Annotated in this window: 43 protein-coding genes and 3 pseudogenes (1 of these 46 running past the window's edge); 32 read left to right on the top strand and 14 right to left on the bottom strand. The window is 63.8% G+C overall.

What is annotated here, in order from left to right:
* From E3D03_RS12790 to E3D03_RS12765, 6 genes are all read left to right on the top strand, one after another.
* Positions 1-809, top strand: partial view of an acyl-CoA dehydrogenase family protein gene (locus tag E3D03_RS12790; protein WP_263567256.1) — the 3' portion only. 340 nt of this gene lie to the left of the window's left edge; 809 of the gene's 1,149 nt are visible here — the last part of the coding sequence; its start codon lies beyond the left edge, outside the window; its stop codon occupies positions 807-809.
* 108 nt (positions 810-917) lie between these two features.
* Positions 918-2,063 (top strand): acyl-CoA dehydrogenase family protein, encoded by a 1,146-nt coding sequence (locus E3D03_RS12785; protein ID WP_263567255.1) that lies wholly within the window; start codon positions 918-920, stop codon positions 2,061-2,063.
* A 117-nt stretch (positions 2,064-2,180) separates the two neighbouring features.
* On the top strand, positions 2,181-3,056 hold the full coding sequence (locus E3D03_RS12780; RefSeq protein WP_263567254.1) for a MaoC/PaaZ C-terminal domain-containing protein: 876 nt from the start codon (positions 2,181-2,183) through the stop codon (positions 3,054-3,056).
* Between the two features lie 142 nt (positions 3,057-3,198).
* A complete protein-coding gene (locus E3D03_RS12775; RefSeq protein ID WP_263567253.1) occupies positions 3,199-4,380 on the top strand; it encodes an ABC transporter substrate-binding protein in 1,182 nt (393 codons plus the stop codon).
* Positions 4,381-4,588: 208 nt separating this feature from the next.
* Positions 4,589-5,089, top strand: a complete 501-nt coding sequence (locus E3D03_RS12770) for a TRAP transporter small permease (RefSeq protein ID WP_263567252.1) — start codon at positions 4,589-4,591, stop codon at positions 5,087-5,089.
* Positions 5,090-5,111: 22 nt separating this feature from the next.
* Positions 5,112-6,404 (top strand): TRAP transporter large permease, encoded by a 1,293-nt coding sequence (locus E3D03_RS12765; protein ID WP_263567251.1) that lies wholly within the window; start codon positions 5,112-5,114, stop codon positions 6,402-6,404.
* 282 nt (positions 6,405-6,686) lie between these two features.
* Here the strand turns inward: E3D03_RS12765 and E3D03_RS12760 are convergent, their stop codons facing one another.
* Positions 6,687-7,046, bottom strand: a complete 360-nt coding sequence (locus E3D03_RS12760) for a hypothetical protein (RefSeq protein ID WP_263567250.1) — start codon at positions 7,044-7,046, stop codon at positions 6,687-6,689.
* On the opposite strand from E3D03_RS12760, the gene E3D03_RS12755 reads away from it, so the two are divergent.
* The 4 genes from E3D03_RS12755 (at position 7,045) to E3D03_RS12740 (ending at position 9,915) form a co-directional block, all read left to right on the top strand.
* Positions 7,045-7,770, top strand: coding sequence for an NUDIX hydrolase (locus E3D03_RS12755; protein WP_263567249.1), 726 nt, complete (start codon positions 7,045-7,047; stop codon positions 7,768-7,770). The genes E3D03_RS12760 and E3D03_RS12755 overlap by 2 nt on opposite strands.
* A gap of 527 nt (positions 7,771-8,297) precedes the next feature.
* The gene (locus tag E3D03_RS12750) at positions 8,298-8,873 is read left to right on the top strand and encodes a hypothetical protein (RefSeq protein WP_263567248.1); all 576 of its coding nucleotides are present in this window, start codon (positions 8,298-8,300) and stop codon (positions 8,871-8,873) included.
* A 2-nt stretch (positions 8,874-8,875) separates the two neighbouring features.
* Positions 8,876-9,091 carry a hypothetical protein gene (locus E3D03_RS12745; protein WP_263567247.1) on the top strand — a complete coding sequence of 72 codons (216 nt, stop codon included), beginning with the start codon at positions 8,876-8,878 and terminating at the stop codon, positions 9,089-9,091.
* A 107-nt stretch (positions 9,092-9,198) separates the two neighbouring features.
* Positions 9,199-9,915 (top strand): TetR/AcrR family transcriptional regulator, encoded by a 717-nt coding sequence (locus E3D03_RS12740; protein WP_263567246.1) that lies wholly within the window; start codon positions 9,199-9,201, stop codon positions 9,913-9,915.
* A gap of 201 nt (positions 9,916-10,116) precedes the next feature.
* Here E3D03_RS12740 and E3D03_RS12735 read toward each other — a convergent pair whose 3' ends face one another.
* Positions 10,117-10,344, bottom strand: a complete 228-nt coding sequence (locus E3D03_RS12735; protein WP_263567245.1) for a hypothetical protein — start codon at positions 10,342-10,344, stop codon at positions 10,117-10,119.
* A 7-nt stretch (positions 10,345-10,351) separates the two neighbouring features.
* Positions 10,352-10,600, bottom strand: coding sequence for an acyl-CoA dehydrogenase family protein (locus tag E3D03_RS12730; protein ID WP_263567244.1), 249 nt, complete (start codon positions 10,598-10,600; stop codon positions 10,352-10,354).
* A 264-nt stretch (positions 10,601-10,864) separates the two neighbouring features.
* Here E3D03_RS12730 and E3D03_RS12725 point away from each other — a divergent pair, with 264 nt between their 5' ends.
* The 5 genes from E3D03_RS12725 to E3D03_RS12705 all read left to right on the top strand — a co-directional run bounded on the left by E3D03_RS12725 (position 10,865) and on the right by E3D03_RS12705 (position 17,721).
* Positions 10,865-12,907 (top strand): type I restriction endonuclease subunit R, EcoR124 family, encoded by a 2,043-nt coding sequence (locus E3D03_RS12725; RefSeq protein ID WP_263567263.1) that lies wholly within the window; start codon positions 10,865-10,867, stop codon positions 12,905-12,907.
* On the top strand, positions 12,897-14,210 hold the full coding sequence (locus E3D03_RS12720) for a restriction endonuclease subunit S (protein WP_263567243.1): 1,314 nt from the start codon (positions 12,897-12,899) through the stop codon (positions 14,208-14,210). The genes E3D03_RS12725 and E3D03_RS12720 overlap by 11 nt, the downstream gene beginning before the upstream one ends.
* Entirely contained in the window at positions 14,207-15,436 is a 1,230-nt protein-coding gene (locus E3D03_RS12715; protein WP_263567242.1) for an AAA family ATPase, read from the top strand. The genes E3D03_RS12720 and E3D03_RS12715 overlap by 4 nt, the downstream gene beginning before the upstream one ends.
* Positions 15,433-17,073: a type I restriction-modification system subunit M gene (locus tag E3D03_RS12710; protein ID WP_263567241.1), complete on the top strand. Its 1,641-nt coding sequence runs from the start codon at positions 15,433-15,435 to the stop codon at positions 17,071-17,073. The genes E3D03_RS12715 and E3D03_RS12710 overlap by 4 nt, the downstream gene beginning before the upstream one ends.
* Before the next feature lie 69 nt (positions 17,074-17,142).
* Positions 17,143-17,721 (top strand): hypothetical protein, encoded by a 579-nt coding sequence (locus E3D03_RS12705; RefSeq protein ID WP_081962484.1) that lies wholly within the window; start codon positions 17,143-17,145, stop codon positions 17,719-17,721.
* A 303-nt stretch (positions 17,722-18,024) separates the two neighbouring features.
* Here the strand turns inward: E3D03_RS12705 and E3D03_RS12700 are convergent, their stop codons facing one another.
* The 5 genes from E3D03_RS12700 to E3D03_RS12680 all read right to left on the bottom strand — a co-directional run bounded on the left by E3D03_RS12700 (position 18,025) and on the right by E3D03_RS12680 (position 28,173).
* Complete coding sequence (locus E3D03_RS12700) at positions 18,025-23,109, bottom strand: RecQ family ATP-dependent DNA helicase (RefSeq protein WP_411969823.1); 5,085 nt, start codon at positions 23,107-23,109, stop codon at positions 18,025-18,027.
* Positions 23,110-23,532: 423 nt separating this feature from the next.
* The gene (arcC, locus tag E3D03_RS12695; protein ID WP_114350563.1) at positions 23,533-24,444 is read right to left on the bottom strand and encodes a carbamate kinase; all 912 of its coding nucleotides are present in this window, start codon (positions 24,442-24,444) and stop codon (positions 23,533-23,535) included.
* Position 24,445: 1 nt separating this feature from the next.
* On the bottom strand, positions 24,446-25,447 hold the full coding sequence (argF, locus tag E3D03_RS12690) for an ornithine carbamoyltransferase (protein ID WP_068767967.1): 1,002 nt from the start codon (positions 25,445-25,447) through the stop codon (positions 24,446-24,448).
* Between the two features lie 11 nt (positions 25,448-25,458).
* Positions 25,459-26,688 carry an arginine deiminase gene (locus E3D03_RS12685; RefSeq protein ID WP_114350562.1) on the bottom strand — a complete coding sequence of 410 codons (1,230 nt, stop codon included), beginning with the start codon at positions 26,686-26,688 and terminating at the stop codon, positions 25,459-25,461.
* A 15-nt stretch (positions 26,689-26,703) separates the two neighbouring features.
* On the bottom strand, positions 26,704-28,173 hold the full coding sequence (locus E3D03_RS12680) for a YfcC family protein (protein ID WP_114350561.1): 1,470 nt from the start codon (positions 28,171-28,173) through the stop codon (positions 26,704-26,706).
* Between the two features lie 383 nt (positions 28,174-28,556).
* Between E3D03_RS12680 and E3D03_RS12675 the strand changes: the two genes are divergently transcribed.
* The 8 genes from E3D03_RS12675 (at position 28,557) to E3D03_RS12640 (ending at position 40,750) form a co-directional block, all read left to right on the top strand.
* A complete protein-coding gene (locus E3D03_RS12675) occupies positions 28,557-31,160 on the top strand; it encodes a cation-transporting P-type ATPase (protein ID WP_114350581.1) in 2,604 nt (867 codons plus the stop codon).
* Between the two features lie 193 nt (positions 31,161-31,353).
* Positions 31,354-31,827: a biotin/lipoyl-binding protein gene (locus E3D03_RS12670; RefSeq protein ID WP_263567240.1), complete on the top strand. Its 474-nt coding sequence runs from the start codon at positions 31,354-31,356 to the stop codon at positions 31,825-31,827.
* A gap of 103 nt (positions 31,828-31,930) precedes the next feature.
* Entirely contained in the window at positions 31,931-32,431 is a 501-nt protein-coding gene (locus E3D03_RS12665) for an HlyD family secretion protein (RefSeq protein ID WP_245948835.1), read from the top strand.
* A complete protein-coding gene (gene rbbA / locus E3D03_RS12660) occupies positions 32,428-35,181 on the top strand; it encodes a ribosome-associated ATPase/putative transporter RbbA (protein WP_114350560.1) in 2,754 nt (917 codons plus the stop codon). Before E3D03_RS12665 ends, rbbA begins: the two co-directional genes overlap by 4 nt.
* A gap of 4 nt (positions 35,182-35,185) precedes the next feature.
* The gene (locus E3D03_RS12655) at positions 35,186-36,298 is read left to right on the top strand and encodes an ABC transporter permease (protein WP_114350559.1); all 1,113 of its coding nucleotides are present in this window, start codon (positions 35,186-35,188) and stop codon (positions 36,296-36,298) included.
* A 143-nt stretch (positions 36,299-36,441) separates the two neighbouring features.
* Positions 36,442-38,625, top strand: coding sequence for a TerB family tellurite resistance protein (locus E3D03_RS12650; protein WP_263567239.1), 2,184 nt, complete (start codon positions 36,442-36,444; stop codon positions 38,623-38,625).
* A gap of 11 nt (positions 38,626-38,636) precedes the next feature.
* Positions 38,637-39,569 carry a phosphate acetyltransferase gene (locus tag E3D03_RS12645; RefSeq protein WP_114350558.1) on the top strand — a complete coding sequence of 311 codons (933 nt, stop codon included), beginning with the start codon at positions 38,637-38,639 and terminating at the stop codon, positions 39,567-39,569.
* Positions 39,569-40,750: an acetate/propionate family kinase gene (locus tag E3D03_RS12640; protein ID WP_114350557.1), complete on the top strand. Its 1,182-nt coding sequence runs from the start codon at positions 39,569-39,571 to the stop codon at positions 40,748-40,750. The genes E3D03_RS12645 and E3D03_RS12640 overlap by 1 nt, the downstream gene beginning before the upstream one ends.
* A gap of 530 nt (positions 40,751-41,280) precedes the next feature.
* Here the strand turns inward: E3D03_RS12640 and E3D03_RS12630 are convergent.
* Positions 41,281-43,185, bottom strand: a complete 1,905-nt coding sequence (locus E3D03_RS12630) for a cation-translocating P-type ATPase (protein WP_263567238.1) — start codon at positions 43,183-43,185, stop codon at positions 41,281-41,283.
* A 100-nt stretch (positions 43,186-43,285) separates the two neighbouring features.
* Here E3D03_RS12630 and E3D03_RS12625 point away from each other — a divergent pair.
* Together E3D03_RS12625 and E3D03_RS12615 are read left to right on the top strand one after the other, a co-directional pair.
* A pseudogene (locus tag E3D03_RS12625) lies at positions 43,286-43,756 on the top strand (error-prone DNA polymerase); the annotation flags it as partial.
* Positions 43,757-43,999: 243 nt separating this feature from the next.
* Entirely contained in the window at positions 44,000-44,251 is a 252-nt protein-coding gene (locus E3D03_RS12615; RefSeq protein WP_114350555.1) for a hypothetical protein, read from the top strand.
* A gap of 197 nt (positions 44,252-44,448) precedes the next feature.
* On the opposite strand, the gene E3D03_RS12610 is transcribed toward E3D03_RS12615, so the two are convergent.
* The 4 genes from E3D03_RS12610 to E3D03_RS12595 all read right to left on the bottom strand — a co-directional run bounded on the left by E3D03_RS12610 (position 44,449) and on the right by E3D03_RS12595 (position 52,101).
* Positions 44,449-45,765, bottom strand: a complete 1,317-nt coding sequence (locus tag E3D03_RS12610; protein WP_114350554.1) for an McrC family protein — start codon at positions 45,763-45,765, stop codon at positions 44,449-44,451.
* Positions 45,765-48,260 (bottom strand): AAA family ATPase, encoded by a 2,496-nt coding sequence (locus tag E3D03_RS12605; RefSeq protein ID WP_220269863.1) that lies wholly within the window; start codon positions 48,258-48,260, stop codon positions 45,765-45,767. Before E3D03_RS12605 ends, E3D03_RS12610 begins: the two co-directional genes overlap by 1 nt.
* Before the next feature lie 649 nt (positions 48,261-48,909).
* Positions 48,910-51,360, bottom strand: a complete 2,451-nt coding sequence (locus tag E3D03_RS12600; protein WP_263567237.1) for an SIR2 family protein — start codon at positions 51,358-51,360, stop codon at positions 48,910-48,912.
* Positions 51,361-51,660: 300 nt separating this feature from the next.
* Positions 51,661-52,101 (bottom strand): hypothetical protein, encoded by a 441-nt coding sequence (locus E3D03_RS12595; protein ID WP_263567236.1) that lies wholly within the window; start codon positions 52,099-52,101, stop codon positions 51,661-51,663.
* Positions 52,102-52,364: 263 nt separating this feature from the next.
* Between E3D03_RS12595 and E3D03_RS12590 the strand changes: the two genes are divergently transcribed.
* Positions 52,365-53,636, top strand: a complete 1,272-nt coding sequence (locus tag E3D03_RS12590; RefSeq protein ID WP_263567235.1) for a tyrosine-type recombinase/integrase — start codon at positions 52,365-52,367, stop codon at positions 53,634-53,636.
* Positions 53,637-53,639: 3 nt separating this feature from the next.
* On the opposite strand, the gene E3D03_RS12585 is transcribed toward E3D03_RS12590, so the two are convergent.
* Positions 53,640-54,242, bottom strand: a complete 603-nt coding sequence (locus E3D03_RS12585) for a hypothetical protein (RefSeq protein WP_263567234.1) — start codon at positions 54,240-54,242, stop codon at positions 53,640-53,642.
* 626 nt (positions 54,243-54,868) lie between these two features.
* Between E3D03_RS12585 and E3D03_RS12580 the strand changes: the two genes are divergently transcribed.
* The 6 genes and pseudogenes from E3D03_RS12580 to E3D03_RS12555 all read left to right on the top strand — a co-directional run.
* On the top strand, positions 54,869-55,117 hold the full coding sequence (locus tag E3D03_RS12580; protein ID WP_263567233.1) for a helix-turn-helix transcriptional regulator: 249 nt from the start codon (positions 54,869-54,871) through the stop codon (positions 55,115-55,117).
* Positions 55,114-55,353, top strand: a complete 240-nt coding sequence (locus E3D03_RS12575) for a hypothetical protein (protein WP_263567232.1) — start codon at positions 55,114-55,116, stop codon at positions 55,351-55,353. Before E3D03_RS12580 ends, E3D03_RS12575 begins: the two co-directional genes overlap by 4 nt.
* A complete protein-coding gene (locus tag E3D03_RS12570; RefSeq protein ID WP_263567231.1) occupies positions 55,350-55,745 on the top strand; it encodes a VRR-NUC domain-containing protein in 396 nt (131 codons plus the stop codon). Before E3D03_RS12575 ends, E3D03_RS12570 begins: the two co-directional genes overlap by 4 nt.
* Entirely contained in the window at positions 55,742-56,749 is a 1,008-nt protein-coding gene (locus tag E3D03_RS12565; RefSeq protein ID WP_263567230.1) for a helix-turn-helix domain-containing protein, read from the top strand. Before E3D03_RS12570 ends, E3D03_RS12565 begins: the two co-directional genes overlap by 4 nt.
* 5 nt (positions 56,750-56,754) lie before the next feature.
* Positions 56,755-57,219, top strand: a pseudogene (locus E3D03_RS12560) (DNA cytosine methyltransferase); the annotation flags it as partial.
* A gap of 46 nt (positions 57,220-57,265) precedes the next feature.
* A pseudogene (locus E3D03_RS12555) lies at positions 57,266-57,671 on the top strand (DNA methyltransferase); the annotation flags it as partial.

Below are 57,671 nucleotides of genomic sequence, written 5' to 3'. Positions count from 1 at the left end.
GCGAGAAGATCATGTCGATCTGCCTGACCGAGCCGCGCGGCGGTTCGGATGCCGCCAATATCCAGTTGCGCGCCCGCAAACGCGGCTCGGACTATGTGCTGACCGGCGAAAAGACATCGATCACCTTCGCAACCGAGGCCGACATCCACCTGGTCTTTGCCCGCACCGGCCCGACCGACAGCGGAGCGCGCGGGATCTCGGCCTTCTTCATCCCGGAGGGGGTGGCGGGCATCGCCACGACCGGCTTTGACGACGTGGGGTGCCGACAGATCTCGCGCGGCTCGGTGTTCTTCGAGGATGTCGTCGTGCCGGCCGAATTCATGCTGGGCGACGAGGGGGGCGGCTTTTCGCAAGTCATGCAGGGCTTCGACTATTCCCGCGCCCTGATCGCGCTGGAATGCTGCGGCGCGGCCCAGGCCTCGCTGGACGAGGCCTGGGCCTATGCCCGGACGCGCGAGGCTTTCGGCCGGCCGATCGGCCAGTTCCAGAACGTCTCGGGGCCGTTGGCCGACCATGACACCCATGTCGCGGCGACGCGGCAACTCGCCTGGCATACCCTGCAACTGCGCGAGGCCGGCAGGGACCACACCGCCGAAGCCGCCATGTGCAAGTGGCTGGGCCCAAAGGTCGCCTTCGATGCCATCCACCAGGCCCTGCTGACCGAGGGGCATTATGGCTATGTCACCGACAGCCCGCATCAGCAGCGCATGCGCGACGTGCTGGGCCTGCAGATCGGCGACGGCACGGCGGGAGTGATGAAGCAGATCATCGCCCGCAGCCGCATTGGTCGCGCCGCGATCCAGTATTGACGCCGCGTCCTTCGAGGCGACCGCCCCGGGGGGCGAAATATCCCTTTACCATGGATGAGCATATGGTATGCAATATTACTATATCGAGGGAGCCAGGAGGTGGAGCTGATGCTGTCCAATCGCGCAATCTATGACGACGAACACCAGCAGTTGCGGGACACCGTGCGCCGCTTCGTCGCGGCCGAAGTCGCCCCCAGTTTCGCAGACTGGGAAGAGACCGGCATCGTCGCGCGGGAATTCTGGACCAGGGCCGGCCAGGCCGGCCTGCTCTGCCCGACCGTCCCCGAGGAATATGGCGGCATCGGCGCCGATTTCCGCATGAACATGGTCGTCTGCGAGGAAATGGCCTATTCCGGTTTCGCTGGGCCTGCCGCCGACATTTCGGTTCATTCCGATGTCTGCCTGGGCTACCTGATCAAGCACGGCACGCCCGAGCAGAAGGCCCGCTGGCTGCCCGGCATGGTGGACGGCTCGGTCGTCTGCGCCATCGCCATGTCCGAGCCGGGCACCGGCTCGGACCTGCAAGGCGTGCGGACCACCGCAGTCCGCGACGGCGACGATTATGTCATCAACGGGCAAAAGACCTTCATCTCGAACGGCCAGCATTGCGACATCGTGATCGCCGTCACCCGCACCAATACCGAACGCGGCTCGGGCTCGATGAGCCTGATCGTCGTCGAGACCAACCGCGAGGGCTTCCGCCGCGGCCGCAACCTCGACAAGCTGGGCCAGCTTTCGGCCGACACCTCCGAGATCTATTTCGACGATGTGCGCGTGCCGGTCGGGAACCTTCTCGGGGCCGAAGGCCGCGGCATGAACATCCTGATGTCGGAACTGCCGCAGGAACGCCTGACCATCGGCGTCACCGCGCTAGCGGCGGCGCAGCGCGCTTATGACATTACCCTGGCCTATGCATTCGACCGCAAGGCGTTCGGCAAGCCGATCGGTGAATTCCAGGTCAACCGCCACAAGCTGGCAGACATGAAGACCGAGCTGACCATCGGCTGGGCCTTTGCCGATCAATGCATCGCGCGCCATGTCGACGACCAACTGAGCGCCTCCGAGGCCTCAATGGCCAAGCTGTGGCTGACCGAAATGCAGGGCCGCATCGTGGACCAGTGCCTGCAACTGCATGGCGGCTATGGCTTCATGCGCGAATACGACATCTGCCGCATGTATGCCGATGCGCGCATCCACCGCATCTATGGCGGCACCTCCGAGATCATGCGCGAACTGATCTCGCGGGCGCTCTAGGCGACCGTGCCCGCCGCAAAGGCGGGAAACCCGCAATTGACAGAATGATAATTACAGATACGATACGCTTACGAAGCAAATATTCCCGCCCGCCGCCAAATGTGGAGTGGATGCCGAATGCCGATCCGCTATCCCGACATTCTGGACTATGCCTTCCCCGAAGGGCGGCAGAGCTATGGCGCCAGGGATTGCATCCTTTATGCCTTGGGCACCGGCTTCGGCCGCGACCCGCTGGACCCGGACCTGCTGCGTTATGTCTATGAAAAGGATCTGCGGGTCTCGCCCAGCTTCGCCTCGGTCCTGGGCGAGAATACCGATTGGAGCGGCGATCCCCGGCTTGGCCTGACGACGAGCGGATTGCTGCATGGCGAAGAGCATCTGGTGCTGCACCGCCCGCTGCCGGTCTCGGGCGAGATCCGCTGCCGCACCCGCTTCAGCGAGGTCTTCGACCTGGGCGCCGAGCGGGGCGCGCTGCTGGTCATGGACCGCCGGATCGAGACGCAAGCCGGCGATTTGCTGGCCGAACTGCGCCGCATCGAATTCGCGCGCGCCAATGGCGGCTTTGGCGGGCCCGCCCCCGGACAGGGCCGCGTGGACCTGGCGGCCCTGGCGGCCATGCCCGCACGGGAGCCGGACCGGCAGCTCGTCTTCGACATCGACCCGGCCACGCCGCTGATCTATCGGCTGTCCGGCGACCTGGTCGCGATCCATGTCGATCCCGAGGCCGCAAGGCAGGCCGGGTTCCACCGGCCGATCCTGCACGGGCTGTCCACCTTCGGCTTTTGCTGCCAGGCCGTGCTGCTGGCGGCGGCGCATTGCGACGGCGCGCGCCTTGCCCGCATCGGCGCCCGCTTCACCGCGCCGGTCTACGGCGGCGACCGCCTGGTCGTCAGCCTGTGGACCGAAGCAGGGCATGTCCGGTTCCAGGCCGATGTGCCCGACCGGCAGGCCAGGGTGATCCGCGGCGGCTATGCCGCACTGAGGGAGGGGTGAACCTTGGCATCCGGGGCCTCGGCTTCGGCTGCCAGAATCCATTGCACCGGCGGGCGCGGCTTGCGGAAGGCATGCCGAGCGCAGCGGAAGCGCCAAGGCGCCGGGAGTCACGATATCTGATGTTCCAGAGGAGGAGAACGGAATGAGACTTGCAGTTGCCGCCCTGTCGGCGGCGGCGCTTTCGGCGGCAGCCGGGGCGGCCTGGGCGCAGGACACGGTCAAGATCGGGGCGCTGATGATCGACAGCGGCCCGCTGGCCGCCTTCCATCAATATTCCGTCGCCGGGCTGGAAACAGCGGTGACCGAGATCAACGAGACCGGCGGCATCAACGGCCGCCCGGTGGAACTGGTCTCGATGACCTATTCCGGCACGCCCGAGACCGCCCTGCAGACCGCCACGCGCCTGGTCAAGAACGACAAGGTCGCGGCCATCACCGGCATGATCCCCACCGCCGTGGCGCTGGCGATCACGGGCCGGGCCACCGCGCTGGATACCATCATCATCGACCCGCTTTCGGCGGCGGGCACGCGCTGCAACCAGAACTATTTCCGGGTCAAGGCGTCCAGCGCGATGCTGGGGGCCAGCTACAAGGCGTTCCTGCGGCAAACCCCGGTGGATTCCTGGGACATCATCGCGGGCGACACCACCTCGGGCCACGACAACGCGGATTCCTTTGCGAAGGACGTGCAGGACCTGGGCGGCGAGGTCAGGAAACAGCTTTTCACCCCGGTGCCCAGCGCCGATTTCGGCACCTATGTCACGCAGCTGAACCAGGAACCGGCCAAGGGGCTGCTGGCGATCGTTTATGGTGCGGATGGCGTGACCTTCGCCAAGCAGCAACAGCAATTCGGCCTGCTGGACAAATACGACGTCGTGCTGGGCAACAACTTCGCCATTCCGGCCGTGCTGCCGGCGATGGGTGAGGCTGCCCTCGGCGTCATCCAGAACGTCTCCTATATCCCGCAGGTAGAGAGCGAGAAGCCGCGCAAGTTCGCCGACGCTTTTGCGAAAATCGCGGGGCATGAGCCGGACGATGTGGCGTTCGACATGTATACCTCGATGATCGCGCTCGCGCAGGCGATGAACAAGGCCGGCACCGAAGACGCCTCGGCGGTGTCCAAGGCGCTGGAAGGCTTGGTGATCGAAAGCCCGGTCGGCCCGCTGGAGATGCGGGCGCAGGATCACCAGCTGACCCGTCCCTATATCTTTGCCGAGGTGGTGGCGGGCAGCCCCGACAGCGGCAAGGCGGTGGATTACAAGGTCAGAACCATCATCCCGGCCGAGGACTACATGCCGCCGCCCTCGCCGGAGTGCAAGATGTGAACCCGACGCCCCTGCGGAAACGCGGGGGCGTTCCTTTTCACGGCGGGTCCTACGCGCAAATGCGGCCCATGCCGCCGTCATCCGCCGGATGGAAATATCTTGACGGACTCATTATGCTTGCTGACAATATGCTTAATAATTTCTTTGCCGTGAAAGGCGGGGAAGCCGATTCCCCCTCGCGGCGGGATCGCGATCAAAGGGGGGTAGAATGCGCTTTTTCCAAGGAGCCGTCACCACGGCCGCGGCCGTGCTGGTCTTTGCGTTGATGCTGCTGACGCTGTTCGACGTGATCGGGCGCAATATCCTGAACCAGCCCATTCGCGGCGCGACCGAACTGACCGAGATCGGGCTGGCCATCCTCAGCTTCCTGCTGTTTCCCATCGTCGCGATGCAGCAGCGCCATATCGTCGCCGACATCGCCGATGTCTTCCAGAGCCGGATTCTCGATGCGCTGCAACTGGTGCTGACGGCGGGGCTGGGTTGCGGGTTTTTCGGGCTGATCGCCTGGCGGATGTGGCTGATGGCGGAACGCTCGGCGCGCTATCACGACGTGACGGCCAGCCTGGGGATTGGGATTGCGCCGGTGCTCTACCTGGTCGCCGTGCTTGCGGGCTTCGGTGCGCTCTGCTTCCTGGCGCCGCTTCGGAACCTGCCAGGCGTGCTGCGGGCGCAGCCCAAGGCGCCGAAACCCGAAAACAGCATTCTCTGAAGACCAAGGGGCGGACAGGTTCATGTTGCTTGCCGGTATCGGTTTCGTCGTCTCGCTTCTGCTGATCTTCCTGCGGGTGCCCATCGCCCTTGCCCTGGGCGTCACCGGCTATGTCGGCTTCGGCTATATCGTGGGTTGGAACCAGGCAGGCGCCATGCTGGCGCTGATGGCGCGGGAAAGCACCATGTCCTATGGGCTGGTGGTCATTCCGCTGTTCATCCTAATGGGCAATTTCGTCGCCGGAGCCGGGATTTCCGGCGACCTGTATCGCGCCGCGCAGGCCTGGTTCGGACACCGGCGCGGCGGGCTGGCGACAGCCACGGTGATGTCCTGCGGCGGTTTCGCGGCCGTCTGCGGCTCGAGCGTGGCGACGGTGGTGACCATCGGCAAGGTGGCGTTGCCGTCGATGCGGAAATACCGTTACGCCGACCGGCTGAGCACCGCCTCGGTCGCGGCGGGGGCGACGCTGGGCATCATCATCCCGCCCTCGATCATGCTGGTGATCTACGGCATCCTGACCGAAACCCATATCGGCATGCTTTATGTCGCGGGCTTCATCCCCGGCCTGCTGGGAATGCTGGGCTATGTGCTGGCGGTGCGCTGGACGGTGTGGCGGCGGCCCGAAAGCGCGCCCGTGGCCGAACGCGCCGAGCGAAGCGAGAGGATCGAGTCCCTCGGGCGGATCTGGTCGATCTGTGCGTTGTTCGTGCTGGTGATCGGCGGAATCTATGCCGGTTTCTTCACCGCGGCCGAGGCATCGGGGATCGGTGCGTTCGGCGCCCTCCTGCTGGCATGGTCGATGGGCCGGCTGACCTGGAGAGCGCTCCATGACATCCTGGTCGATTCGGCGCTGACCTCGGCCATGTTGATCGCGATGCTGATCGGAGCCTCGGTCTTCACCGAGTTCCTGAACTATACCGGCGCGCATGACGGCCTGCTGGCCTTTGTCAACAATTCCGGCCTGCCGCCGGTGGGCGTGGTGCTGCTGATCTGCGCGATCTACATCGTGCTGGGCGCGCTGATGGAGGAGCTGTCGATGATCCTGTTGACCGTGCCGCTGTTCTTTCCCATCGTCACCGGGCTGGGCTACGACCCGGTATGGTTCGGGGTGCTGGTGGTGGTGCTGTGCGAACTGGGGATGATCGCGCCGCCGGTCGGGGTGAACCTGTTCGTGGTCCGCTCGATCGCGCGCGAGGTGCCGCTGACCACGATCATCAAGGGCATCGTTCCCTTCGCCATAGCCAACATCATCCGCATCGTCATCCTGGCGATCTTCCCGGCAATCAGCCTGCTGCTACCGCGGCTGCTGTTCTGACCGGCTGCCATATGGCAGGCCCGGCGCGGGTGCCGTTCCGGTCAACGAGACCTCCGTCCCCTCCTTCGGGTGACCCATGACAGTCGCCGATCGAGCGCAAGCCGATCAGCTATCAGGGCTGCTGAGCGCCGCAAGGCTGGATGCGATCGCGCCCTGCTGCGCGCGATGGCCTGCTGGGGCTGATCGCGCCGGAACGGCCCGGGCTGCACGCCCGAGATCGGCACTTCCTGGAGGGACAAGCGGTTGCGACCACCCTGAGCGCCGCAGAACTCCGCGCCAGGATCACCAGCTCGCCCGCCCGATGACGGCCAACGAGGTCATAAGAAACCACGACGGCTCGATGAGCGACCGGCTGGAGCGGTCGCTGCCTGCCGAGGAAGCGCGCTGGCGGTCGCTTCGGTGCTTGGCGCCGGACGGGAAAAAACCAGCAAGACCAAGCGGATTGCAGGTTGCAAAGAGCGGATCGGCGGCTACAACTGTCCTGACCGCGCCGTCGCCGCAGGAAGCCGCGACCGCCGCCGCAGAAATCTCCTCCGCGCTTTTCCATTGGCAAGGCACGGCCGCAAGATCAACCGATTGCCCGCTGAGACGACGGAGTTGCCAGATGCCGGAAAACCATGCCGTAAGAACCGCCTCGACCATGATGCTGGTGCGTGAAGTCCCGGCGGTCGAGGTGCTGATGGTCAAGCGCAACTATGCCATCGACCATTTCTCGGGCGCCATGGTCTTTCCTGGCGGCAAGGTCGAATCCGCCGACACGGATCCGGCTTGGGCGGAACAGGTCCAGGGTTGGGACGACATTCCCGACAGCGAGCGCGGCCCCCGCATCAGCGCCATCCGGGAAACCTTCGAGGAATGCGGCATCCTGCCGGCCGTCCAAGGCTACGCGGCCGATCCCGAGGGCACGAAGGCGCTGCGCAGCGCCATGGATCGGGGCGAGGCCAGCTTCCTGGCCTATCTGCAGCAGCACGGGCTGCGGCCCGACCTGCGAGCGTTGTCGCTGTTCTCGCGCTGGCGCACCCCGCCCGTCGTCGCAAAGCGGTTCGATACCTATTTCTATCTCGTGGAGGCTCCGGGCGATCAGGTCGCGCTGGCCGATGGGCGCGAGACGATCTCGGCCGAATGGATCGCCGCCGGCACCGCGCTGGACATGGCGGCGCGGGGCGAGCGCACCATGGTCCTTCCCACCCGCATGAACCTGTCGGTGCTGGCAAGGACCGCCAGCATCGCCGATGCGGTCGCGGCGAATGCATTGCGTCCGGCGCATATCGTCGAACCGGCGGTCGAACTGCATGGCGGCGAGCGTTTCCTACGTCTGCGCGACGCGGACGGATATGGCCCCGTGCTGGAACCGCTGCGCGTCTGAAGGACGGGGCGCCCGTTTCCTGCGTCCTGACCGCGCTGGACCTGGACGAGGACCGACATCTTCGCCCGCCAAGATGGCGGCCCGCCGCGAGCCGCTGACACGCGCGAGCACGAACCGATCGAACTGGTCGGAAGCGGCCTGAGCAATGCCGGCATCACCCAGCATCCGGGTCAGCGACAATAACATCAAATCGCACCTGAAAACCTGTTCCACAAGTCCGGTGCCGCGAACCGGCCGATGCGTTATTCGGCCTGGCGTGCAGGCTCCTGAGTCGCCCGGAATCGTGGTGAGTAATACTTTTATACTGCATCGCCCGTGTGCGCCAGCTGCACTCTGCCCAAGGCTAGGGGCAGATGATGCAGACTTCTCCATATTTTCCTTGTGTTCGTCGTCTTCCCTGATACCCCGCACGCGGAAAGCTTAGCGAAAGCCCGAGGCCGAGTCTCGAGATTGACTTTTCACGAAGGTGAGCTAGATTTACTATATGGCTGCTGTGCCAAGAGGATGATGGGATGAAGTCCTATGTCATGGGTATCGACTTCGGCTTTACCACCGCCAAGACGGTGATCCTCGGCCTGCAAGAGCGCATGCTGTCCTCGCAGGTGGCCCATATGGGTGCCGTCAGCGGCGAGGGCGTGGCGGCGGGCATGACAGGCGCTTTGGACTCGGCCGGCCTGGCGCAGGCCGATATCGGCCGCACCGTGGCCATGATGCTGCAGGCGCGGGTCGTCATCGATACCGGCGGCCAGGACAGCAACGTGATCGCGGTCGGGGCCGAGGGCCCTGTCGTCATGACCGGTGGCGTGGCGCGCAACAAGGCCGCTGTGCATGACATCGAAGAAGCTTTGGGCGAAAAGCCGATCCTTCCCGCAATGCCGCAGATCGCCGGTGCGCGTGGCGCCGCGCTTATCGTTCTGGACGACCACCGCACCGAGCAGGGCTATGCGCTTTCGGTCTCGGATGACGATGCTCATGAGGTGCAGACGGCGCTGGACAAGGCCTGTGTCCCGGACTGCACGGGCATGCCGGAACTGGCAGTCCGGGCGTCGGCGCGGCGTGATAACGCCGCCGCGCTGTGGAAGCGCGTCCAGGCTCAGCTCTGACCATGCAGAATTTTCCCGCATTGCGCCTGATCATGAAACTAGGCCGCTGGTGGGCGCTGTGCTGCGGCCTGTCGTTCTGCGCTGTCGCCATGCTGGCGCTGTATCCTCTGATCGGCCTGTTCGCGATGCTGCCCGCGATTTTCGCGCTCGGCTTCGGATATTATCTCGGCAAGAGCTATGTCGAGTTGATCACCATCATCATCACCACCGTGAACTGATCCCGCACCGCGGGCGGGCCTTGCCCAGGGCCCGTCTCAAGCGCCGGCGCTGGACTTTTGCCGGTGACCGTGATCCTCTGCCAAGAGCCGCCTCGGGATATTGTTCGTTGAGCTCCAAGACCCCCTCCAGATCCGCCCCGCGACGTCTTTCCCGGCAGGACCGCACCACCCTCATTCTTCGGACCGCGCGCGAGGTTATCCGCGAGAAGGGCTTCGAGAACTTCCTGCCGCTTGAGGTGGCGCAGCGCAGCGGCATCTCCGAAGGGATGGTCTACAAGTATTTCAAGAGCAAGCGCGAGCTGATGGAGCGCGTCGCCGAGGACTGGTTCGAGGAGTTCCTGACCGAAGCGCCCCCTCCTGCGCAGGACCTGCCGTTGCGCGACCAACTGTTCCAGGTGATCTGGAGTTCGCTGATGACGATCCAGCGGGAACCGGCCCTGACGCGCTTCGTGCTGATGGAGCTGCGGGCCGATCCGAACTACCGCAACCTGCCGACCTATCGACAAAGCCGCCGTTTGGCGAAATCGGTCGTCGACGTGATCGAACTGGGCGTCCAGCGCGGCGCGATCCGGGCGGATCTGAACCGCAAGCTGGTGCGCGACATGATCTTCGGCGCCATCGAGCATTCGACCTGGGCTTTCCTGCGCGGCGAGGACGAGACCTTCTCGGTCGAGATGACCGCGCGGGGCATCACCGACATGATCCTGGATGGGATCAGAACGCCGAAACCGCCCAGCGGCGAGCTGGTCGAGCGGCTCGAGCAGCTGATCGGCCAGCTTGCCGAGGAATTGCGCCATTCGGCGGAGGCCCGTCCCGACATCTGAGCGCGCCGGCCATCAGGCCCCGGGCGTCGATGCCGCCGGCCACGATGGTGCGCAGCAGTTCCAGGCCATCTTGTCCGGGATCGGTCGCATCCTGCCGCGCGACTGGACCACCGTTTCGGTGCCGGCCCTGATGGGTTTGCCCCATATCATGGTCCGCCAACATCCCATTTGCGAACAATTCCGACGGGCGGGCGATGCGGCTCAGACGAATTGCCGTCCATAGAGATGCCGGGCAATGTTGATTTTCTGGATCTGCGGGGTGCCGTCCGCGATCAGCTGGCCGCAGACATTCCGCAGCCGCTGTTCGATCGGCAGGTCCTGCGTGTAAAGGTCTGCATCGCCGATCCGAAGGCGCCATTCAGCGCGCCGGCCGGATTCGCCTCCGGCACCCGCACTTCGTTCAGGAACAACGAGCCGCGCTGGATGCATTTCCAGCTCATATCGGCACAAGGATGGCGCGCACGCCCGGATCGTCGAAGGGCACGAGAGGCCGACACACCGCGCGCCCCGCTTCGGGGTCGGTGCGGGCGAAAACGATTCCGGCATGAGCCGCCATGACCAGCGTGACCGAAGCCTTTTCTCCGTCCAGCACGAAATGATCGCCGTCCCGCCTGGCGCGAGCGCGGATCGCCGCCGCATCCGCTCCCAGGCTCTGGGGAATCCCGCCCTCGCGATCTCGTGCCATGTAGCCGGACAGCAAAGTATTGACGGCAAGACCTTCCAGGGCAGACGCGATACTGGCCGGTCGTCGGTACAGGAAAGCTCCAATGACATTCCTCCTCGCTGCACCTCTCCCCCGCCCGGTCCGGGGCCATGTCAGCCGGCTTGCCGCGCAGCGATAATAATATGGTAACCAGAACTTACCAGAGTCTCGAGCAGAGCAAGGTTCTCCCTTGGACGCCACGGTCGATTCCCCGCGGATTATTGAGCAAATGAGGAATAACCGACGATAGTAACCACGGCGTCCCTCGTTCGGCGCCTTCTTTCGAACGATTACGCCGACAAGGTGATTGTCTGCACGATCCAGAAGCTTGGCCTCGCGCTGGACGAGAACAGCAAGCGCAACAAGCAGCAGAAGAAGGACGGCAAGAAGAGCTTCAAGGAGCAGCTGGCACCCCTGCGCGACAAGCGCATCGCCTTCATCTTCGACGAATGTCACCGGTCTCAGTTCGGCGAGAACCACAAGGCCATCAAGGAGTTCTTCCCGCGCGCTCAGCTCTTCGGATTCACCGGGACGCCCATTTTCGATCAGAATGCAGCGCAGCAGAAGATCGAAGACACCCAAGCCAGCATGAAGACGACGGAAGACCTCTTCCAGCAGCGCCTTCACACATACACGATCACACACGCCATCGAGGACGGAAACGTCCTCAGGTTCCATGTCGACTATTTCAAGCCCCAAGGAAAAACCCTGCCGAAGCCGGGAGAACCGCTGGCCAAGCGGGCAGTCATCGATGCGATCCTCACGAAACACGACGCGGCCACCGGTCAGCGCCGCTTCAACGCCTTGCTCGCCACCTCGTCGATCAATGACGCGATCGAGTATCACACCCTCTTCAAAACGATTCAGGCCGAAAAGCTGGCAACGGATCCCAACTTCCAGCCGCTGAACATCGCATGCGTCTTCTCCCCGCCTGCCGAGGGCAATCCTGACGTAAAGCAGATTCAAGAAGACCTGCCGCAGGAGAAGGAAGACAACGCGGTTGAGCCGGAGAAAAAGAAGGAGGCCCTGAAGGCCATCCTCGCCGACTACAACGCCCACTACGGCACCAACCACAAAATCAGCGACTTCGACCTGTACTACCAGGACGTGCAGAAGCGCATCAAGGATCAGCAATGGCCGGATGCCGACCTTCGCAAGGCTTACCCCAACCAACCGCACCACAAGATCGACATCACGATTGTCGTCGACATGCTGCTGACCGGCTTCGACTCCAAATTCCTCAACACCCTCTACGTCGACAAGAACCTGAAGCATCACGGCCTGATCCAGGCATTCTCGCGCACGAACCGGGTGCTAAACGCCACCAAACCCTATGGCAACATTCTCGACTTCCGCCAGCAGCAGGGCGCGGTAGATGCCGCTATCGCCCTCTTCTCGGGCGAGGCTGCCGCCGACAAGGCGCGGGAAATCTGGCTGGTCGACAAGGCACCAGTGGTCATTCAAAAGCTAGAAACTGCAGTCCAGAAACTTGATACCTTCATGAAATCGCAGGGCCTCGACTGCGCCCCAGAAGCCGTGCCCAACCTCAAGGGCGACGCGGCTCGTGCGGCATTCATTGAGCACTTCAAAGAGGTCCAGAGGCTCAAGACCCAACTTGACCAGTATACCGACCTTACCGACGAAAACCGCAGTAGCATCGAACAGGTTCTGCCACGCGACAACCTGCTCGGCTTCCGCGGCGCTTATCTGGAAACAGCACAGCGCCTTCGGGCCCAGCAGGGCACCGCCACGGACAAACCCAGCCAGGACGCCGACCAACTGGATTTCGAGTTCGTCCTCTTTGCCTCGGCCGTCATCGATTATGACTACATCATGGGCCTGATCGCCCGCTATTCCGAGGCGACGCCCGGCAAGCAGAAGATGAGCCGTGAGGAGCTGATCGGTCTGATCCAGTCCGACGCCAAGTTCATGGACGAGCGCGAGGATATCGCGGCCTACATCAATACCCTCGAGGCGGGCGAGGGCCTCAGCGAAAAGGCCATCCGTGACGGTTACAGCCGCTTCAAAGCCGAGAAGAACGCGGTGGAACTGGCGCAGATCGCGGGCAAGCACGGGCTGGCGACCGAGGCGCTGCAAGGCTTTGTCGACACCATCCTGCAACGCATGATCTTTGACGGCGAGGCACTGACCGACCTGATGGAACCCCTTGGTCTGAATTGGAAAGCGCGGCGGGTCAAGGAACTGGACCTGATGGCCGACCTGATGCCGGTGCTGCTGAAGCGGGCCGGTGGGCGCGAGATTTCGGGGCTGAGCGCTTATGAGCAGTAAAGAGAAATCATCTGCCCTCGCAGGCAGCGGGGCTGCTTTGGTGCCGAAGCTGCGGTTTCCGGAGTTTGAGGAGCGTGATGGTTGGAAGGAAACACCGCTCCAGAAGCTTGCTCGACCTGTAACTGATCGGGCGACAACCGGCGACGCGGACAACGTGCTAAGCCTTTCGGGCGAGCATGGACTTGTCCTTCAAAGCGAATACTTCGGAAAGAAGATCGCTGGCGACAGCACTGATCGCTATCTGAAGATTCGCAAAGACGACTTTGTCTACAATGACCGGACAACCAAGGCGTCAAGCTTCGGAACGATCAAACGGCTTTCCGCCCATGAGGTTGGGATCGTCTCGCCCATCTATAAGTGCTTCCGCTTCCAGTCGAGTGAAAACTCAGCCTTCTGGGAATGGTATTTCGAGTCGGGAAGCCACGATCCGGCGCTGGGTGGGCTGGTCAACGAGGGCGCCAGAGCAGGCCGCTTCAACATCTCCGTTACTCAGTTCTTGTCGAAAAACGCATGGCGGCCGGATGAAGACGAACAACAGAAGATCGCCGACTGTCTGGACTCGGCGGACGCGCTGATTGCCGCGCAGGCGCGGAAGGTAGAGGCGCTGAGGGCCCACAAGAAGGGCCTGATGCAGCAGCTTTTCCCCCAGGAAGGCGAAACCCAACCCCGCCTCCGCTTCCCTGAGTTTGAAGGGGAATGGGCCAAATCTACAATCGGTGCATTCAAACCCTTTGTGACAAGTGGCTCGAGGGGATGGGCGGCGTTCTACGCCGATGAAGGCGAATTGTTCGTCCGCATCACAAATCTTTCCCGCGAATCCATCTACATCGACTTGCGCGACAAGAAGTTTGTGCAGTTGCCGGGTGGTGCGAATGAGGGCATCCGCACCCAGCTGAAGGCGGCTGATGTGTTGATATCAATCACGGCGGATATTGGGATCATTGGATACGTCGATGAAAACGTGCCATCCCCCGCATATATCAATCAACACATAGCTCTAGTGCGTTTTGAAGATGACAAATTGTGCAGTAAGTTTGTCGCCTACTTTCTTGCGTCTGACCAAGCCCAACGGCTGTTCCAGTCGTCAACTGACAATGGAACGAAGGCTGGGATGAATCTAACGACTATACAAAACATCGGCCTAATGGTTCCTTCGATCCGGGAACAACAGCTCATCGCAAGCTGCCTCACCTCCCTCGACGACCTCATCGCCGCCGAGACCCGAAAGCTCGACACGCTTAAGACCCACAAAAAGGGTCTGATGCAGCAGCTTTTCCCCCAAGTCGGGGAGGGTGACGCATGAGCACCTACAAGAACCTGAAAACTCTGGTGGCGCGACTGCGTGACGATCTGAACAACCCGACTGGGCCAGTCTCGCTGGTCTTGATTTATGCCTACAACCGCACTGGCAAGACCCGCCTGTCGATGGAGTTCAAGGACGCTGGCAAGCGCAAGAACAAGAAGAACCCGACCGGCACGCCCGACACGCTCTACTTCAACGCCTTCACCGAGGATCTGTTCGTCTGGGAGAACGACCTCGAAGGCGACAGCGTGCGCCGCCTGCAACTGAACGAGAAGTCGTCCTTTTTCAACGCGATGACGGAACTCGCGCTGGACGAAACCATCGCCCGCTACCTGTCCCGCTACGCCGACTTCGAGTTCGACTTCACCTACAAGGACGTTCAGCAGGGCAAGGATACCATCTCCAAGCCGGATTTTGTCAGCTTTCGCAAGGGTGGCGAGGCCAACATCAAGGTGTCGCGGGGCGAACAGAACATCTTCATCTGGTGCATCTTCATGGCCATCTGCGAACGGATGCTGGATGGGCATGAATCCTATCAGGGGAAGAAGTACCTCTATATCGACGACCCGATCTCATCGCTGGACGACAACAACGCGATATCCGTCGCCTGCGACCTGGCCAAGCTCCTCCGCCGGGCGGCCACACGGAAAGACGCCGACGGCAAGCCCGCCCCGATCAAGGTGATCTTCTCTTCGCACCATGCGCTGTTCTTCAACGTCATGTGCAACGAGGTCGGCCGAAAGATCGATGACGCGCCTTCGGTCGACCATCGGCGATATTTCCTGCACCGGCCGAGTGGTGACGGGACCTATACGCTTCAGGCGACGGAGGACACGCCCTTCTTTCACCATGTGGCCACGCTCGCCGAATTGCAGCGCGCGGCTGATCCGAAGAAGGGCACCCTCTACACCTTCCACTTCAATGCCCTACGAAGCGTCATGGAAAAAACAGCATCGTTCTTCGGGCACTCGAGCATCGCCTTTTGCCTCAAGGCACTGGACAACGATGAAGATCGGGCGCTGTTCAACCGAGCCCTGAACTTATTGAGCCACGGCGCCTACGCCATCCACGAACCCACTGAAATGGGCGAGGACAACAAGGAGCTTTTCCGCCGCATCCTGCGCGAGTTCCTCACGCGGTTCGAGTTTCACCTCCCGGGCGCTGCTCCGGCCCCACATCCCGCCCCGGCGCCAGCGCCCGCCCCCCTGGAAGTACCAGCACAATGAACGACCAAATCCAAAAGCAACTGGGCAAGACGCTCTGGAGCATCGCCGACACGCTGCGCGGGGCGATGAACGCGGACGATTTCCGCGATTACATGCTGTCCTTCCTGTTCCTGCGTTATCTCTCGGACAACTACGAGATGGCCGCCCGGAAGGAGCTCGGGCGCGATTACCCGGACCCCAACACGATCGGCAATGGCGGGCGTTCGCCGCTTTCCGTGTGGTGCGCGCAAAACCCCGAAGATGTTTCGGCTTTCGAAAAGCAGATGCGCCTCAAGGCGCATTACGTCATCAAGCCGGAGCACCTCTGGACCAGCATCGCCCATATGGCGCGCACGCAGAGCGACGATCTGCTGAACACACTGCAGGCGGGTTTCAAATATATCGAGAACGAGTCCTTCCAGAGCACGTTCGGGGGGCTTTTTTCGGAAATCAATCTCGGCTCTGAAAAGCTTGGGCGGACCTATGTTGATCGCAACGCCAAACTCTGCGCGATCATCACCGAGATCGCCAATGGGCTCGCCGACTTCTCATCCGATGTCGATGCGCTGGGCGACGCTTACGAATATCTGATCGGCCAGTTTGCCGCCGGTTCCGGAAAGAAGGCAGGGGAGTTCTATACCCCACAGCAGGTGTCTGACATCCTTTCCGCGATCGTGACGCTGGACAGCCAGGAACCGACAACCGGAAAGAAAGAGCGCCTCGCCAGTGTGCTCGATTTCGCGTGCGGCTCCGGCTCGCTATTGCTGAACGTGCGCAAGCGCATGGGACCGCATGGCATCGGGAAGATCTACGGGCAGGAAAAGAACATCACCACCTATAACCTCGCTCGCATGAACATGCTGCTGCACGGCGTGAAAGACACGGAGTTCGAAATCTACCATGGCGACACACTGACCAATGACTGGGACATCCTGCGAGAGCTGAACCCTGCCAAAAAACCTTCGTTTGATGCGATCGTGGCCAACCCGCCCTTTAGCCTCCGTTGGGAGCCGACTGAAGCGATGAGCGACGACGTGCGGTTCAAGAACCATGGGCTGGCGCCCAAGTCCGCCGCAGATTTCGCCTTTCTCCTGCATGGTTTCCACTACTTGAAGGATGAGGGCGTGATGGCCATCATCCTGCCGCATGGCGTGCTGTTCCGAGGTGGGGCCGAGGAGCGCATCCGCACCAAGCTGCTGAAGGATGGTCACATCGACACCGTGATTGGCCTGCCCGCGAACCTTTTCTATTCGACCGGTATCCCAGTCTGCATCCTCGTGCTGAAGAAGTGCAAGAAGCCTGATGACGTGCTCTTCATCAACGCGGCCGAGCACTTTGAAAAAGGGAAGCGACAAAACCGCCTGCGGGAAGGGGCAGATGGCAAGCCGAATGACATTCAGAAGATCATCGAAACCTACCAGTTCCGCAGGGAAGAGGACCGCTACTCCAAGCGTGTGAGCATGGATCGCATCGCTGAGGAGGGCTTCAACCTCAACATCTCCCGATACATCAGCACCGCTGTGGCTGAGGCTGAAATCGACCTAGATGCAACGCAGCAGGAATTGGTCTCGATCGAGGACCAAATTCGGGAAGCAACGTCGAAACACAACTCGTTTCTTCGGGAGTTGGGGCTTCCAGTTCTTCCGGGGGTCGAATGAGGTATGCCGATCTGGCTTTCCGCACTGTCTGAGCGTCAGAAGCACAGCAAAAGTTGGGCCATGTAGAAAATGAATGCGGAGGGCTACCAACAAGACCTGCTGTCTGACCTGAGCGATCTCGATTTGATGCGCCATCTACTTGCAGATATGCACGACGGCCTCGAAGGAAAGATCACCCGGCTGCGCCATCTCGCTGATCTATCGGGCGCGATGGGAAAACGCGGTACGATGATATTTGGCGGGCCTGCCGCATACCTCGCTTGGGTTGAGGCGCGTGACTGTTACGTGCACGGGAACTTCGTCGCAACAGTTCTTCTTTGCCAAGGCATGGTTGAACAGTTGCTCGCTGCATACCTGCATGCAGGTCTCTTGGTGGACAAGATCCCTGAGCGCATCCAGTTTCGCGAAACCCTGCGCCTTTGCAGGGAGCGGGATGTGATTTCGGATAACGACGTCAAGGACTTGGAGCGCCTCATGAGCCTTCGAAATCCGCTTTCCCATTTTCGGCATGTGGACGATGCAAGCAATCTTGAACGCCGATCTCTAGACGGTGGAGCACATCCCGACGTGCTGATCCGACGCGATGCAGATTTTGCGATCAGCCTTGCAGCCCGTGTTCTGGCCAAGCCTGCCTTTCGCCTTGGCTGATCACCTTCCCCCTCCTCTGGTTCCTCCCCGGCCCCAAACGTATGCGGGGGGGCGCAGCGCGGCATTTCGCTAGCGATATGGATTCTCACCGGGGAAGCCACCCGGAAGCCACCTGCCTGTCGATCCTGCAAAAAGCGACTCATTATCAAAGGCTTGTGGAATCACGACCTTGGCGCGCTGGATTCTTTCGGGGAAACCAGGGAATCCACTTCCGGGGAAGCCACCTTGGCCAGAATCCATCCAGCGGAATCCACCCTTTTCGATCCGTGATGGATAGGCCAAGGCCACGCCTGATCACGAACATCAGCTACCCTTCTGATCCACATTGACTGCTTCCGCCCCCGCTGCGAACACCAGTTCCGGCAGGACCACTTCCCACTCGTCACGGCGGAGCAGGTGGTGGTACTCCTCGTCGCCATCCTCGCGCCGCCAGGTCAGTATGGCCGCGACCTCGCCGCGCAGGAAAGTGGTGCCTTCAGGTGGGGCAAAGGCGCGGGCGAGGCGGGCAAGCGTTTGGCCTTGGGCGTTCTCGATCCGCCAGCGGTCGCCGTCGCGGAGAAGATGGACGAGGTCACCAGGGCGCGCGGCGGCGATGGCGGCCAGCGCCGGATCACCCGGCCGCAGACGCCCGGCGAAAGACAGGTCCACCAGTTTTGGGTCCGGCGGCACATAGCGCAGGCGGGCACGCGGCAGGGCTGTGGTGTCGGGGGTGACGCGGCGGGAAAGGACAGCGTCACCGGGCTGCACGAAGGCGTGCGGTCCGTCTGTCAGCACGGTCAGGGTGGACCGCGCCCGCGTCATGGCGACATAAAACAGGCGGCGTGGGGCGTCGGCATCCTCGCCGCGCGAGGGGCGATCCCAGCCGCCGTTCAGGATCGCAACATGATCGAACTCCAGCCCTTTGGCGCGGTGGGCGGTCATCAGAAGAAGGCCCCGCTGTTCGCCACGAGCGTCCCGTGCCCATTCGCCGAACCACTGCACGAGGTCAGGCACCGGGGCAGCCTTCTCGACCAGTTCACGCGCCAAGGTGCCGATACCTTCGCCGATCAGGTCAGTCCAACGCGATTGCGGCTGGGCGTTCAGGACGGCGACCAGATCAGGTATGGTCAGCAGACGCGTCCGATCCAACAGCAGGGCGCGAATGAAGCCTTGCATCTCGCGTAGTCGCCACAGACTCGGCAGAGTTTCATTGGCCATGTCGATGGGAATGCCCAAGGCTTCCGCATAGGCGCGCACGGGCTCCAGCCGGCGCCAGTCGCGGGCAATGACCGCACAGCGCCGCCATGACCAATCGGGGTCGAGCCGGGACAGGCGCTGCAGTTCGTCCAGTGCAGCCACCGCCTGCGCGGTATCACCGCCCGCGTCCAGCAGGGTGACACGCCCTTGCGCCACGGGGTCCAGAGCCGCCCAATCTCCGCCCGGCATCGCCTTGGCGCGGGCGCGGTTCACGGTGATGTCATGGCCTGCCTTCATGCGCTGAGCAGCAGGCGCGATCACGGCATTGGCCGCCGCAATGATATGGGCCGTGGAGCGGTAGTTCTCGGTCATCCAGACCGGTTTGGCGGCATAATCCGCCTCGAACCTGCGTATGAAGTCGATGCTGGCCCCGGCGAAGGCGTAGATGTTCTGGTCATCGTCGCCCACGGCAAAGAGGCTGATGCGCAGCTCATCCTCCAGCGACCGCCCCGCCACCGCGCCGATCAGGGCGTATTCCTCGGGGCCGATGTCCTGATATTCGTCGACCAGAAGCCAGCGATAGCCCTGGATGAGCGTTTCGCGCAGCGCCTCGGCCTCCGCCTTGGTCAGACCATCCCCGCGCAGCAGGGCCACGGCCTGCATGACAATGCCGTCAAAGTCGCGCGGGCCGTCGTGATCGCCTGCAAAGCTCGCCCCCATCAGCCGCATCGCCAGCGCGTGGCAGGTCGACACAGTCACCCCCGCTGCGTCATCCCCGATCAGGCGGCGAAGGCGTTCGCGGATCTCGGCCGCTGCGTGGCGATTGTAGGTCAGAACCAGTATACCGCGCGGGTCTTCGCGCTTCACGCGGATGAGATAGGCGATGCGGTGCACAAGCACGCGCGTCTTACCCGATCCTGGCCCCGCCAGCACCAGCACGTTGGTCTGTTCGCGGTCATCGCGCACGATCTCAGCCTGCACGGGGTTATCCAACGCATCAACGATGGTCCGCCATGAGGTGCCGGTGGTCTGCCGCCGGATTTCCGTGCCGCGCCCAGGCAGCCATCGGCGCAGGAAGGCGTCGCGGTCCAGCACGAAGTAATCCTCGGAAAGGCGCTGGGCCTGATCCATCGCCTCCAGCCCCTTTTCGGCATAGGCGGCCATCACATGGGTCTGGATCGTCGTCTCGTTGTAGTGCTCTTCGAGGGGCGCAAAGTGCTGCACCGTGAAGGGCCCGCCCTTGGGGCTCAGATGAACCGTGATCGCCGGGCGGAACACCGTCAGGCCCCGGCCCAAGGTGGCAACCTGCTGTTCGTGCAGCCACAGAAGCGCGCGGTCCATCAGGCGGGTCATGTCCTTGACCTCGGCCCGCAACAGCGCATCACCGTTCAGAGCATCCAGCATCGCGCCAAGGGTGGTCTCGACCTGAATGTCCTTGCCTCGCGTGCCTTTGGCCACTTTTCCGGTGAGATGGGCCAAGAGCGCCCGCGCGCCCTGCCGCCGCAGATCGGCGGTGCGGGCAACCACAGGCCAAGAGCGTTCCAGCCGCACGAAGATCGTATTCCGACTGACCTTGCGCAGAGTCAGGTTCCCCCGCCCGCCGTCCTGATCGCGCCCGTCCTGCGCCATGCCGCGCAAGATGGTTTCCACAAGATCGGGGCGCACCTGCGCGTGGCCCTTGTCACGCAGGGCTTGGCAGGTTTCGGTCAGGTTCAAGGGTTGCGCCTCGACCCCTTCGGCATCCGGCACGGTCTCTTGCATCAGGGCGATCAAGTCGGCTTCCATCCGGGCCGCGTGATCCAGACGGCGGGCCGAGGCATCCTCGACCCCAAGATGCACATAGACCGTGACAGCCGTGTCGTTGCTGGCGATCCCCAGCACCTCAAGATCGGCAAAGGCCCGCTGCAGATCCCGGCCCGTCAGCCCGCACGCCCCGGTGAGATCATCGGTGGAAACCCCTGCGTCGATGGGCGCATTCATCACATGGCGCACGAGGTCCAGAAGCTGCTTGCGCCGCCTTCCGGTAATCTGCGCCCGGTCCAGGATCGCCGAAGCCTCATCCACCGACCGGATGCGCAGCGACGACGGGAACACCTGCACCCGGTTTTCCTCACGGGAAAGCAGCGTCGCCTCCTCGAGCCAGGCGACGGCGGTTTTTACACGGGTGTCGTCGGTGGTCTTGTCGCGCTCGAATTCCTGATCCTTTTCCTCACGCACGATCTCGCCCGGCGTGGCGATCACCTCGCCGGACTTGTGCTTTTCCATCCGCCGCAGCGCCTTCAGGATTGCACCAATCTCATGCCGCGCCAGCCGCGAGCGGGCGGACAGCGAGAATTGCCGCTCCACATCCTCGGGGCTGAACAAGAGCACGCAATTGGCTGGGCCACGATCCCGCCCCGCGCGGCCTGCCTCTTGCAGGTAGTTCTCCAAGGATCCCGGAATATCGCCATGCACCACCAGCCGGATATCGGGCTTGTCGATGCCCATGCCAAAGGCGTTGGTCGCGGCGATCACCCGCAACTGGCCGATGCGAAATGCCTCTTGCAAATCGCGCTTGCGGTCGGGCGGCAGGCCAGCGTGGAAGAAGTCCGCCGCCAGCCCCTGCCCTTTCAGGAACTCCGCCACCTTTTCCGTGGCCCCGCGGGTGGCGCAATAGACCACAGCGCCCGAGGCGCCTTCAGGCGGCAGATTCGCCTCGATGGCGGACAGGATGTCGGTCAGCTTGGTGGCCTTCTGCGTGGGCAGCACGGCGAAGGACAGGTTGGCGCGCACCGCCCCGCCATCCAGCAACATCAGATCCACCCCCAGACGGGTCTGGAAATGGTCGCGGATGTCGCGCACCACCTCGGGCTTGGCGGTGGCTGTCAGGCACAAAACGGGCGCAGGGCTGTCGCCCGAGAACTCCTTGATGAAGCGGCTGACATAGCGGTAGTCGGGCCGGAAATCGTGGCCCCATTTGCTGATGCAATGCGCCTCGTCCAGAACCCACAGCCCGACCTCGCGTTGTTGCAGAACGGTGCGGATCGACGGTGACCGCAATTGTTCGGGTGAGATCAGCAGCATCGCCGCATCGCCCATCCGCACCTTTTCCAGCGCGTCATGCCGTTCGGGCAGCGACAGCATGCCGTTCACCGTCACCGCACTGGAAATCCCTGCCCGCGCCAGCCCCTGCACCTGATCCGCCATCAGCGCCACAAGCGGCGAGATCACCACCGTCAGCGCCCCGGTCTTGTCGAACCGCGACAGCGCCGGGATCTGGTAGCAGACCGATTTGCCCGTGCCGGTCGGCAGGATGCCCAGCACGGATTTGCCAGCCATCGCCTCGGCCACGATGCGTTCCTGCAAGGGGCGGCCCATGTCGTCCACCGGCTGCGGGCGGAAGGACGGAAAGCCGAACCACCGCTCCAGCGCAGCATTCGGGTTGTTCTTCTCGGCGCACCAACCGCAAGCCGGATCGCCGCAGTTGGTGTCGCGAAGGTGCCGCACGATCAGCCCGGCCTGCGGGAACTGCAGCCGCACCCAGGGCGGCATGACCGAGTCCCCACCCGCCACCGAAATCCAGGACAGCGCATAGGCCATCGGCCAGCCGTTGCGCGGATCGGACAGGCGGCCAAGGGTCTGGTCCAGCCGGTGATTGCAGGCTCGGCCATCCAACAGTCGGCGGATGGCGGCATGGGCTGCGGCCTCACCAGGCGGCGGGCCCCGCAGAAACTGGAACAGCGCGTCGAAGCCTGCCCCGCCCTCGGCCCGCGTCGTCAGATGGTGATAGGCAAGCACCGCATCGGGCGCCTCCCGCCCCAGCCGGGTGAAGGCCGCGATCTGGTCGGACAGCACCTGCAGCGCCAGCCGCGCATCCTGTTCGGGGTCATTCACATGCCCGACCTGCAGCCGTCCGTCCTGATAGTGCTTGACCAGATGGTGGTAGGGATTGCGAGGAAAGGCCAACGGGTTCAGCCAGAGCGTATCGATCGGCGCAGCCCCTAGCCCCGCCAGCCGCGCCCGGTTCGCCACCAGATGCGGCAGGTCGTGGCGCAGGATGTTGTGACCGACAAGATGAACCGCGCCCTCGCAGAACGCCTCCAGCCGGTCCAGCGCAGGTTCAAGCGCGGCCCCTTTGTGAGCCAGCCCCGCCTCGCCCCGAACCGCCGCAAAGGCAAAAAGCCGCGCAGACTTCGGATCAACCTCGAGATCGACCGAAACACAACGCGACAGGAACAGGGTGGGGTCGAAGCTCAGCTATCCGAAATCCAAGGGCGAAGATGAAGGCGCAAGCCATTGATAACCCTGTTGCCCAAGGAAGCAATGCCGTAGATCGATCTGCGCCCCGGACCAGCGACTTGAAGGGCCTGCATCGTTGCGTGCTTTCTGTTCGGGCTACTTTCGGTCAGGCTCCGATGCGATCCATTGCATAGAGAGTAGTTTCGGAACGTCTGGAAAACCTGCACGTTCCGGTGTGATCTGGTAAGGTCGGAATGCGACGAGGAGCCCCGCCGGACCCGAAGCGGCAGCGGCAAAATGGAGGCGGAAAATCACTTACCAAACGCCTGCAACCTGTTCAGAGATAAACGGGACCACATCAGTCCGACTCACCGTTGGTCCTTTCTCGTTGCCGCAAAGCCAAACCTTCCTTGAATCTCAATCTCCGTTCCGGACACGGGTGCCCGCGCGCCGTTCCAGGATCTCTACCGCCTGATCGAGCCGCCCGACCCCGGCCAGCCCGCCTTGGTCGGCAAAGTCTGCGGCGGCGGTCATTTTCGGTCCCATCGACCCGGCAGGAAGATCGAGTGCGCGCGCCTCGTCGGGGGTCAGCGAGGCGATCACTGCTTCGGTCGGGGTGCCGAAATCGCGATAGACGGCATCCACGTCGGTCAGCAACAAGAGGGCATCTGCTCCGAGTTGGCATGCCAGAAGAGCACTGGCGGCATCCTTGTCGATCACCGCCTCGATCCCGGTCATGCTGCCATCGCGCTGCCGCAGCACCGGAATGCCGCCTCCGCCGGTGCAGATCACGATCACGTCCCGCTCCAGCAGAAGCTGCAGCACGCGTATGTCGGGGACTTCTTTCGGTACCGGCGAGGGCACGACGCGGCGCCACTTGTCGCCATCGGGCGCAATGGACCAGCCGGCGGCCCTGGCGCGGGCCTCGGCTTCTTCACGTTCGTAGACCGGGCCGATGAACTTAGTGGGCTTGCCGAAAGCCGGGTCAGTCCCGTCCACGATCACCTGGGTCAGCAGCGTGGCCACCGGCCGACTGTGACCCAGCGCATTTTCCAGCTCCTGCTCGATCATGTAGCCGATCATGCCGCCGGTCTCGGCCCCCAGCACATCCAGCGGATAGGCCTCGTCCGGCTTGTAGGCCGCGCCCTGCAGCGCCAGCAGCCCGACCTGCGGGCCGTTGCCGTGGGTGATGACCAGCCGGTGCCCGGCCTGAACGATGCGCGCCAGCGCGCGCGCGGCCTCGCGCACGTTGGCCCGCTGGTTTTCGGCCGTCAGCGGCTCGCCCCGCCGCAACAGGGCGTTGCCGCCAAGTGCTGACACCACAAGCATTTCAGCCCCCCAGCGTGGCGACCAGAACCGCCTTGATCGTGTGCAGCCGGTTCTCGGCCTGGTCGAAGACGATCGAGGCCGGGCTTTCAAAGACCTCCTCGGTCACTTCCATGCAGTCGAGCCCGAACTCGTCCTTGATCTGCTGGCCGACGGTGGTTTCGGTGTTGTGGAAGGCAGGCAGGCAATGCATGAATCGGGCGCGCGGGTTGCCGGTTTTTTTCATCACCTCGGCGTTGACCTGATAGGGCATCAGCAGCTTGATGCGGTCAGCCCATTTCTCCTTGGCCTCGCCCATCGAGAGCCACACGTCAGTATAGACGAAATCCACCCCTTTCACGCCCTCGTCGACGGAATCGGTCAGCGTGATCCGCGCCCCGGTGTCCTTGGCGACGGCATTTGCATAGTCCTGAATCTCGGCCGTCGGCCACAGCGTCTTTGGCGCGCAAAGCCGCACGTCCATGCCCATCTTGGCGCCGCCGATCAGCAGGCTGTCGCCCATGTTGTTGCGGGCATCGCCAAGGAAGCAATAGGACACCTGACGCAGCGGCTTTTCGGCATGTTCCTGCATGGTCAGGAAATCGGCGAGGATCTGGGTCGGGTGGAACTCGTCCGTCAGCCCGTTGTAGACCGGCACGCCGGACCAGTCGGCCAGCGTCTGCACCACTTCCTGCCCGAAGCCGCGGTATTCGATCGCGTCGTAGATGCGGCCCAGCACGCGGGCGGTGTCCTTGACGGTTTCCTTGTGGCCCATGTGGTTGCCGGACGGCCCCAGATAGGTCACGGTCGCGCCTTGGTCATGCGCCGCCACCTCGAAGCCCACGCGGGTGCGGGTGCTGTCCTTCTCGAAGATCAGCGCGATCTCCTTGCCCTTCAGCTTCGGCACTTCGGTTCCGGCGTATTTCGCCGTCTTCAGATCGGCCGAAAGCTTCAGAAGGAAACCGATCTCGGCCGGGGTGAAATCGCGGAGGGTCAGGAAATGGCGGTTTTTCAGGTTGAACGACATTCGGTGCCTCCTCAGACGGCGTCGCGGATGGTGGGGCAGGACATGCAGTGGCTGCCGCCGCGGCCGCGGCCCAGCTCGGCGCCCGGAATGGCGCGTACATCGATGCCGGCGGCCTTCAGCGCCGCGTTGGTGTCGTCGTTGCGGTCATAGCCGATGACCACGCCCGGACGCAGGCAGAGCACGTTGTTGCCGTCATTCCACTGTTCGCGCTTGCGTTCCTCCTCGGTGTTGCCGCCGGTCGCGACCAGTTCCAGCGACTTGTAGCCCAGGACCTCGGCCACGATCTCGAAGATCGGGCGCGGATCGTGGCGGAACTCTATCGCCGCCCCGCCCTTGCCGGGGCGCAGGTCATAGCAGACCAGTTCCTCGGCCACTTCGCGAAAGGTCGTGACCACGTTGCCGCCGCAGAGGGTAAAGATCGTGTCCAGGTGCATCGCGGCGCGCGATTTCGGGATGGCAAAGGCCAGAACCCGCTGGGCGGCGCCCTTTTCGAACAGCGCGACCGCCAGTTGCCCGATGCCCTGCGGTGAAGACCGCTCGCCCATGCCGACCAGCACCGTACCATTGCCGACCGGCATGATGTCGCCGCCTTCGACGGTCGCCAGCCCGTGATCCACGCCGGGATCGCCGAAGTAGATCTCGGCCTTGCCGGCGAACTTGGGGTGGAACTTGTAGATCGCGGTGTTCAGCAGCGTCTCGGGGCGCCGGGCCGGCCAGTGCATCGGGTTGACCGAGACCCCGCCATAGATCCAGGCCGAGTTGTCGCGGGTGAAAAGCGCGTTGGGCAGCGGCGGCAGGATCAGGCCCTGATGGCCAAGATAGGCCCCGAACAACCCGCTGGGCTTGAACGGCAGATCGCCGGTCGCCAGCCCGCCCAGCAGGTATTCCGCCAGCTTCGCGCCGGGCAGCTCCTCCATCCAGGCCCGCAGTTCGGCCAGCATGCCGACGCCGACCTGATCGCGGTTGATGCGGTGGTCCAGCACATACTTGCGCCCCTCGGCCAGGTCCAGCGTCTCGGCCAGCAGGTCGTTCACGTCCAGCACCTCGACGCCCTCGTCGCGCATGACGGATGCGAAGACGTCATGGTCCTTCTGCGCCTGCTTGACCCAGAACACATCGTCGAACAGCAGTTCCTGGCAATTGTCGGGCGTCAGCCGGCGGTGAGCAAGGCCGGGCCGGCATACGATGACCTGACGCAGCTTGCCAGTTTCAGAGTGAACTCCAAGCGTTTGATCGGACACGGTTTCTACCTTTCCTTACAGAAGTGCGGCGACAGTGAGAGCCGCCGTGATGAAGACCAGCAGGATCAGCATCAGCGGCCAGATGAAGGCCAACCAGCGGATGTAGGACACATGCGCGATGGCAAGGCCGCCGACCACGACCGCGAAGGTCGGGTTGATCAGGTTCACCAGCCCGTTGGCCGACTGGAAGGCCGTGACCACCAGGTCGCGCCCGACACCGGCGAAATCGGCAAGCGGCGCCATGATCGGCATCGACAGCACCGCTAGCCCCGAAGAGGACGGCACGAAGAAACTCATCCCGACCTCGATCCAGAACATCAGGTTGATGAAGGCCAGATCGCCAAGGCCGCCCAGCGACTGTTCCGCACCGTGCAGGATCGTGTCGGCGATCAGCCCGTTGTCCATGATCACCACGATACCGCGGGCAAGACCGACCACCAGAGCGACGCCCAGAAGATCGCGCGCGCCATCGACGAAGCTGCCGGTCAGCTTTTTTTCGCCCAGCCGTCCCACCAGACCGATGACGATGGCCGATCCGAAGAACAGCGCACCCATCTTGTCCATCCACCAGCCCTGGCTGGAGACGCCCCAGATCATCGCCGCAAAGGTCAGCGCAAAGATGATCAGGACGACCTTCTGTGTGCCTGTCAGGGTGGCATCTTCCATATTGCCGAACCCCGCGTGCAGGAACAGCCTGCGATGCGCATCGGCCTGGCCCGCCACGATCGAGCGGGACGGATCGGTCTTGACCCGATGCGCATAGCGCATGACATAGGCCGCACAGATCACCAGCCCGCCCAGCAGGATCACGACGCGAAGGATCATGCCTTCGGTAAAGGGAATGCCCGCCGCATTGGCCGCGATGACAGTGGCAAACGGGTTGATGGTGGAACCCAGCACGCCAATACCCGCACCGATCAGGATCGTGGCCACCCCCGTCACCGCATCATAGCCCGCGGCGATCATCACCGGGATAAGGATCGCGTAAAAGGCCAGCGTCTCCTCGGCCATGCCATAGGTCGTGCCGCCAAGCGCAAACAGCGACATCAGGATCGGGATCATCCAGATCTCGCGCCCCTTCATCGCGGTCATCGCCGTCTTGATCCCTGCGTCGATCGCGCCGGTCGCATTGACCACGCCAAGAAAGCCGCCAAGGAACAGCACGAAAAGCGCCACATCGATGGCGTTCGCCTCATAGCTGTCGGGGTCGTAGAAACCCGCGACGGGTGCCAGCATCACCTCGACAAAGCCCTGCGGGTTCGCCTCGACCGTCTTGAAAGTGCCAGCCACGGCCACTTCACGGCCGATTTCCTCGTTCATCACCCGGTCATACTGGCCTGCGGGGATGATCCAGGTCAGCGCGGCGACAAAGATGATCAGCAGGAAAAGGATCGTGTAGGCAGTCGGAAAACGGGATGCGAGACCATGGGCGGGATCGTTTTCCGATGCGCCCGGATCGCCGCTTGGCGCGTTCTGATCTGTCATGGCTGGTCTCCCTACGGTTAACTCCGATGTGCAAATCTCAACCCAAAGCTATCGAGGCTTGACGCCAAATCAAATTGCTCGATGCTGAGGCAGCAGACAATTTGAGATGGTCAAGTCCTCAATGCTGATTGATTGCTCTGCCTGACTGGGCTTTTGCGCTTGAAAGCACGGGCGATTGCACCGGTCCATGATGCAGATCAAGCCGGCGCGACTCCCCGACACTGTTCCCGCCGCAACCCGCGTGCGGTCGCCGGCGCGTGGGGCCAAAACATGAGGAAGCGACAGGAAATGACGAGCGGCTACGAAGGGATGAATGTCGTAGGAGGGCCAAAGACAGGCATCCTCGTCAGCGCGGCCATTGATAGCCAGCAGAAGGCATGCTGATGCGGGTTTCCGACCCACATTCCCGCCCCGCAGCCGATTGCCTTGCCGATCTGGAAGCCCGCCTCGCGGGCCTGACCACGTCCGAGGCGGAAGAACGGCTCGCCGCCCACGGCCCGAACCGCCTGCCCGAAGCAAAGTCGCGGGGGCCACTTTTGCGGTTTCTGGCCCAGTTCAACAACGTGCTGATCCAGGTCCTGCTGGCAGCGGCGGTGGTGACGGCGTTCCTGAACCACTGGATCGATACTGGCGTCATCCTTGCCGTGGTTCTGGCCAACGCCGTGATCGGCTTCGTCCAGGAGGGCAAGGCCGAAACCGCCATGGCCGCGATCCGCGGCATGCTGGCACCGCGCGCGGCCGTCCTGCGCGACGGGCAGCGCCAGTCGGTCGACGGGGCCAGCCTTGTTCCCGGCGACATCGTGCTGCTGGAGGCCGGCGACAAGGTTCCCGCCGACCTGCGGCTGATCGAGGCCCGCGGGCTGGCCGCGCAGGAGGCGATACTGACCGGCGAATCCGTCGCGGTGGAAAAGACGCCCGATCCGGTTGCCGCCGCAGCCCCGCTGGGCGACCGCAGATCAATGCTGTGGTCGGGCACGCTGGTGACGCAGGGAACCGCGCGGGGGCTGGTGGCGGCCACAGGCTCCAGCACCGAGATCGGGCGCATCGGCGGCCTGCTGGCAGGGGTCGAGCAACTGACCACGCCGCTGGTCGCGCAGATGGACCACTTCGCGCGCTGGCTGTCGTTCCTGATCCTGCTGGCCTCGGCGCTGCTGCTGGCCTGGGGCCATTTCGTCGGCCACGAGCCGTTCCCGGACCTGTTCATGACCGTGGTCGCCATCGCTGTGTCGGCAATCCCCGAGGGCCTGCCGGCGGTGATGACGATCACGCTGGCCATCGGCGTGCAGGCCATGGCCCGGCGCAATGCCATCGTGCGCCACCTGCCCGCAATCGAGGCGATTGGCTCGGTCTCGGTCATCTGCACCGACAAGACCGGCACCCTGACCCGCAACGAGATGGTGGTGGTGACGGCCGAAACCGCCGAGGGGGTCTTTCAGGTCTCGGGTGAGGGTTACGCGCCCGAGGGTCGGATCGACCCGCCGGGGGACCTGCGCCCCCTCGCCCGTGCGGCGGCGCTTTGCAACGATGCGGCGCTGGTCGAAAAGGGCGGGCAATGGCTCATCGAGGGCGACCCAATGGAGGGGGCGCTGCTGGTTTTCGCCGGCAAGATCATGCAAGACACGCCCCGCGCCCGGCTTGACGCGATCCCCTTCGACAGCCGCCACCGCTTCATGGCGGTGCTGACCGATGGGCCCAAGGGCCGCATCACCCATGTCAAGGGCGCGCCGGAACGGGTGTTGCGCATGTGTGCGGGGCTGGACCTGCAGGCATGGCACGACCGTGCCGAGGCGATGGCCCGGCGCGGCCTGCGTGTGCTGGCGCTGGCTGAACGCGCCGAGACCACCGGCCGGATCGACGCCCCCGCGCTGGAGGGCGGCCTGAGCTTTCTGGGGCTGGTCGGCCTGATCGACCCGCCCCGCCCCGAGGCGATCGCCGCCGTAGCGGAATGCCGGGCCGCCGGGATCCGGGTCAAGATGATCACCGGCGACCACGCCGGCACCGCTGCCGCCATCGCGGCCCAGATCGGGCTGGTGAACCACGCCCGTGTGCTGACCGGCGCCGACCTGGACAAACTGGACGATGCGCAACTGGCGCTGGAGGTCGCGGGCGTCGATGTCTTTGCCCGCACCAGCCCCGAGGACAAGCTTCGCCTTGTCACCGCGTTGCAGGCCAACGGCCTGACCGTCGCCATGACCGGCGACGGCGTCAACGACGCGCCCGCGCTCAAGCGCGCCGATGCGGGCATCGCCATGGGGCTGAAGGGCTCGGAAGCGGCGAAAGAGGCCGCCGACATGGTGCTGGCGGATGACAATTTCGCCTCGATCGCGGCGGCGGTGCGCGAGGGGCGCACGGTCTATGACAACCTCAAGAAGGTCATCAGCTGGACCCTGCCCACCAACGCGGGCGAGGCGCTGGTGGTTATCGTGGCGCTTGTCGCCGGCATGGCGCTGCCGCTGACACCGGTGCAGATCCTGTGGATCAACCTGATTACCAGCATCACCCTGGGCTTTGCCCTGGCGTTCGAGCCGACCGAGGCGGTCACCATGTCGCGCCCCCCGCGCCCGCGCGCCACACCGATCCTGTCGGGGGGGCTGGTGTGGCATGTGGTGCTGGTGGCGGCACTGTTCCTGGCGGCGGTCTTCGGGATGTTCACCTACGCGCTGGACCAAGGCTATTCCTTGGCGCTGGCGCAGACAATTGCGATGAACACGCTGGTGGTGCTGGAGATCTTCCACCTGTTCTTCATCCGCAACATCCACGGCACCTCGCTAACATGGGATGCGGTCAAGGGCACGCGCGTGGTCTGGGCTGTCGTCATCATCATCACCGCCGCGCAATTCGCCGTCACCTACTTGCCGCCCTTGCAGGCCGTGCTCGGGACTGAACCCGTACCGCTGGCCGACGGCCTGCTGATCGTCGGAATCGGCGCTGCGTTCTTTGCCCTGATCGAGATCGAGAAGCAGATCAGGCTGGGGTTAACGCGATGATCGGGCCGCAGGCCAAGGACTGCGGAGAGGCCGGACGGATTGTCATTTCCGTGCCGTATCTGGTGCCTACACTTCGCGGCGCCACCGCGTCACCCCGAAAAAGCGATGCCCGGAGGGTGAAGCGTGGGGCTGCGCTTGTATTGACGATTCCCCACAAATAACATCGGCATTCAAGGATGCCGCGGCGCAGCAAGTGAGGGCAGGCGTGAAACAGAAACCGAAATACCTTGTTCCGACCATTCTGGTGGTCGCGGCGGTTGCGGCCTATTTTGCCTGGACCAAGCTGGACACGCCGGCGCTGCCTGAGGGCATCGTGGGCGCGAATGGCCGGATCGAGGCGACCGAGATCGACATCGCCGCGCTGACCGGCGGCCGTATCGCCGACATTGCGGCGGCCGAAGGTCAGGTCGTCAATGCGGGCGATGTGCTTGTGCAGATGGATGTCGTCCAGCTCAACGCCCAGAAACGCCAGGCCGAGGCACAGCTGCGCCGGGCCAGTATCGCTATCGAGACTGCAAAGGCCATGGTCGCCCAGGCCGAGGCACAGGAGCGCGCGGCAGAGGCTGCGGTGGATCAGGCGCAGGCCATGGCCGATGCCGCCGCCCAGAAGCTGGCCCGTTCGGAACAGCTGGTGAAAACGAACGCGGTCTCGCAGCAGGTTTTTTGACGACGACCGCGCGAAGGACCGCGAGGCAAAGGCGGGCGTCGCCGCGGCCGAGGCTTCGCATGCGGCAGCTCTCGCCGGGATCACTTCGGCCCAAGCGCAGGTGGTGGACGCCGAGGCCGCGATTGATGCGGCAAAGGCCTCGATCGATTCCATCACGGCCTCGATCGACGATGCGACGCTGGTCGCCCCCCGTAGCGGTCGTATCCAGTATCTTGTCGCACAGGAAGGCGAGGTCGTCGGCTCGGGGGGCCGGATCCTGAGTCTTGTCGATCTGGGCGATGTCTACATGACGGTGTTCCTGCCCACATCGCAGGCGGGGCGGGTTCAGATCGGGTCCGAGGTGCGCCTGACCCTGGATGCAGCCCCCGGTATCGTGATCCCGGCGACGGTTTCCTATGTGGCGGATGTGGCGCAATTCACCCCCAAGACGGTCGAGACGGCGGAAGAGCGTGAGAAGCTGATGTTCAGAGTTCGGGCAAAAGTCGATCCAGAGCTGCTTTCCCGCTATGTCGCCTATGTGAAGACCGGCCTCCCGGGCATGGCCTATCTGAAGACGCTTCCCGATGCCGAATGGCCGGCCTCGCTTGCCAATGTCGTGAAATGACCGGGGCAGACCAGCCGCCGGTCGCATCGGTCAGTGACCTGATCCTGCGTTACGGCAAGGTTACTGCGCTGGACAGGGTGACGCTGGACATCCCCGCCGGCATGATGGTGGGGCTGATCGGTCCCGACGGCGTTGGAAAGTCCAGCCTTCTGTCGCTGCTTGCCGGGGCGCGCGTGATCCAGGACGGCGGCGTGCATGTGCTGGGGGGCGACATGCGCGACGCCGGACACCGGAGCCGGGTCTGCCCGCGCATCGCCTATATGCCGCAGGGGCTGGGCAAGAACCTGTACCCGACGCTTTCGGTCGAGGAGAATCTGGAGTTCTTCGGCAGGCTCTTTGGCCATGACAAGGCCGAAAGAGATCGCCGCATCCTTGACCTGCTGACAGCGACCGGCATGTCGCCGTTCCGCGACCGTCCGGCGGCAAAGCTTTCCGGTGGCATGAAGCAGAAGCTGGGCCTTTGTTGCGCGCTGATCCATGACCCGGACCTGTTGATCCTTGATGAACCGACGACCGGCGTCGATCCCCTGTCGCGCCGCCAGTTCTGGGATCTGATCGACAGCATCCGCGCCACGCGCCCCGACATGAGCGTGATCACGGCCACCGCCTATATGGAGGAGGCCGCGCGTTTCGACTGGCTGGTGGCGATGAACGCCGGCAAGGTGCTGGCGACGGGCACGACGGCAGAGCTTCTGGCGCGCACCGGCGCGGCCGATCTTGACCGCGCCTTCATCGCGCTTTTGCCGGCGGCCGATCGCGGTGACGATCAGGAGGTGGTGATCCCACCGCGCGATGCAACCGATGGCGAGATTGCCATCGAGGCCGAACACCTGACCCAAAGGTTCGGCGATTTCACCGCCGTCAACGACGTCAGCTTTCGCATCGCCAAGGGCGAGATCTTCGGCTTTCTCGGCTCCAACGGCTGCGGCAAGACCACGACGATGAAGATGCTGACCGGCCTTCTGGAGCCGACCGAGGGCATCGCCCGGCTGTTTGGCCACGAGGTCGATGCCCGCGACCTGGCGGTGCGCCGCAGGGTCGGATTCATGAGCCAGGCCTTCTCGCTTTATTCGGAACTGACGGTGCGACAGAACCTGGAACTGCACGCCCGGCTTTTCGCCCTTGAGGAGGCGAAGATCCCCGCGCGGGTGGCCGAGATGGCGGAGAGGTTCGACCTTGGTGACGTGGCGGACGCGCTGCCCGAAGCGCTGCCCCTGGGGATCCGGCAGCGGCTTTCGCTGGCCGTGGCCCTGATCCACGGACCAGAGATCCTGATCCTTGACGAGCCGACTTCGGGTGTGGACCCGGTCGCGCGCAACGGCTTCTGGCGCATTCTGGCGGACCTGTCGCGCAAGGATGGCGTGACGATCTTCGTCTCGACCCATTTCATGAACGAGGCGGAATGGTGCGACCGCATCTCGCTGATGCATGCCGGAGAGGTGCTGATCAGCGACACGGCCGAGGCGATCAAGGCCTCGAAAGGCTGCGAGACACTGGAAGATGCCTTTGTCGCCTATCTGCAAGAGGCGATCGACAAGACCGCACCGCCACCCGCCCCTGCGCCCGAAGCAGCCAATCAGGCCGCGCCCGCCGCCGCACCTGCCCCACCGCACCCGCAGCGGAGATTCAGCCTGCGCCGCCTTCTCAGCTATTCGCGGCTGGAAAGCCTGCAACTTCAGCGTGACCCGATCCGTCTGGCGATGGCGCTTGTCGGCAGCCTGCTTTTGATGGTGGTGATCGGCCTTGGCATCAACATGGATGTCGAGGATCTTACCTTTGCGGTTCTGGACCGTGACCAGACCACTGCCAGCCGGGACTATGTCGCCGACATTGCCGGATCGCGCTATTTCACCGAACGGCCCGCGCTTCAGGGCTATGACGACATGGACGCAAGGATGCGGGCGGGCGAGATCAGCCTGGCGATCGAGATTCCTGCCGGCTTTGCCGCGGATGTGGCGCGCGGCCGCACGGTCGAGATCGGCGCCTGGTTCGACGGTGCCAACCCGACCCAATCCGGCACGGTGCAGGGCTATATCCAGGGAATGCACGGCGACTGGATCACGCGCAAGATGCGCGAGGCGCTTGGCTCGGCCGCTCTGGCCGGCGATTTCGAGCTTGTCACCCGCTACCGCTACAACCCGGATGTGAAAAGCATCGTCGCCATGGTGCCGGCGGTCCTGCCCATGCTGCTATTGATGATCCCGGCCATCCTGACCACCTTGTCGGTGGCCCGGGAGAAAGAGCTTGGTTCGATCATCAATTTCTACGTGACCCCGGTGACGCGGCTGGAATTCCTTCTGGGCAAGCAGCTGCCATATATGGCGCTGGCCATGGTGAACTTCGTGCTGATGATGGTGATGGCGGTTTTCGTCTTCAGGGTGCCGTTCACCGGCAGTTTCATCGGCTTTTCCATGTCCGCGCTGGTGTTCGTGACGGCCAGCACCGCGCTTGGCTTTCTGGTGTCGGTATTCATCTCCAGCCAGGTTGCGGCCTTGTTCGCGACGACGCTGCTGACGATGATTCCCGCGGTGTCCTATTCCGGTCTGATCGACCCGGTATCTTCGCTGGAAGGGTTCGGGCGTACCATCGGCGAGGTCTATCCGGCCACATGGTTCATCACGGCGGCCCGCGGTGCCTTCTCGAAATCGTTCGGCTTTGTTGAACTGATCCAGCCGACGCTGGCGATGGCGGCCTCGGTTCCGATCATCCTGGGGTTGAGCGTGTCCTTCCTGAAGAAGCAGGAGAGGTAGCGCCATGAACCTGAAGAACGTCCGAAACCTCGGGGTGAAGGAGCTGCGCGGGCTGTGGCGCGACTGGATCATGCTGGCGCTGATCGTCTATTCCTTCAGCCTGTCGGTCTGGACTTCGGCCAATTCCAGCCCGGAGACGCTGAGCAATGCCGCGATCTCGATCGTCGACGAGGACCAGTCGCAGCTATCGTCGCGGATCGTCTCGGCCTTCTATCAGCCCTATTTCGTGCCGCCGAACCTGATTACCGCCGCCGAAATCGACACCAGGATGGATGCGGGCCTGGATACTTTCGCGCTGAACATTCCACCGGATTTCCAGCGCGATGTGCTGGCGGGCAAGGCACCGGCGATCCAGCTGAACATTGACGCGACACGGATGAGCCAGGCTTTCACCGGCGGCGGCTATGTCAGTCAGATCGTGTCCAGCGAGGTCTCGGAATTTGTCTCGGGGTATCGGGCGCAAAGCACGCTGCCCGTCGAACTGGCCCTTCGCGCCCGCTATAACCCGTCGCTTGATCCCGGCTGGTTCGGGGCCATCAACAGCGTTATCCAGTCGATCACCATGCTGTCGCTGATCCTGACCGGATCAGCCCTGATCCGGGAAAAGGAACATGGCACGGTCGAACATCTTCTGGTGATGCCGGTCACGGCGACCGAGATCATGCTGTCCAAGATCTGGTCGATGGGGCTGGTGGTTCTGCTTGGCTCGACCTTCTCGCTGACGGTGGTGGTTCAGGGGCTGATGAATGTGCCCGTCGCGGGATCGGTGCCGCTTTTCCTTGCCGGGGCGGTTCTGATGATGGTCGCCATGACCTCGATGGGGATATTCATGGCCACGGTCGCCGGCACAATGCCGCAGTTTGCGCTTCTGATGATGATGGTTCTCATCCCGCTGCAGATCCTGTCCGGCGGCATGACCCCGCGCGAGTCGATGCCGGAGTTCATCCAGACCATCATGCTGGCGGCACCGAATACCCACTTCATCATCCTGTCGCAGTCGATCCTGTTCCGGGGGGCCGGGCTGGAGGTGGTCTGGCCGCAGCTTCTTGCGCTGGCGGTGATCGGGGCGGTGCTGTTCTGGCTGGCACTCCGGCAGTTCCGGGCCTTCCTGCGCTAAGGGGCGCGCCCAGATAACGAAAAGTTGCGCCGGGGGCGGGGGCGCATGGTTTGCCTTTCGCCGCCCAGCGCGCAGATAGACATATCGAACCCATGGGACGGTTGGCGAACCCGCCGGCCTTCCGGCAATCGAAAGGTGGAAACATGGCTCAGCGTGACATGACATTTCCCGCGATGGCGCAGACTGCGGAATACATGACAGATGCCTGGCAGCGTTCGGTGATTTTCCTTGACGTGATGCGCGAACGTGCCGCCCAGTACGACGCCCATACCAAAGATCCGGCGCCCAATGTCCTGAGCTATGATGCCGAACTGGTCCTCGATGCCCGCAGTTTCGACCCGCCGGTGAACTATCTTCTCTATCGGATCGTCCCCCCTGAAGACGTAACCATCGACCCCCTGAAACGTCCCTTCGTGATCGTCGATCCGCGCGCGGGTCAGGTTTCGGGCATCGGCGGCTTCAAGGCCGACAGCGAGGTGGGCGTCGCGCTGAAGGCGGGCCATCCGGTCTGGTTCATCGGCTTTCTGCCCGAACCGGTTCCCGGCCAGACCATCCTTGATGTCACCAATGCCCAGGCGACCTTTCTGGAAACGGTAGTCGCGCGCCACCCCGAGGCCGAGGGCAAGCCCTGCGTCATCGGCAATTGCCAGGCCGGTTGGGCGGTGATGATCCTTGCCGCCCTGCGGCCCGAGCTTTTCGGCCCGATCATCGTTCCCGGAACGCCTCTGTCCTACTGGGCGGGCGTGCATGGCAAATATCCGATGCGCTATGCCGGCGGCCTCATGGGCGGAACCTGGCTGACGGCACTGGCGGGCGATCTGGGGGGCGGCATCTTCGATGGCGCCGCGCTGGTCCAGAACTTCGAGGCGCAGGATCCGGCGAACACCTTCTGGACCAAGCAATACAATCTCTGGTCGAAGATCGACACCGAGCCCGAGCGTTACCTTGGGTTCGAGAAGTGGTGGAATGCCCTGGTCACGCTGAATGCCGGGGAAATGCAGTGGATCGTGGACGAGCTTTTCGTCGGCAACCATCTTGCGGCCGGCGATATCCGAACTGCGGATGGCACTGCCATCGACCTGCGCGCGATCAACTCGCCCATCGTCGTCTTCTGCTCGAAGGGCGACAACATCACTCCGCCGCAGCAGGCGTTGGACTGGATCCTTGACCTTTATGACAGCGAGGACGACATCCGCGCCTGGGGGCAAACCATTGTCTACACGGTGCACGACCATATCGGCCATCTGGGCATTTTCGTCTCGGGCCAGGTCGCACGCAAGGAACATGACGAGTTCGCCCACAACATCGACCTGATCGACGTGCTGCCCCCCGGTCTTTACGAGGCGGTGCTGACCCCGAAGGAGGCGGCCGGAGTCAATGCCGATCTGGTCAAGGGCGACTGGGTGATGCGTTGCGAGGCGCGCACGCTGGATGACATCCGCGCGCTTGGCGGCAACGACCTTGAGGACGAGCGCAAGTTCGAGACGGTGGCACGGCTCTCCGAGATCAACCTGGCACTTTACCGCACCTTCGCCCAGCCCTTCGTGCAGGCCTTCACGACGCCATCCTTCGCCGAGGCGACGCGCAGGTTCCACCCGCTGCGACTGTCCTACGAGATGTTCTGCGCCGGCAACCCCTGGATGCGGCAGGTCAAGGGACTGGCAGAAAGTGTGCGCGAAAAACGCGAACCTGCCAGCCCGGACAACCCCTGGCTCAACATGCAGGAGATGACATCAACCGCCATCGTTCAGGGTCTTGACGCGATGCGCGACGTGATCAACTGGACATCCGAGGCCAGTTTCCACGCCATTTATGGCAATAGGGCCTTGCAGGCGGCGCTAGGCGTCGACACATCCTCGACAGAGCGCCCGCGCAAGCCCGCACATACCGGGCTGCATGACGAACTGGTCAGGCGCCGCGACGAGGGGCTGCGCCGAAACATGACGGAGGGCGGTCCTGTCGCGGCAGTGGTGCGGGCGCTGATCTGGGTCGGCATGTCGGGCAGGGTCGTCGACGAACGCCAGTTCGCCGAGATCGCCCGATTGCGCCGGACCCATCCCGAAAGCGGCGCTTTGACGCTGGCCGATTTCAAGCAGATGGTGCGTGAACAGCTTCAGATGCTGCTTCTCGACGAAGAGGCGGCGCTTGGGGCCATTCCCGGTCTCATGCCCGAATCCGGCGACCAGCGCCGCATGGCGCTTGACACCATCCGCGAGGTGGTCGAGGCCAGCGGCGCGCTGGACCACAAGGCGCGGCAGCGGCTGAACCGGATCGCCAGCCTTCTTGGCATCGGACCCGCAGCGATCGACAAACGCAAGGCATCCTGAACGGACACCCCATGGACGAGCTTCACGACAAGCACCAGCGCCTGATTGCCGCCGCCCGCGACGGCTCGCCCGCCTTGACCGTCGTCGCACATCCTTGCGACGAGACCTCGCTGCGCGGCGCGATGGAGGCGGCGGCGGCACATCTGATCGAGCCGGTTCTGGTGGGGCCGGAAGCCCGCATCCGCGCCATCGCCGCCGAACACGGCATCGACCTTGCCGGGCGGCAGTTCGTCGATGCGCCGCACAGCCACGCCGCCGCCGCGCAGGCGGTGGCCCTGATCCGCGCCGGCAAGGGCGAGCTTTTGATGAAAGGCAGCCTGCACACCGATGAGCTGATGAAGGAAGTCACCGACGCGACCACCGGCCTGCGCACCGAACGCCGGATCAGCCATGTCTTCATCATGGATGTGCCGGGCCACCCCGAGACGCTGTTCATCACCGATGCAGCGATCAACATCTTTCCCGATCTCGACAGCAAGCGCGACATCGTACAGAACGCCATCGACCTGTGGGCGGGCATCGGGCTTGGCACACCCAAGGTGGCGATCCTGTCGGCGGTCGAGACGGTGACGACGAAGATCCCCTCAACGATCGAGGCGGCTGCGCTGTGCAAGATGGCCGAACGGGGACAGATCACCGGCGGCCTGCTGGATGGCCCGCTGGCCTTTGACAATGCCATCGATCCCGAAGCGGCGCGCATCAAGGGCATCGGCGGCCCGGTTGCCGGCCACGGCCAGATCCTTGTCGTTCCCGACCTCGAGGCCGGAAACATGCTGGCGAAGAACCTGATCTTCCTGTCCCGCGCCGATGCCGCCGGGATCGTGCTGGGCGCGCGCGTGCCGATCATCCTGACCTCGCGGGCCGACAGCGTCCGCACCCGCATGGCCTCCTGCGCAGTGGCGGCGATCTATGCCAATGCGCTCCGCAGGAAGGCCGGCGTCTGATGGACGTGATCCTGGTCGTCAACGCGGGGTCGTCCAGCCTGAAGTTCCAGTCCTTCGGTCTTGTCGATGGCGGATTGCAGCGACGTGTGCGCGGCCAGGTCGACGGGATCGGAGTCAGGCCCCGGCTCAGGATCGTCGATTCTGCAGGCGCCGTGCTGATCGACCGCAGCCATGAGGCCGCCGAAATCCCCGACCTGCCAGCCGCAATTGGCGTCCTGCGGGACTGGTTGAAGACCCGCAAGGGCATCACCCTGCGCGCCATCGGCCACCGGGTCGTGCATGGAGGGCCGGATTTCGACCGCGCCGTGCTGATCGACGAGGATATCCTGAACCGGCTCTCCCGCTATCAGACTCTGGCGCCCCTGCATCAGCCGAACAATCTGGCGCCGATCCGCCTGGCCATGGCGATCGCGCCCGACGCCCCGCAGGTCGCCTGTTTCGACACGGCATTCCACCGCCACCATGCCGAACATGTCAACTGCTATGCCCTGCCGCGCGCCTTCTACGACGAAGGCATCCGCCGCTACGGCTTTCACGGCCTCAGCTACGAATACATCGCGCAGGCCCTGTCCGAAACCGCGCCCGAGATCGCCGAGGGCCGCGTCATCGTCGCCCATCTGGGCAGCGGCGCCTCGATGTGCGCCTTGCAGGGTGGTCGCAGCGTCGAGACGACGATGGGGTTCACCGCGCTTGACGGCCTGCCGATGGGCACCCGCCCCGGCCAGCTCGACCCCGGCGTGGTGCTGCATCTGATCGAGGAAAAAGGCATGACCCCGGCCGAGATCACCCGCCTCCTCTATCGCGAGGCGGGGCTGAAGGGCCTTTCGGGCATCTCCAGCGACATGCGCGACCTTCTGACCAGCCCCGACCCGCGCGCCGCCCTTGCCATCGAGCATTTCGCCTATCGCTGCGGCCTCCACGCCGGCCAGTTGGCCGCGGCCCTCGGCGGGCTGGACGCCTTCGTGTTCACCGCCGGAATTGGCGAACATTCGCCCGAGATCCGCGCCCGCATCGCCGCGCGCCTTGCCTGGCTTGGCGCCGAGATCGACCCCGCTGCCAATGCCGCTGGCGCAACCTGCATTTCCACCCCTGCGAGTCGCCTCCCGATCCTGGTCATCCCTACCGACGAAGAACGGATGATCGCGCGCCACACCTTTGCACTGACGAGCGGCACCACGTGATTTCAGTGCCTGTGATCATGTAACTTCCGAACAGCTCTTCCCTGGGCTTGCGTGTTCCTGCAATGCTCCTAATTGCCCCTTCCCGTCCCGATTCCCAGCTCCGCCGATCTGCAATTTGTACTCCCAGATTGAGCTACCCCCCGAAAATCGGACAGTGGCGAAAGCTATGATCTGACATCTGCTGGCCTCCAAGGACGAGGAGACCATGAACGACGCACGGCGCATTCGATCCTCGCGCTCGAGGATTGTGCCGTCGCGACTTCCGGCGACTACCGTCACCGCGTCGAGGTACGAGGGCAGAGCCTCTCGCATACCATGTTCTCCAGGCAGGCGGGGACCTGGCGGCGCGCCTGCGCCTCGACGCGCTGTTTCGATGCGCGAGGCGGAGGGCATCCGACCCCGTGCAATCGGCGCCCTGTTCGGCGGCCCGATATCCGGCCTCGCGCACCGGTTCGGGGCGCGTCAGATCGCCGCCGTCGCTCTGCGTCGCCATCGCCGGCAACGTCTGGGCGACCGGCGACAGGGGCGCGTCAGCCCCGCGGCTTCGGCCGGCGGATCGGGTCGGACAGGAGCCTGAGCCCGTTCAGCACGACTAGCACCGTTCCGCCCTCGTGGCCGATCACCGCCAAGGGTAGCGGCAGGTCGAAGAACAGGCCGCCGATGACCAGCACCAGCATCGCGCCGATGGCGAAGACCAGATTCTGGCGGATGACGGCGGAAGCACGGCGCGATAGACGGTGCGCGTCGGCCAGCCGCTCCATGTCCTCGGACAGCAGCGCCACATCGGCCGCCTGAAGCGCGACCTCCGACCCGGCGGCACCCATGGCGATGCCGACATCGGCGCGGGCGAGCGCCGCCGCGTCGTTCACGCCGTCGCCGACGAAGGCAACCTTTCCGTCTCGGGTCAGCTCTGCAATCCGGCGCACCTTGTCCTCGGGCAGCATCCCGGCATGGATCTCGTCAGGCACAAGCCCCAGCTCGCCGCCGATCCGCAGCGCCACCGGGCGACGATCCCCGGTCATCATAACGATGCGGCGAACCCCGCCGCGGCGCAGGGCGGCCAGGGCGGCGGCCGAACTCGGCCTCGCCTCGTCCGCGACGCAGACAGCGCCGAGGACCCTCTGGCCGCGCCCCAGATAGACTACGGTCTGCGCCGTATCCGCCAGCACCTGCAACGCGGCATGGTCGATCCGGGCGCCCATCTCCTCGGCCAGATAGGGGTTGCCGGCCCAGAGGGGGCCGTCCTCGTCCCGTCCGAGGATGCCGAACCCGGGCCGTGCCGTTGCGTCCACGACCTTCGCCGCCGCAAGCCCGCGCGCCCCGGCCTCGCGGGCGATGGCGGCAGCGATATGGTGTTCCGACCCGGCCTCCAGCCCGGCCAGCAGCGACAGGAACCCGGCCTCGTCGCCGTCGAGCGCCACCACCCGCGTCACCGCCGCGCGGCCGGTGGTCAGCGTTCCGGTCTTGTCGAAGGCGAAGGTTTCGACACTCGCCAGGGTTTCCAGCGCCGCCCCGCCCTTGAAGAGCACGCCGCCGCTCGCCGCCGCCGACAGCGCCGACAGGATCGCGGCCGGGACCGAGATGACGATGGCGCAGGGGCTGGCCGCGACCAGCAGCGTTGCCGCCCGGTAGAGCGCCTGTTCCCAGTCGCGGCCCATCCACCAGAAGGCGGCGAAGGCGATCACCGCCCCGGCCATGACCGCGACCGTATAGCGCTGCCCGAACCATTCGCTGAACCGCTCGGAGGGGGCGCGGGCGGCCTGCGCCTCGGTCACCAGCCGGATCATGCGGGCGATGGTGCTGTCGCCGACCGTGTTCGTGACGGTCATGTCCATCACGCCGTCGAGATTGACCGTAGCCTCGAAGACCTGTGCGCCCGCCTCCTTCGATACGGGCATGGATTCGCCGGTGATGTTGGCCTCGTCGATGCCGCCGCGCCCGGTGAGAACCACGCCGTCGCTCGGCACCCGTGCGCCGGGCCGCAGCACCACCACGTCGCCGACGGCCAGTTCCCCGGCGGCGACTTCCTCGACCGCGCCGCCCGCGGTTCTGCGCAGCGCCGTCTCGGGGCGCAGCGCCATCAACGCCTCGATGGCCCGCCGCGCCCGGCCGAGTGCCCGCTCCTCAAGCGTGGTGGAGATGCTGAACAGCGTCAGCAGCACCGCGCCCTCGAACGGTGCGCCGACCACCGCCGCAGCGATGGCGGCGGCGATCATCAAGAGGTCGATGTCGAGAACATGCTCGCGCCACAGTTCCGAAACCGCGCGCCAGGCGGTCGGAAACCCGCCCGCCAGATAGACCAGCGCCAGCCCCGGAGCCAGCAAGGCGCCAAGAATCTCGTGCGCCGGCCACCGTCCGGCCACGGCAATCGCCATGCCGAGTACTGTGGCGAGCGAGAGGACCAGCGACAGGTCAACGGGCAGGGATCGCTTCATGTCAGGCTCCTGGCTGGCACAAGTGCTGGCTGGGTTCGAGAATCGTTCATGTGGGCTTCTTGCCCCGCGATGCAAGCGCCGCGATGGCGGTCCAGATGCAGGTGCGCACGGACGCTATCCTGCCGGCCCGCCGCCGACGATCGTCCACCGTGTCGAGAAGGAGCTGACTCTGATCCGCGAGGTGGACTAGGCGCCCTATTTCCAGACCGTACATGACATCGTGCAGTTTGCCAGATCGAAGGGCATCCTCTGTCAGGGCCGCGGCTCGGCGGCGAATTCCGTGGTCTGCTATCTTCTGGGCATCACCGAGGTCCCGCCCGAGAGCATCGCCCTGATCTTTGAGCGGTTCATCAGTAAGGAACGCGGCGAGCCGCCGGATATCGACGTCGATTTCGAACATGAGCGCCGGGAAGAGGTGATCCAGTGGAACTATGACCGCTATGGCCGCGAGCGCGCCGGACTGACGGCAACCGTGATCCAGGCTGCCGGCGTCGAGGTCGCGCGGGAGGTGCTCGCCGAGGCGCAGGGGGCCATCCAGCCGCTGGTGCCTTACCTCGACACCCTGCGCTGGCTGCTGATCGCCGTGGCGCTCGCCGGCATCGCCGTCACCATCCATGCCCGCATCGACGACTGGAAGCGGGGGCGGCGGTGATTGCCGGGCTGGGTGCCGCGTTCGCCGGATCGGCGTGGGGGCGCAGGGCGGCGGGGATCCTCCTCGCCGGTGCTGCGATCCTCCTGTTCATGGTGAACCTGCGCCGGGCAGGCGAGCGCGCCGGCCGTGCCGCCGAGCGCTTGGAAACACGGGAGAGAAGTAATGCCGTCCACCGCCGGATGCTGGAAGCCGCCAGCCGCCGCCCCGCTGATCGCGATGCTCTCGCTGAGCGGTTGCGCGGCGGGCGGTTCTGACAGCGGCGGGCCGGGGGCCTGTCCGCCGGTGGTCACCTACACCACCGCCGAACAGGTCCGCGCGGCCAGGGAGGTCGAGGCTCTGCCGGAGGGGGCGATGCTGGTCCGCATGCTCAGCGACTATGCGGTGCTGCGGGACCAGGCCAGGGCGTGCGGGTGAAAGCCGGGCCGGGTGGTGTCCCCGCGGGAAGCGCAGGGCGCCTCGACCGCAAGGCAGCGCCCGGCCCGGTTCACAGCTTCACAAGGTCAAAGAGCCGCAGGGGATTCGCTGCAGGGACATGGTGGCACGGCGGGGCCTCATCTGTCGCGCCCGCCGATGGGCACAGTTGTGCACCTGCCAGGGCGTGCCCTTCGCCATCACGGCAGTGCGGGCGACATTTCTTCGATGCCAGTCAGGATCCGGCCACGAACGCGATCCAAAAGGTCGGCGCCAGTGGAGATGTCGAAGCTCGCCGTTTCCAGCAGTGTTTCCTGACCCGTCACCCGGAACCGCGCGCGGATCCCTTCTTCGTCACCCAGTCCCGCATGGTGGGGATAAAGCAGCGTCAGCCGCGGGGCCTTGTAGAGGTGGGCATAGGCCATCATCTGATAGACGTCCGCCTGGGAGACCCCCTGTTTCGGATCGTCGATCCGGTCGGAAATGCGTTTCCACTTGGTGTCGATCACATGGGCGACCTGACCAGCGCGCCAGATCAGGATGTCGGGCTTGGTCTGAAACACCGCCCGATCATCATCAAGCGACGTCAGACAGAACAGGCGGCCACCCTGCAGGGTCACGCGGAATTCGGACCCTGCCAGCGCCCGCGCTACCAGACGGCCTATGTATTCCTCGAACAGGGCATTCATCTCGAACAGCAGTGCCGCTCCCTGCCCTGAACCGGCACTGGTGGTCTGGTATCGGTTACGCAGGAACAGCTGCGCCATTCCAAAGAGTTCCTGCCACGCGCTGTTCGTGCGGTCGATGACAACATCGTCCCACCGCAGGGCGGGGACCTGCACCTCTGCGACATCGGCATAGACGAAGGCCAGTTCCCGCAGCCGCTGCACATTCGTCGCGTTGCGCGACATGCCCGCCAGATGCGCGATGGTCGCCTTCATGATGCGGTTGAGGGCGATATCCTCGGACAACTCGTCATAGCGGCACGCCAGGCGGCCCGGGTTTGCAAGATGTCGGGTGAACTGACGCGGGATATCCAGCGATCCCCGCAAGGTCGGCAGGTCGTCGTCGTGGAGGGTATAGCGCCGTGGCATGCCCCGGCGCACCGCCTCGGTCAGCTTGTCGCAAAAGATGCGGATCAGGATTTCCAGCAGCGTTTCGCGCTGCCAGTCGAGGTCGGTCATGCGTCCAGTCTGGATCTTCAGGTCGAGGGCCACCGCAAGCATGTGGACGAGGCGCTTGCGGATTTCGCGCGTCTCTTGCGCTGAGCCTTCCTTTTCGCCGACGTCGATCTTCGGCAGGATTTCCAGTGTGCAGCCCGGCACCGCCAGAACGCCAACCACCCCACGCGCCCGCAGATCATGGCGGCGATCCTCCAGAACGCCGCCGCCGCCGCGCCCGGCGAAGGAGGATGCCTTGGCCAGTGCCACAAGGCGCTGGGCCAGGGGCGGCGGAATGCATCCTTCCCCATCGCCATGGGGCAAAGTCTCCCATTCGCGAACGGAGTAGGCGGGCATCAGGCGGCGAACTCGGAGAAGTCGAACTGGTCTTTCACCCGCCAGCGCAGTCTTTCACCGCTGAAATCATCAGCGGCGATGCCGGGAGGCGCGGCCAGGCGGCGGGCTTCCAGAAACCGGGACGGGCCTTGCGGGCCATCGCCCAGAACGGCAGCCACCTTCGACCAATCCTCGTAGAAGTATTCGGACAGGAGGGGAATGACCTTGTGCCGCATGACGTCCTCGACGGCCCCAAGCGATGTGCAGCCAGTGAAATAGGCGTGCCCGATCTGGTGTTCGCGGTCGAAGAGATACTCGATGCGATCGTTGATCGTGGTCAGCAGTTTCTGCAGGTTGATCCCGCCGACATTCGGGGACAGGACCGCCGGGTTCGGCATCAATTCCTTGAAGGTGAACCGACGGCGCAGGGCGGTGTCCAGCAGCGCAATCGAGCGGTCGGCCGTGTTCATGGTGCCGATGATGTGCAAGTTCTGCGGCACGCCGAAGCGCTTCTTCGAATAGGGCAAGGTCAGCTGGATTTCGTCGCGCCTCCCGAGCCGCTTGTCCGGTTCCAGGAGCGTGATCAATTCCCCGAAAACCTTCGAGATATTGGCACGGTTGATCTCATCGATGATCAAGACGAAGGGTGTTTCGTCGCCAGGTTCTGACGCCCCGAGCGGAACTCCAGCGTTCAACAGCTGCTTAATGGCCGCAATATCCAGCCGGGCCTTGCTCAGAGAATAGATCGTATCGCGCGCGAATTCCGAGTCATGGATTTCCTGCCATGGCCGACCTTCAGGATCGGACCAGATCCAGTTCACCGCGCGCCGGTGATTGTAGCCGGTCGAGCGCTGCTGATATTCATAGGGCCCCGAAACAATCCCGATGGCCCTGAAGCGTGACTTGCCCTTCGAGACGATGAATAAGTCACCTTCCTGAACTTGATTGCGGAACATATGGAGCATCCGCGGCTCCTTCGGTTGAGAGCCAGGTTCGGTTTCCAGTCGACGCTCGATTTCCTCGAAGCTGTCGTACTTCGGATCAGTCCAATCGACGGAATTGAACCCGAACAGGGCAATGCCTGTTTCGAGGCTTTCCTCGAAGACCTGCTCACCGGATTTGTCGCTCATGCTTCCGAGCGACATCTGAAAGACATTGCGTCCCTCCAGCGAAATCGGCTCTCGGCCAGTGTTCGGCGTGGCCTGTGGCATGGCGCGCGCAAAGGCGCCTGTCCCTGCGCGCCGCGCGATACGCTGAAAAATTCCGGCAACAGGCTCCAGACGAAAGCCCGCGCCATTATCCGGAACTTCCTCTCCATCGACGCTGGGCCTCAGCCCCTCGACAAATTCCTCGTATGACATCGATTGGTGGAAGGTCACGAACTCGATCCGGCCCTCGGACATCAAGCGCCGGTATTCTGCCATCAACCGATATCGGTTCTCTTCGCCAAAGAGATCAGCGACAACAGCGTCGCCCAGACAGATGCGAACCGCCTCCCACGCTGTCTGGTAGGTCTTGCCGGTGCCGGGAGGTCCGTAGAGGATCAGGTTGGTGGTCGCAGTATGAACGGCGTGCGGCATGGGCTTGTCCTTCGCGGCCCCGTCCTGGGTCAGGACGAAGGTGTATTCGGTCGTGGTGCTGCGTTCCGGCCCGGACCGTGTAGGCGCCGGTACCGAGGCAAGCTTCTGGAACATCTCGCCTTCCAGCGCCTGGCAGACGTTCGCCCAGTTCTTCACAAGGCCCGCCATGTCATGCAGGTCTCCGGCGCGGATCGTAACCGCAGAAAGCCCGGCTTCCCGAGCAGGCTCGATGAAGTAGTTCAGGGCGACGAGCCGCGCGCGTTCCGCCCCGCGCATCAGATGGGTGTGTTGGTCGGGAAGCGGCAACGGCGTGTCATGCTGATCGACGATGACGTAGCCCGCGGCATGCAGCCTTGCAGCCGCATCCCCTGGTTGGCTCCACCCGCCATTGAATGTGCTCGCCGCCTTGCCCAGAAGGTATCCGACAATCGGTTTCGTCGGAAAGCGCTTGTCCTGGCGCGGGCGGGTCGACCGCACCCAAAATTCCTTTGGCTCTCCGAAGCTTGAGAACGCATCGGCATGGGCACCTGACGTGCGAAACTGGTCGTAGGCGTCCATCGCAGCCTCGATCCGGTCGCGAGAGAAGGCGTCATCCTCACCCCCTGCTCCCTTGCGAAGTATCCGGTATCCCAGAGCCTCAAGTCTGGCGAAGGATTGCGCCTCTCCGAAGCCGTTGAAGAACTCCTTCGCTGCGAGGGCGCAGCCATCGGGTAGATGCCCCAAGGCGGCTGCGACTGTCGCCTTCGCCGGATAGGACTGCTCCTTGCCACCATCGCTGACCCAGACTTGCGGGCTTGCAAAGCCACCGCCGGCGAGGAAGGCCTTAAGGCCCAACTGATCGCACTCCCGCATCGCGGCATCGACTTCCTTGCGGGTGAGGCGGTCGACCAATGCCTGGTGTTGTGCCTTGTCGGGCACATTGGACTGTTCGGTCAAGGGCAGAATCCGTCGTCGTCAATTCACCGTCTGGAACCACGGGCCGATGATGGCCGGAAGCAAGGAGGTGCGCAACTGCGAGTTGCCCGCCGCTGCCTGCGGCTGCGGGCTTATGCGTCCTGTTGCGGTTTTTCTGGTGTCGTGTTGATGTGGCGTTGATGTAGAGTGGGACGCCGATAACCCGACGGTTTACGTCAGGTTCTAACTTGCTGATATCTTGTGATTTTTTGGTTGCGGGGGCAGGATTTGAACCTGCGACCTTCAGGTTATGAGCCGCAACTCAGCCGACACCGCCATGTCAATCAAATCAGACACTTACACCGCATGCCCTTGAATTCATTGAATTACTGGCAGGAACTCGAAGGATACAACCGCGCTTCAACGGACGCGAGCGCGTTCAAATTGAATTCTCGGGTTGACCAGGCGTTGACAAGCGATCCTGATCATTCGCGAGGGACCATCGCTACAGCCCGAGAGCCGATCACGATGCGAAGTGCAGGGAGCGGTCTTAACGGCCTCTGGCTTTATGGGGGGCTGGTCGTGGTGAGCCTTCAAGGCGGGCCGGTGTAAGAACAGATGATCAGATCACCTTGGGGAGTGTCTCTGTCGCAGATGCAGAACAATCCCCAAGCAGATCACATTTTCTCTCTCAAAATCGCGAGCCAATATTGTCGAGCGCAGATTGGGCTTTGTCCCTTTGATATCCCGAAGGAAGCACGCCGACTCGCTTGCGGGCATAGTCTGCGAGCTGATTCAGCGCCGTGTCGATCAATACTTTGTGCCCGTCGCTCAATTGGTGACCCACCACGCTATAGGTTCGCAAAATCTCTGCAAGAGTCTCGAACGGATAGTGCTGCGGGTCGTTCTGGCGCAGGATCTTGCCAGTCAGTTCGATTGCTTCTTTGAAATCCCTGAATAGGTCGACCCCGATGCGGGTAGTTTTCTCCGCCCGCAACATCAAAAACTTTGCGCGCCGGTCGTCCAGTTGGCGACGGTCGAAAGTGTTTCCTGTGCGGCGTTCGAATTCGTTGGCTTCACCATATCCCTGTTCGAGAAGCTTCTCGGCGACGGGAAGTTCGCCTGCCGCACATTTAGCCATGTGCCATTGCAGCCAAAAAAGCGGCATTCGCCTGATTTGTTGCTCCTGCTTGTTGTGTTCGAAGAACCTGTCGATCTCACCCCTGTCGGTGACGACATCGGAAAGGATGGAAAACCGCATCATCTGATTGAACATGCGCTGTTCGAAAGGGTTGCGATAGGTTGCCGCGAGGTTCATTAACAGAGGAACGATAGCATCCACGATTTCGGCATCGTTGAACAGATTTTGCAGTATGTTCTGGGCCCCGATCGAGGGTACGGTCTGGATGATCTGACCGGTACGGCGCACGAGGCGGAAGGTGTCACTTCCGGCTCTAGCATTCAGCCGGTCGATGATGGCACCATAGTCCGTTTCCATCGCATTGCTGAGGAAGGAAACTGGTGCGTTCTCACCGATATGGGCGAAATAGAGCGCGATGATGATCGCTGCTCGCTCGGTCTGGCTGAGTGAAAGCTTATTGAATTCTTCACGATACCGATTTGTAACGTAGTCCGACCTAAGCAACCGCATCAGGAAATGCGGTAGACTTGCCTTGCAGGTGCTCTGGATGAAACGAAGCCGTGCACCGGGATCAAGGGCATGAAAATCACGCCACCCAGCGATCTGATCGGCGAGGTCGCTCAGAGCGCGTGCTTCGTTCTCGTTGAGACTGACGAGGGGTATTTTCCGGAAACTGCCGAAGCCTTCGAGCGATGCGAGGCCAATAGGGCTGGCGTCGACAGCCACGGCCCGGCTGGTGAGGATCAAAACGCCGTGCTGCCCATCAAACTGACGCGCGATGCTGGCAAGCCGGTCTACTGGCAGATCAAAGCAGTTCTCGATGATCAGTGCCGCGTTCGGGGCATGATGAAGAATGTCTGCGACCTCGTTCAGCACGCTCTCATAAGCTTGGCGCATCTGGTAGACCGGTCTGCCCCCCGACAGGCGATAGGCAAGATCGGTTGTGAGCAGGGTCTTGCCATCACAGGGATATCCCTCAAGAAGCACGATCCGGGCGTTACCTGCGATGGCAGCCAGTGTTCCCAGGATGGCGGTGCGCTGTATGTGGTACTCAGATACATCGTTGGACGCGTCCCGCGCGAGCTGCGAGGGTTCGACCTTTCCGTAGAGAAGCAGGTCTTCGATCTGGGCTTGCGTGGGAACCGTAGCCGCGGGATCCGGAGGTGTGTACTTCGCAAAACTGACGAGGCGTGGCTCTTTCGGTGCATCCTTCGCCAGAAGTCCTCTGATGATGGTGGCAAGTCCGGCCCGGCCGGTGAAGAGCGGCGTGCCGAGCCGCTTTTGAGCCGCGGTGACATCAGGGTCGGCCTGGGCCGTCGGGCGATTGATGAAGAAGGATTTCTCACGCAAGCCTGTCAGGTCATTGATCGCTTGGTTGAGGTGGAAATCGCCGGCATTGAAACCGACAAAAACCACGATCTGAGCCTGGTCGATGTCGCGTCGAAAGCGGTTGAACCACTTTTTCACGAAGGTGAGCTTCGCGTAGCTTTCGGCGCCGAGCACGCAGCTTTCACGAATGTTTTGTATGTCCCATTTCTGCACATAGCCGTGCAGATGGATGATCGGCAGATTTGGCGTTGCCGTGTCGGCTTGGTCCGTGTTGTTAAGAGCCTCGACCGATTTTTGCGCGGCATGTGCCGCAATCTCGAGCGCATTGTCATAATTTGTCGTGTAGACCGCTTGCCAAGGGTAGCGTAACAGATCGGCCATATCAGAAGTCACGTTGGAAACGGTGAAACGCTCTTTCAGGAGTCTCATCATGCCGTTGTCGGCAATCTTGTCCCACAGGGCATCCGTAGCGTTTTGCAGATCCTTGTATGGCGGCTTCTGACTGAGTTCGGAATTGAACAGATTGAGCAGTTGTGCGCCTGTGCCGAGCGTTTCATCTGGGTTAAAATTCAGACAATCCGCAGAAAATCCGGCACCGCAGAACAAGATACCACCGCCGTTGCGGGCTAGGTTGAGACGCCTTTGAAACTCATCAAATGAGTTGCTCTCCATGGGTTTGAACTCCTAAAGTAGCTTTCATTTGCGGTGAGGAGTGACAGCGTTTTGACTGCGTTCCTACGGTTGTATCATTCCTTATACAGGTCTGCGAACCACATTCAACGGACCCTCCAACCCGCCAGTTACCCCTCAGCCCATCTTTCAGTCCTCTTCCCAATCCTTCCAGCAAGCCATAGTGCGTCGGGCCGAAAAAGCTGAAGGATGCGTTCTTTCAGATTGGATGACCTGCTCCCCTTCCGCTGCTGCGTCCTGCAACTAGCCACGACCAGCAGCTTACCGCCGACAGCCCCGCCCCTACCCCTTCGGCGTCACATCCTTCATCCCTTTTTGCAGCAACAGCGCCACCTGTTCCGCGGTGAACTTGAACCCCTGGCCGTCCGGGATCCGCTCGGCTGACACCGGGTATTTCGGGCGGCGGGGGTCGATGCCGGTGATTCTGAACTGCTCGCGGCCGGTGCTGAACAGGCGACCGTAATCGGCAGGGGAAAGGCCGAAGGCCTCGGCAAGCGCCTCGAACCGCAGACGCTCGGGATCGAGGGCTGTGCCATCCGGCAGTGGGATCGAGACGCGGAAGCTAGCATCGAACCCCCAGCGCAGATCGACGCTGGTGATGTCGCGCGACTCGACCAACAGGCCATGACGGGCGGCGACGGCCTCGCAGGCCTTGAGCATCTCGACTTGAAGGCGCTGACACAGCACGGGCGTCAGGTTTCTCGGGGGCTTGGCGCTGGGCATGGCAGTTTCGGGATAGAGGCGTTCCGAGAGGATTACCTCATGCGCAGATCCCGATCAAACCATCGGCGAAGATGGTGGAGTGCGTCCGTCTTTTCCCAACCCCGCGCACTGGGCCAAGTCGCGTAACACCTTGTTTTTCCTTTCCGGAATTTTCCTCCGACATCCAATTCCACCTTCCGCCTGTATTCCGGTCCCGGCCCCGTGGTCCGACTTGATAGTGGCGCGGGTCTACGCCTGTGTCACAGGGCAAGGAGGCGTGATGGATGGTCAAGAGACTGAAACTGAATGAGAAAGCCCTGCGCGAGGCGGAACCGAAGCCCGGCGTCAGCTATCAGATCTTCGACACGGAGGTGATCGGCTTCGCCGCTCGGGTGCAGGCATCGGGCGCGCGCACGTTCACCATCGACTACCGGCATGCCGGGCGGCAGCGGCGGATGACCATCGGGCGGTGGCCGGAATGGAGCGTCACGGCCGCCCGCGAACGCGCCAAGGAACTGCGCCGCGCCATCGACGAGGGACAGGATCCTCTGGCGATGCGCGACGATTGGCGCGGGGCTCCACGCGTCACCGACATGATCGACCGCTACATCGCCGAGCATCTGCCGAAACTGGCCAAGACGAATGCGGGCGACCAGGTCTCGATGCTGAAGAAGATGGTGGAACCGGCCTGGGGCAACCGGCTGGTGACAGAGATCACCAAGTCCGACGTCGCGAAGTTCCTCGATTTCGTGGCCGAGGGGCGGCCTCGCCCCTGCAAGGCGAAGCCCAACAACCGGGCACGCAAGCTGCAGGGTCACAAGCCCACCCCGATCCGCGCCAACCGCATGGGCGAAGTGTTGCGCAAGATGTTCACGCTGGCGGTGGAGTGGGAATGGCGGACGGACAATCCCGCGCAGGGGTTCCATCGGCGGATCGAACATGCCCGCGAACGGTTCCTGTCGCCAGAGGAACTGACGCGGCTGGCGGCCGTGCTGGATGCCGCAGAGGATCAGCGCGCCGCGGCGATCATCCGCATGTGCATGCTGACCGGCGCCCGGGTGGGCGAGGTCCGGACGGCCCGGTTCGAACAGTTCAACCTCGACTATGCCATATGGTCGAAGCCCGCCTCGACCACCAAGCAGCGCAAGATCCACCGGGTGCCAATCTCGCAGGACGTCGCGGCCATCGTGCGGCTGCGCCAGCAGGCGGTGCCGAGCGGGAACCCGTGGCTGTTCCCCGGCGACACAGTCGGCCAGCCCGTGCGGGAAATCCGCCGCTTCTGGGCCAAGGTGCAGAAGGACGCCGGGCTGGCCGACGTTCGCATCCATGACCTGCGCCACACCTTTGCCTCGCTTCTGGTCAGCGGCGGCGCGTCGCTGGAAATGATCGGCAAGCTCTTGGGCCACAGCCAGATGCAGACGACCCAGCGCTACGCGCACCTGATGGATTCCCCCCTGCGGGCGGGCGTCGACACGGTGGCCAGCCTCCTGCGCCCGCGGCCGCGCCTTGTGCATGACGCGGCGCAGGATGGGACCGACCTGCCGAAATCGGCCTGACCGTCACGCGGCATCCTCGCCGCGCAGCCTGCGCCAGAGCGAGGACAGCCGCTTGCGGACGGTGCTCTCATCCGGCACCTCGCCCGACTTCGAGTTCTGGACGAACCAGTCCTGCACCAACGAAACCAGCGCGGTCTGGGTGTCGGGCACGCCCTTTTCGAACAGGAACCACGTCAGCCACGCATACATTGCGTCCCAATCGTAGCGCGGGCTGGCGCCGATGGTGGAAGCCGGGCGCCGCAGCAGATCCCGCTCCTCCTCGAAGGCTTGCAGCGTTCCGGAATCCAGCAGCAGGTCGGAGGACCGGACCAGCAAGCCTTCGGCCGGATCGGTGATCTTGAGCCAGGTCTTGCTGCCCAGCGGCATGACCCGCCTGAGCCGCGCCTGCTCGTCGCTCGGCCCCATCCGCCGGAACATCCCCATCAGTTCCGCCATCGGCACCTGAACCATCCCGGCCACCGTCTCGTCACCGCAGAGGACCGGAGGAATGCCCGCCACCACATGCAGATGCCCTGCCGCCGCCCAGCCCGCCACATCGGCCGGAGGGCAACCCCAGCGCACGGCGATTTCGTAGATCGAGAAGAATGCGACAGGCGGCAGAGGCATTGGGAAACTCCTTTCAGACATGCAGCATCCTTCGGCCAGGGCCGTCGGCATGCAGGTTACAAATGACCCGCCGTGCCGAGCACGTGGGCTGACTCAGGGGTCAGAGCATGTCGTCGAGGAAAACCGCCTGTATTCCGGAGGCACACCGTGACCGGCGTGCGCATCCGACTGCGTTCGTCTTTTCGATTCTTATGGACTGCTCAACGGCGAATCTACTCAGCTGATGGGCGAGTCTGCAACAGGTATCCCGTGCGCTTCGACCATCGTCGGCGGGTTTCTGTGGATATCGTCGAACGCCCGCGGAACGCGACCGGAACGACCCATTCCGGCAATTCCGCAGCCGGTAGAACCGTTGAATCCGTCCGTATGTCGGTCAGTCGCAGCGCCTTGAAGAGGGCGGTGACGCTGGCGCATGGATCGCCGCCCGGAACCGGCGCGAATGATGGTCGCGGAGGCATCTTCCTGCGGTGATCCTCGCTGGCCACGGTCGCGGCAAACCCAATGAAACAAGGGCCGGAATAGGGTGTCGGCCTTCAATTCCACCTTCCGCCTGTCTTCCGGTCCTCACGCTCTGCTTCGCTGAACCGACCCCCAACCAGAGGGGTGCCGCGCGAATGGAGCAACCGATGAAGGACATTCAGACCGATCTTGAAGAGGACATCCCCGACCTGCTGGCCGACTGGATCAGCCGCGAGCAGCTGGCCCGGGCGCTGGGCCTGACGGCCGACACGCTGTCCCGGTGGGAAGCCCGCCGCCAGGGGCCGCCCTGCACACGCATAGGTCGAAAGACCTTCTACCGCCGCGCCGCCATTCAGGAATGGATCCGCGCGCAGGAACAGGCCCATCCGGTGCGCAAGACGCGGGGGCGGTCATGACCATCCAGCCCCGCACATCCGCCTGGCCCGCTGACCGCGTGGCCGAGGCGCGTGCCGTCATCGCCGACGTCGCGCATCACAGCGATCTCCTCATCCGGCTCGCCTGCAATGTGCTTGTCCAGCATGGCGAGACCCCGGCCGAACGTGCCGATGCCCAGCGCCTGCTGGTGGTCGTCGATGCGCGGCGGGGGGTTGCACGTGCCCAGCGCGAGGATCAGGGGAGGGCCGCGCGATGATGCGCCGTGGCACGCCCGAGGCCGATCTTCAGCGCGCCGTCGTGCAGGCGCTCCGCATCGCCCTGCCCCGCACCACCATCATCCATCACTGCGCCAACGAGGTGACCGAGGCCGGGCCCCGCGGGGCCAAGCGCCAGGCGATCCTCGTCGGCATGGGCGTCCATGCCGGGTTCGCCGATCTGATGGTGCTCTGCGACGGCCGTGTGCTGTTCCTCGAGCTGAAAGCGCCGAAGGGGCGGCTGCGGCCGGAGCAGGAGGCGTTCCGCGATGCGGTGCAGGCGCAGGGTTTCGGCTGGGCGCTGGTGCGCAGCCTCGACGACGCGCTGGGCGCGCTGGCGGACCACGGCTTCACCTCGCGCATCGGCACTGCCCCGCGGAGGCCCGTGCCATGAGTCATGAGGCGACCAACTGGGCCATCAAGCAGCGCGGGTTGAAGCCCACGACGAAGATCGTGCTCTGGCACCTCTGCGACCGGTTCAACCCGGATTACGGCTGCTTTCCTTCGCAGGACCGGCTGGCGCATGACTGCGAGATCAGCCGGTCCACACTGAACGATCACCTTGGCCAGCTCGAGGCCGTGGGCTTGCTGCGGCGGGTGCCGCGGCTTGATCCTGTCACCAAGCGCCAGCTGCCCACCCGCTACATCCTGGGGTTCGAGCCGGGCTTCACACCTGTGGCTGTGGTGCCGTGTCCGGAAATCGGACACGGCGAAGGCGACGATGCGGAAATCGCTGAGATGGTCGAGGGTTCGCGCCTCGATGGTGCTGCCGACGCCCTGCCGTGTCCGGATTTCGGACACGGGGATGAGGCGAGTCCCGTGTCCGATTTTCCGGCCGAGCCGTGTCCGGAAAATGCCGAAAGCCGTGTCCGGATTTCGGACACTAACCCTGTAAGGGAACCACTAAGTAAACCAGTAAAGGAGGAGGAGGGCGCGCAGGCGCGCGAGACGATTTCCGATGAGGTTTTCGGGGACTTGCTCGCAGCACTCGGCCTTGACCCCGACGCCCTGCCCGGCTGGTGGCAAGGCTGGCCGCCCCGGCTGCACGTCCAGCGCTGGCGCGACGAACTGGGCCTGACCGAGGCGGAGATCATCGCCGCGGCCGAGGCCAGCCGCCGGGAGCATCCCGATCCTCCCGATGGGCCGAAGGCGCTGGACCGGGCGATGCAGCGCGCCGCCCAGCACAAGGTCGAGGATGCAGGCCGGGAGCGCCGGAAGCCCAAGACGGCCCCTGCCCCGGCTGCGAAGCCAATAACCGACCTCCCCGCCTTCTACGCCGATCTGGTCAACTCCGACCGCTATCTGCCGGTCAGTGCGATCAGCAACACGATGCGCGACGCGATGCTGGCCCGCGGGCTGGTCACGGCCCAGCGCCTGCGCGAGCGCGGGGTGCGGTGAATGGCATGGTGTCACGTCCCCGGCACGGATTGTCCCTCTGCGCAGGCGGCGGAGGCCTTGATCTGGGCCTCATGCTGGCCGAGCCCGGCTATCACACCCGCGCCTTCGTCGAATGGGAGGACTGGCCGCGCACCGTCCTCATCGCCGCCCAGCGCGCCGGGTACTTCGCCCCGGCCCCGATCTGGTCCGACCTGCGCAGCTTCGACGCCCGCCCTTTCCACGGCGCCTTCGATGCCGTCCTCGCAGGCTATCCCTGCCAACCCTTCAGCGCGGCCGGAAAGCGCGGCGGCGCCGAAGATCCCCGGCACCTGTGGCCCGACGTCGCCCGTGTCATCGGCGAATGCCGCCCTGCATGGGTATTCCTCGAAAATGTCGCTGGGCACGTCACCCTCGGCCTTGAAACCGTCCTGCGAGAGCTTTGGGGCTTGGGCTACACGCCTGCGGCGGGCCTGTTCTCGGCGGCAGAGGTCGGCGCGCCGCATGAACGGCTCCGCATCTTCATCCTGGCCCACACCGATGAGCCTGCATCCCGGCACCGGCAGTTACAACCCGGCCGGGAACAGCGACTTCACCCGAAAGGCCGAAGCGCTGGCGCTGGGCATCGCAAAAGTTCTGCCGAACCACTGGCCCACCCCGGCGGCCCAGAACTGGAAGGGATCGAGCGAGGCCAGCATCACCCGCACCGATGGCAAGTCCCGGATGGACCTGCTGCACTACCGGGCGGAGCAGGGCTTCACCCGCCCGGGCCCGGCGATCTCGCCCGATGGGCCGCGGTCCTTTCCGCACGCCCCGATCTCGCGCCCGCTCTGGGCTTCGATGATTGCCTCGCATGGGCGCGTCGTCTCGCGGCGGATCCTGAAGGGCCGGTCGCGACGGCGACTGAACCCGATCTTCGTCGGATGGCTGATGGGCTGGCCCATCG

The organism is Paracoccus sp. DMF, from assembly GCF_004407025.1.
Lineage (GTDB): Bacteria > Pseudomonadota > Alphaproteobacteria > Rhodobacterales > Rhodobacteraceae > Paracoccus > Paracoccus aminovorans_B.
Note: the sequence above shows the minus strand (reverse complement) of the source record. Positions and strands in the feature narration are given on the sequence as shown.

What these genes read in the sequence shown, in the direction of transcription:
- E3D03_RS12590 (WP_263567235.1), top strand. Translation starts at nt 52,365, where the DNA reads ATGGTCAAGAGACTGAAACTGAATGAGAAAGCCCTGCGCGAGGCGGAA.
- E3D03_RS12630 (WP_263567238.1), bottom strand. Translation starts at nt 43,185, where the DNA reads ATGAAGCGATCCCTGCCCGTTGACCTGTCGCTGGTCCTCTCGCTCGCC.
- E3D03_RS12610 (WP_114350554.1), bottom strand. Translation starts at nt 45,765, where the DNA reads ATGCCCGCCTACTCCGTTCGCGAATGGGAGACTTTGCCCCATGGCGAT.
- E3D03_RS12715 (WP_263567242.1), top strand. Translation starts at nt 14,207, where the DNA reads ATGAGCACCTACAAGAACCTGAAAACTCTGGTGGCGCGACTGCGTGAC.
- E3D03_RS12645 (WP_114350558.1), top strand. Translation starts at nt 38,637, where the DNA reads ATGGACGAGCTTCACGACAAGCACCAGCGCCTGATTGCCGCCGCCCGC.
- arcC (WP_114350563.1), bottom strand. Translation starts at nt 24,444, where the DNA reads ATGCTTGTGGTGTCAGCACTTGGCGGCAACGCCCTGTTGCGGCGGGGC.
- rbbA (WP_114350560.1), top strand. Translation starts at nt 32,428, where the DNA reads ATGACCGGGGCAGACCAGCCGCCGGTCGCATCGGTCAGTGACCTGATC.
- E3D03_RS12585 (WP_263567234.1), bottom strand. Translation starts at nt 54,242, where the DNA reads ATGCCTCTGCCGCCTGTCGCATTCTTCTCGATCTACGAAATCGCCGTG.
- E3D03_RS12745 (WP_263567247.1), top strand. Translation starts at nt 8,876, where the DNA reads ATGCAGAATTTTCCCGCATTGCGCCTGATCATGAAACTAGGCCGCTGG.
- E3D03_RS12770 (WP_263567252.1), top strand. Translation starts at nt 4,589, where the DNA reads ATGCGCTTTTTCCAAGGAGCCGTCACCACGGCCGCGGCCGTGCTGGTC.
- E3D03_RS12720 (WP_263567243.1), top strand. Translation starts at nt 12,897, where the DNA reads ATGAGCAGTAAAGAGAAATCATCTGCCCTCGCAGGCAGCGGGGCTGCT.
- E3D03_RS12735 (WP_263567245.1), bottom strand. Translation starts at nt 10,344, where the DNA reads ATGCATCCAGCGCGGCTCGTTGTTCCTGAACGAAGTGCGGGTGCCGGA.
- E3D03_RS12575 (WP_263567232.1), top strand. Translation starts at nt 55,114, where the DNA reads ATGACCATCCAGCCCCGCACATCCGCCTGGCCCGCTGACCGCGTGGCC.
- E3D03_RS12785 (WP_263567255.1), top strand. Translation starts at nt 918, where the DNA reads ATGCTGTCCAATCGCGCAATCTATGACGACGAACACCAGCAGTTGCGG.
- E3D03_RS12775 (WP_263567253.1), top strand. Translation starts at nt 3,199, where the DNA reads ATGAGACTTGCAGTTGCCGCCCTGTCGGCGGCGGCGCTTTCGGCGGCA.
- E3D03_RS12675 (WP_114350581.1), top strand. Translation starts at nt 28,557, where the DNA reads ATGCGGGTTTCCGACCCACATTCCCGCCCCGCAGCCGATTGCCTTGCC.
- E3D03_RS12755 (WP_263567249.1), top strand. Translation starts at nt 7,045, where the DNA reads ATGATGCTGGTGCGTGAAGTCCCGGCGGTCGAGGTGCTGATGGTCAAG.
- E3D03_RS12595 (WP_263567236.1), bottom strand. Translation starts at nt 52,101, where the DNA reads ATGCCCAGCGCCAAGCCCCCGAGAAACCTGACGCCCGTGCTGTGTCAG.
- E3D03_RS12750 (WP_263567248.1), top strand. Translation starts at nt 8,298, where the DNA reads ATGGGTATCGACTTCGGCTTTACCACCGCCAAGACGGTGATCCTCGGC.
- E3D03_RS12650 (WP_263567239.1), top strand. Translation starts at nt 36,442, where the DNA reads ATGGCTCAGCGTGACATGACATTTCCCGCGATGGCGCAGACTGCGGAA.
- E3D03_RS12600 (WP_263567237.1), bottom strand. Translation starts at nt 51,360, where the DNA reads ATGGAGAGCAACTCATTTGATGAGTTTCAAAGGCGTCTCAACCTAGCC.
- E3D03_RS12710 (WP_263567241.1), top strand. Translation starts at nt 15,433, where the DNA reads ATGAACGACCAAATCCAAAAGCAACTGGGCAAGACGCTCTGGAGCATC.
- E3D03_RS12680 (WP_114350561.1), bottom strand. Translation starts at nt 28,173, where the DNA reads ATGACAGATCAGAACGCGCCAAGCGGCGATCCGGGCGCATCGGAAAAC.
- E3D03_RS12565 (WP_263567230.1), top strand. Translation starts at nt 55,742, where the DNA reads ATGAGTCATGAGGCGACCAACTGGGCCATCAAGCAGCGCGGGTTGAAG.
- E3D03_RS12765 (WP_263567251.1), top strand. Translation starts at nt 5,112, where the DNA reads ATGTTGCTTGCCGGTATCGGTTTCGTCGTCTCGCTTCTGCTGATCTTC.
- E3D03_RS12640 (WP_114350557.1), top strand. Translation starts at nt 39,569, where the DNA reads ATGGACGTGATCCTGGTCGTCAACGCGGGGTCGTCCAGCCTGAAGTTC.
- E3D03_RS12615 (WP_114350555.1), top strand. Translation starts at nt 44,000, where the DNA reads ATGCCGTCCACCGCCGGATGCTGGAAGCCGCCAGCCGCCGCCCCGCTG.
- E3D03_RS12780 (WP_263567254.1), top strand. Translation starts at nt 2,181, where the DNA reads ATGCCGATCCGCTATCCCGACATTCTGGACTATGCCTTCCCCGAAGGG.
- E3D03_RS12580 (WP_263567233.1), top strand. Translation starts at nt 54,869, where the DNA reads ATGAAGGACATTCAGACCGATCTTGAAGAGGACATCCCCGACCTGCTG.
- E3D03_RS12730 (WP_263567244.1), bottom strand. Translation starts at nt 10,600, where the DNA reads ATGGCACGAGATCGCGAGGGCGGGATTCCCCAGAGCCTGGGAGCGGAT.
- argF (WP_068767967.1), bottom strand. Translation starts at nt 25,447, where the DNA reads ATGTCGTTCAACCTGAAAAACCGCCATTTCCTGACCCTCCGCGATTTC.
- E3D03_RS12705 (WP_081962484.1), top strand. Translation starts at nt 17,143, where the DNA reads ATGAATGCGGAGGGCTACCAACAAGACCTGCTGTCTGACCTGAGCGAT.
- E3D03_RS12655 (WP_114350559.1), top strand. Translation starts at nt 35,186, where the DNA reads ATGAACCTGAAGAACGTCCGAAACCTCGGGGTGAAGGAGCTGCGCGGG.
- E3D03_RS12760 (WP_263567250.1), bottom strand. Translation starts at nt 7,046, where the DNA reads ATGGTCGAGGCGGTTCTTACGGCATGGTTTTCCGGCATCTGGCAACTC.
- E3D03_RS12570 (WP_263567231.1), top strand. Translation starts at nt 55,350, where the DNA reads ATGATGCGCCGTGGCACGCCCGAGGCCGATCTTCAGCGCGCCGTCGTG.